Annotated in this window: 56 protein-coding genes (2 of these 56 running past the window's edge); 36 read left to right on the top strand and 20 right to left on the bottom strand. The window is 62.1% G+C overall.

The genetic code is table 11. The features are described from left to right. On the top strand, positions 1–464 hold the 3' portion of the coding sequence (locus M1E10_RS22470; protein WP_499175004.1) for a tripartite tricarboxylate transporter permease. Its footprint begins 1,042 nt before the window's first position; the window shows 464 of its 1,506 coding nt (coding positions 1,043–1,506); the start codon falls outside the window, past its left edge; the stop codon is at positions 462–464. Between the two features lie 18 nt (positions 465–482). Here M1E10_RS22470 and M1E10_RS22465 read toward each other — a convergent pair whose 3' ends face one another. Then, positions 483–1,532, bottom strand: coding sequence for a LacI family transcriptional regulator (locus M1E10_RS22465; protein WP_499175002.1), 1,050 nt, complete (start codon positions 1,530–1,532; stop codon positions 483–485). Between the two features lie 237 nt (positions 1,533–1,769). Between M1E10_RS22465 and M1E10_RS22460 the strand changes: the two genes are divergently transcribed. The 7 genes from M1E10_RS22460 (at position 1,770) to M1E10_RS22430 (ending at position 9,510) form a co-directional block, all read left to right on the top strand. After that, positions 1,770–3,026, top strand: a complete 1,257-nt coding sequence (locus M1E10_RS22460) for an ABC transporter substrate-binding protein (protein WP_499175000.1) — start codon at positions 1,770–1,772, stop codon at positions 3,024–3,026. Positions 3,027–3,128: 102 nt separating this feature from the next. Then, entirely contained in the window at positions 3,129–4,055 is a 927-nt protein-coding gene (locus M1E10_RS22455; RefSeq protein WP_499174998.1) for a carbohydrate ABC transporter permease, read from the top strand. Continuing rightward, entirely contained in the window at positions 4,052–4,933 is an 882-nt protein-coding gene (locus M1E10_RS22450) for a carbohydrate ABC transporter permease (RefSeq protein ID WP_499174996.1), read from the top strand. The genes M1E10_RS22455 and M1E10_RS22450 overlap by 4 nt, the downstream gene beginning before the upstream one ends. A gap of 5 nt (positions 4,934–4,938) precedes the next feature. Continuing rightward, positions 4,939–6,042: an ABC transporter ATP-binding protein gene (locus M1E10_RS22445; protein ID WP_499174994.1), complete on the top strand. Its 1,104-nt coding sequence runs from the start codon at positions 4,939–4,941 to the stop codon at positions 6,040–6,042. A gap of 129 nt (positions 6,043–6,171) precedes the next feature. Beyond that, positions 6,172–6,405 carry a hypothetical protein gene (locus M1E10_RS22440; RefSeq protein ID WP_499174992.1) on the top strand — a complete coding sequence of 78 codons (234 nt, stop codon included), beginning with the start codon at positions 6,172–6,174 and terminating at the stop codon, positions 6,403–6,405. 264 nt (positions 6,406–6,669) lie between these two features. Further along, on the top strand, positions 6,670–8,367 hold the full coding sequence (locus M1E10_RS22435) for an HWE histidine kinase domain-containing protein (protein ID WP_499174991.1): 1,698 nt from the start codon (positions 6,670–6,672) through the stop codon (positions 8,365–8,367). 48 nt (positions 8,368–8,415) lie between these two features. After that, positions 8,416–9,510, top strand: coding sequence for a DNA topoisomerase IB (locus M1E10_RS22430; RefSeq protein WP_499177273.1), 1,095 nt, complete (start codon positions 8,416–8,418; stop codon positions 9,508–9,510). Here the strand turns inward: M1E10_RS22430 and M1E10_RS22425 are convergent, their stop codons facing one another. Both M1E10_RS22425 and M1E10_RS22420 read right to left on the bottom strand, forming a co-directional pair. Next, positions 9,511–10,071 carry a type 1 glutamine amidotransferase domain-containing protein gene (locus tag M1E10_RS22425; RefSeq protein ID WP_499174989.1) on the bottom strand — a complete coding sequence of 187 codons (561 nt, stop codon included), beginning with the start codon at positions 10,069–10,071 and terminating at the stop codon, positions 9,511–9,513. 42 nt (positions 10,072–10,113) lie between these two features. Beyond that, complete coding sequence (locus tag M1E10_RS22420; RefSeq protein ID WP_499174987.1) at positions 10,114–10,308, bottom strand: hypothetical protein; 195 nt, start codon at positions 10,306–10,308, stop codon at positions 10,114–10,116. A 291-nt stretch (positions 10,309–10,599) separates the two neighbouring features. Between M1E10_RS22420 and coxB the strand changes: the two genes are divergently transcribed. Genes coxB through M1E10_RS22395 form a run of 5 tightly spaced genes read left to right on the top strand, consistent with a single transcriptional unit; the run spans position 10,600 to position 16,143 of the window. Beyond that, the gene (gene coxB / locus M1E10_RS22415) at positions 10,600–11,565 is read left to right on the top strand and encodes a cytochrome c oxidase subunit II (protein ID WP_499174985.1); all 966 of its coding nucleotides are present in this window, start codon (positions 10,600–10,602) and stop codon (positions 11,563–11,565) included. Beyond that, positions 11,562–14,072, top strand: coding sequence for a cytochrome c oxidase subunit I (ctaD, locus tag M1E10_RS22410; protein ID WP_499174983.1), 2,511 nt, complete (start codon positions 11,562–11,564; stop codon positions 14,070–14,072). Before coxB ends, ctaD begins: the two co-directional genes overlap by 4 nt. A 3-nt stretch (positions 14,073–14,075) precedes the next feature. Then, the gene (locus tag M1E10_RS22405) at positions 14,076–14,459 is read left to right on the top strand and encodes a hypothetical protein (RefSeq protein WP_499174982.1); all 384 of its coding nucleotides are present in this window, start codon (positions 14,076–14,078) and stop codon (positions 14,457–14,459) included. 14 nt (positions 14,460–14,473) lie between these two features. Continuing rightward, positions 14,474–15,091 carry a cytochrome c oxidase assembly protein gene (locus M1E10_RS22400; RefSeq protein WP_499174981.1) on the top strand — a complete coding sequence of 206 codons (618 nt, stop codon included), beginning with the start codon at positions 14,474–14,476 and terminating at the stop codon, positions 15,089–15,091. Beyond that, complete coding sequence (locus tag M1E10_RS22395) at positions 15,088–16,143, top strand: c-type cytochrome (RefSeq protein ID WP_499174979.1); 1,056 nt, start codon at positions 15,088–15,090, stop codon at positions 16,141–16,143. Before M1E10_RS22400 ends, M1E10_RS22395 begins: the two co-directional genes overlap by 4 nt. A gap of 197 nt (positions 16,144–16,340) precedes the next feature. Here the strand turns inward: M1E10_RS22395 and M1E10_RS22390 are convergent, their stop codons facing one another. Then, positions 16,341–16,607: a hypothetical protein gene (locus M1E10_RS22390; RefSeq protein ID WP_499174978.1), complete on the bottom strand. Its 267-nt coding sequence runs from the start codon at positions 16,605–16,607 to the stop codon at positions 16,341–16,343. A 104-nt stretch (positions 16,608–16,711) separates the two neighbouring features. Here M1E10_RS22390 and M1E10_RS22385 point away from each other — a divergent pair, with 104 nt between their 5' ends. The 3 genes from M1E10_RS22385 (at position 16,712) to glgX (ending at position 19,347) form a co-directional block, all read left to right on the top strand. Next, on the top strand, positions 16,712–16,981 hold the full coding sequence (locus tag M1E10_RS22385; protein WP_499174977.1) for a hypothetical protein: 270 nt from the start codon (positions 16,712–16,714) through the stop codon (positions 16,979–16,981). Between the two features lie 11 nt (positions 16,982–16,992). Then, entirely contained in the window at positions 16,993–17,199 is a 207-nt protein-coding gene (locus M1E10_RS22380) for a hypothetical protein (protein WP_499174976.1), read from the top strand. A 69-nt stretch (positions 17,200–17,268) separates the two neighbouring features. Then, complete coding sequence (gene glgX / locus M1E10_RS22375; RefSeq protein ID WP_499174974.1) at positions 17,269–19,347, top strand: glycogen debranching protein; 2,079 nt, start codon at positions 17,269–17,271, stop codon at positions 19,345–19,347. 97 nt (positions 19,348–19,444) lie between these two features. On the opposite strand, the gene glgA is transcribed toward glgX, so the two are convergent. After that, positions 19,445–20,923: a glycogen synthase gene (glgA, locus tag M1E10_RS22370; protein WP_499177272.1), complete on the bottom strand. Its 1,479-nt coding sequence runs from the start codon at positions 20,921–20,923 to the stop codon at positions 19,445–19,447. Positions 20,924–21,188: 265 nt separating this feature from the next. After that, positions 21,189–21,491 (bottom strand): DUF2934 domain-containing protein, encoded by a 303-nt coding sequence (locus tag M1E10_RS22365; protein WP_499174972.1) that lies wholly within the window; start codon positions 21,489–21,491, stop codon positions 21,189–21,191. 152 nt (positions 21,492–21,643) lie between these two features. On the opposite strand from M1E10_RS22365, the gene M1E10_RS22360 reads away from it, so the two are divergent. After that, positions 21,644–21,868 carry a hypothetical protein gene (locus tag M1E10_RS22360; RefSeq protein ID WP_499174971.1) on the top strand — a complete coding sequence of 75 codons (225 nt, stop codon included), beginning with the start codon at positions 21,644–21,646 and terminating at the stop codon, positions 21,866–21,868. A gap of 67 nt (positions 21,869–21,935) precedes the next feature. On the opposite strand, the gene M1E10_RS22355 is transcribed toward M1E10_RS22360, so the two are convergent. From M1E10_RS22355 to M1E10_RS22330, 6 genes are all read right to left on the bottom strand, one after another. Next, positions 21,936–22,436: a YciE/YciF ferroxidase family protein gene (locus tag M1E10_RS22355; RefSeq protein ID WP_499174970.1), complete on the bottom strand. Its 501-nt coding sequence runs from the start codon at positions 22,434–22,436 to the stop codon at positions 21,936–21,938. Between the two features lie 87 nt (positions 22,437–22,523). After that, on the bottom strand, positions 22,524–22,709 hold the full coding sequence (locus M1E10_RS22350; RefSeq protein WP_499174968.1) for a hypothetical protein: 186 nt from the start codon (positions 22,707–22,709) through the stop codon (positions 22,524–22,526). 28 nt (positions 22,710–22,737) lie between these two features. Further along, positions 22,738–23,130: a BON domain-containing protein gene (locus M1E10_RS22345; RefSeq protein ID WP_499174967.1), complete on the bottom strand. Its 393-nt coding sequence runs from the start codon at positions 23,128–23,130 to the stop codon at positions 22,738–22,740. A 62-nt stretch (positions 23,131–23,192) separates the two neighbouring features. After that, the gene (locus M1E10_RS22340) at positions 23,193–23,777 is read right to left on the bottom strand and encodes a cysteine hydrolase family protein (protein ID WP_499174966.1); all 585 of its coding nucleotides are present in this window, start codon (positions 23,775–23,777) and stop codon (positions 23,193–23,195) included. Between the two features lie 356 nt (positions 23,778–24,133). Beyond that, positions 24,134–24,343 (bottom strand): hypothetical protein, encoded by a 210-nt coding sequence (locus tag M1E10_RS22335; protein ID WP_499174965.1) that lies wholly within the window; start codon positions 24,341–24,343, stop codon positions 24,134–24,136. A gap of 144 nt (positions 24,344–24,487) precedes the next feature. Then, positions 24,488–24,688, bottom strand: coding sequence for a hypothetical protein (locus tag M1E10_RS22330; RefSeq protein WP_499174964.1), 201 nt, complete (start codon positions 24,686–24,688; stop codon positions 24,488–24,490). Between the two features lie 118 nt (positions 24,689–24,806). On the opposite strand from M1E10_RS22330, the gene ku (M1E10_RS22325) reads away from it, so the two are divergent. Next, entirely contained in the window at positions 24,807–25,610 is an 804-nt protein-coding gene (gene ku, locus M1E10_RS22325; RefSeq protein WP_499174963.1) for a Ku protein, read from the top strand. Here the strand turns inward: ku (M1E10_RS22325) and ligD are convergent. Further along, entirely contained in the window at positions 25,599–28,151 is a 2,553-nt protein-coding gene (gene ligD, locus M1E10_RS22320; RefSeq protein WP_499174962.1) for a DNA ligase-like domain-containing protein, read from the bottom strand. The two genes, ku (M1E10_RS22325) and ligD, sit on opposite strands and share 12 nt — an antisense overlap. Positions 28,152–28,153: 2 nt before the next feature. Continuing rightward, positions 28,154–29,023: a Ku protein gene (gene ku / locus M1E10_RS22315; protein WP_499174961.1), complete on the bottom strand. Its 870-nt coding sequence runs from the start codon at positions 29,021–29,023 to the stop codon at positions 28,154–28,156. Between the two features lie 171 nt (positions 29,024–29,194). Between ku (M1E10_RS22315) and M1E10_RS22310 the strand changes: the two genes are divergently transcribed. Both M1E10_RS22310 and M1E10_RS22305 read left to right on the top strand, forming a co-directional pair. Beyond that, positions 29,195–29,701: a sigma-70 family RNA polymerase sigma factor gene (locus M1E10_RS22310; RefSeq protein WP_245280178.1), complete on the top strand. Its 507-nt coding sequence runs from the start codon at positions 29,195–29,197 to the stop codon at positions 29,699–29,701. Positions 29,702–29,736: 35 nt separating this feature from the next. Beyond that, positions 29,737–30,240, top strand: coding sequence for a superoxide dismutase family protein (locus M1E10_RS22305; protein WP_499177271.1), 504 nt, complete (start codon positions 29,737–29,739; stop codon positions 30,238–30,240). Positions 30,241–30,261: 21 nt separating this feature from the next. Here M1E10_RS22305 and M1E10_RS22300 read toward each other — a convergent pair whose 3' ends face one another. Beyond that, positions 30,262–30,984: a glutathione S-transferase gene (locus M1E10_RS22300; RefSeq protein WP_499174959.1), complete on the bottom strand. Its 723-nt coding sequence runs from the start codon at positions 30,982–30,984 to the stop codon at positions 30,262–30,264. 248 nt (positions 30,985–31,232) lie between these two features. Between M1E10_RS22300 and M1E10_RS22295 the strand changes: the two genes are divergently transcribed. Further along, complete coding sequence (locus tag M1E10_RS22295; protein WP_499174958.1) at positions 31,233–33,578, top strand: glucose/quinate/shikimate family membrane-bound PQQ-dependent dehydrogenase; 2,346 nt, start codon at positions 31,233–31,235, stop codon at positions 33,576–33,578. Positions 33,579–33,654: 76 nt separating this feature from the next. Here the strand turns inward: M1E10_RS22295 and M1E10_RS22290 are convergent, their stop codons facing one another. From M1E10_RS22290 to M1E10_RS22280, 3 genes are all read right to left on the bottom strand, one after another. Then, complete coding sequence (locus tag M1E10_RS22290; RefSeq protein ID WP_499174957.1) at positions 33,655–33,930, bottom strand: BON domain-containing protein; 276 nt, start codon at positions 33,928–33,930, stop codon at positions 33,655–33,657. A 41-nt stretch (positions 33,931–33,971) separates the two neighbouring features. Then, positions 33,972–35,915, bottom strand: coding sequence for a hybrid sensor histidine kinase/response regulator (locus M1E10_RS22285; protein WP_499174956.1), 1,944 nt, complete (start codon positions 35,913–35,915; stop codon positions 33,972–33,974). A gap of 133 nt (positions 35,916–36,048) precedes the next feature. After that, entirely contained in the window at positions 36,049–36,969 is a 921-nt protein-coding gene (locus tag M1E10_RS22280; RefSeq protein WP_499174955.1) for a LysR family transcriptional regulator, read from the bottom strand. Between the two features lie 170 nt (positions 36,970–37,139). Between M1E10_RS22280 and M1E10_RS22275 the strand changes: the two genes are divergently transcribed. From M1E10_RS22275 to M1E10_RS22225, 11 genes are all read left to right on the top strand, one after another. Beyond that, positions 37,140–38,345, top strand: coding sequence for an ABC transporter substrate-binding protein (locus M1E10_RS22275; protein ID WP_499174954.1), 1,206 nt, complete (start codon positions 37,140–37,142; stop codon positions 38,343–38,345). Between the two features lie 6 nt (positions 38,346–38,351). After that, positions 38,352–39,134, top strand: coding sequence for an ABC transporter ATP-binding protein (locus tag M1E10_RS22270; protein ID WP_499174953.1), 783 nt, complete (start codon positions 38,352–38,354; stop codon positions 39,132–39,134). A gap of 1 nt (position 39,135) precedes the next feature. Continuing rightward, positions 39,136–39,837 (top strand): ABC transporter ATP-binding protein, encoded by a 702-nt coding sequence (locus tag M1E10_RS22265; protein ID WP_499174952.1) that lies wholly within the window; start codon positions 39,136–39,138, stop codon positions 39,835–39,837. A gap of 3 nt (positions 39,838–39,840) precedes the next feature. Then, the gene (locus M1E10_RS22260; RefSeq protein WP_499174951.1) at positions 39,841–40,728 is read left to right on the top strand and encodes a branched-chain amino acid ABC transporter permease; all 888 of its coding nucleotides are present in this window, start codon (positions 39,841–39,843) and stop codon (positions 40,726–40,728) included. Positions 40,729–40,846: 118 nt separating this feature from the next. Next, a complete protein-coding gene (locus M1E10_RS22255) occupies positions 40,847–41,731 on the top strand; it encodes a branched-chain amino acid ABC transporter permease (protein WP_499177270.1) in 885 nt (294 codons plus the stop codon). 96 nt (positions 41,732–41,827) lie between these two features. Next, positions 41,828–43,423, top strand: coding sequence for a GMC family oxidoreductase (locus tag M1E10_RS22250; RefSeq protein WP_499174950.1), 1,596 nt, complete (start codon positions 41,828–41,830; stop codon positions 43,421–43,423). 15 nt (positions 43,424–43,438) lie between these two features. Further along, the gene (locus M1E10_RS22245) at positions 43,439–44,518 is read left to right on the top strand and encodes an enoyl-CoA hydratase/isomerase family protein (RefSeq protein WP_499174949.1); all 1,080 of its coding nucleotides are present in this window, start codon (positions 43,439–43,441) and stop codon (positions 44,516–44,518) included. Between the two features lie 173 nt (positions 44,519–44,691). After that, positions 44,692–45,678 carry a thiosulfate ABC transporter substrate-binding protein CysP gene (cysP, locus tag M1E10_RS22240; protein WP_499174948.1) on the top strand — a complete coding sequence of 329 codons (987 nt, stop codon included), beginning with the start codon at positions 44,692–44,694 and terminating at the stop codon, positions 45,676–45,678. A gap of 74 nt (positions 45,679–45,752) precedes the next feature. Next, positions 45,753–46,574, top strand: a complete 822-nt coding sequence (gene cysT, locus M1E10_RS22235; RefSeq protein WP_499174947.1) for a sulfate ABC transporter permease subunit CysT — start codon at positions 45,753–45,755, stop codon at positions 46,572–46,574. Positions 46,575–46,577: 3 nt separating this feature from the next. Beyond that, complete coding sequence (gene cysW, locus M1E10_RS22230) at positions 46,578–47,477, top strand: sulfate ABC transporter permease (protein ID WP_499174946.1); 900 nt, start codon at positions 46,578–46,580, stop codon at positions 47,475–47,477. Beyond that, positions 47,474–48,496, top strand: a complete 1,023-nt coding sequence (locus M1E10_RS22225) for a sulfate/molybdate ABC transporter ATP-binding protein (RefSeq protein ID WP_499174945.1) — start codon at positions 47,474–47,476, stop codon at positions 48,494–48,496. Before cysW ends, M1E10_RS22225 begins: the two co-directional genes overlap by 4 nt. A gap of 254 nt (positions 48,497–48,750) precedes the next feature. Here M1E10_RS22225 and M1E10_RS22220 read toward each other — a convergent pair whose 3' ends face one another. Together M1E10_RS22220 and M1E10_RS22215 are read right to left on the bottom strand one after the other, a co-directional pair. Beyond that, positions 48,751–50,187, bottom strand: coding sequence for an NAD-dependent succinate-semialdehyde dehydrogenase (locus M1E10_RS22220; protein WP_499174944.1), 1,437 nt, complete (start codon positions 50,185–50,187; stop codon positions 48,751–48,753). 252 nt (positions 50,188–50,439) lie between these two features. Further along, positions 50,440–51,627: an acyl-CoA dehydrogenase gene (locus M1E10_RS22215; protein WP_499174942.1), complete on the bottom strand. Its 1,188-nt coding sequence runs from the start codon at positions 51,625–51,627 to the stop codon at positions 50,440–50,442. Between the two features lie 96 nt (positions 51,628–51,723). Here M1E10_RS22215 and M1E10_RS22210 point away from each other — a divergent pair, with 96 nt between their 5' ends. The 4 genes from M1E10_RS22210 to M1E10_RS22195 form a co-directional block, all read left to right on the top strand. Beyond that, the gene (locus tag M1E10_RS22210) at positions 51,724–52,641 is read left to right on the top strand and encodes a LysR family transcriptional regulator (protein ID WP_499174941.1); all 918 of its coding nucleotides are present in this window, start codon (positions 51,724–51,726) and stop codon (positions 52,639–52,641) included. A 148-nt stretch (positions 52,642–52,789) separates the two neighbouring features. Next, the gene (locus M1E10_RS22205) at positions 52,790–53,839 is read left to right on the top strand and encodes a dipeptidase (RefSeq protein WP_499174940.1); all 1,050 of its coding nucleotides are present in this window, start codon (positions 52,790–52,792) and stop codon (positions 53,837–53,839) included. A 47-nt stretch (positions 53,840–53,886) separates the two neighbouring features. Then, positions 53,887–55,497: an ABC transporter substrate-binding protein gene (locus M1E10_RS22200; RefSeq protein ID WP_499174939.1), complete on the top strand. Its 1,611-nt coding sequence runs from the start codon at positions 53,887–53,889 to the stop codon at positions 55,495–55,497. A gap of 89 nt (positions 55,498–55,586) precedes the next feature. Next, positions 55,587–56,395 carry the 5' portion of an ABC transporter permease gene (locus M1E10_RS22195; RefSeq protein ID WP_499177269.1) on the top strand. 187 nt of this gene lie beyond the right edge of the window, so the window shows 809 of its 996 coding nt (coding positions 1–809); its start codon is at positions 55,587–55,589; its stop codon lies beyond the right edge, outside the window.

Here is a 56,395-nt window from a genome sequence, read left to right as displayed (position 1 = left end):
CGACGGAGCAGCCGGCTCTGTTCTGGGGCATCATTGCCTCGATGTGGATCGGCAACCTGATGCTCGTGGTCCTGAACCTGCCGCTGATCGGCCTCTGGGTGAAGCTCCTGACGATCCCCTATTACGTGCTGTTCCCGATCATCATGGCCTTCTGCGCGATCGGGGTCTACAGCGTCAATTCCAACGTCTACGACCTCTACGCCGTCGCCTTCTTCGGGTTCATCGGCTACGTCCTGGTGAAGCTCCGGTGCGAACCGGCGCCGCTGCTCCTCGGCTTCGTGCTGGGGCCGCTGCTCGAGGAGAACCTGAGGCGGGCAATGATCCTCGCCCGTGGCGACCCGAGCACCTTTGTGACCCGCCCGATCAGCGCGACGCTGCTTCTGATCGCGGCGGCGGTCCTGCTGGTCGTGCTCCTGCCGAGCGTCCGCAAGAAGCGCGAAGCCGTCTTCCAGGAAGAAGACTGAGACAAGCTTGCAGGCGCTTCAGATTGTCTGGAGCGCCTGCAGTTGCGAAACCGGCGGCCGTTCGGAGATCCGCCTCAAGAGCAGCCGGGCCATCAGCGCGCCTGCCTCTGAAAGATCCTCATAGATCGTCTCGGTGCGCGGTCTGATCTGGTCGAAGATCCCGGACGTCTGCTTTGCCACCAGCCTGACATCGCTGCCGAACGCCAGACCCCGGTCATGCGACGCGGCCATGACGGCGAGCGCCGACACTTCGCCACCACATATGAACCCGTCCGGCCGGTCCGGTTGCGAAAGGCGGTTGTCTATCACCCGGCGGATGTCGTCCGATTTGCTGTCGAGGGTCACTTCGTTGGGGATGTCGAAGGCGATGCCTTCCTCCCGCACCGCCGTCATGAAGCCATGGCGCATGTGGTGCGCGAAGGTGAAGCGCTCGGGGGGCAGTATGATGCAGAGCTTCCTTGCTCCGGCTGCAATCAGCTTGCGTGCCGCCTGATAGGCGAAAGCGTAATTGTCGAAATCGACATAGGGATGCTGCGTCGCAAGCTCCGTCCGGCCGTGGCAGATGAAGGGAAAGTCCCGTTCCAGCAACAGTCTCACGCGCTCGTCGGAGGGCTCCGTCCGGGTGAAGATGATACCGTCGGCCATGCGGTTGCGCATGATGTGCCGCACGGGTTCGAGATGCGGCGTGTCGGAGAAATGCGGCGTGATGACGAGATGATACGTCGTGCCGCGCAGCGCTTCCGTGATGCCATTGATCATCGACGTCGCGTAGCCGAGGATTTCCTCGTGCGGATCGAGTACGAGGCTGATGACATTGGTTCGGCCGGTGCGCAGCCGCTGCGCGGCCCGATCAGGGAAGTAGCCGATCTCCTCGGCCACACGACGGACCCGGAGGCGGGTTTCAAGTGCGATCTGTGGAGCATCCGCAAGCGCCCGCGAGACGGTGGTCACGGCCAGGCCGGTCAGTTCCGCCACCGTTCTCAGCGTCGGCTTTGAATCATTTCCGAGGTACGTACCTCTTCTGTCGGCGGTGCTTTCCCCGCGGTCTCTTCCTTGCCGATCCGTCATGCGCGCTTCTCCTCCCGAGCCCCGCAGCCAAGGTCTCGATCGTCAACTATATCGTTATAAATTTTCAGAGCAATCACTTGGCGATTGCAAAGGAGCGGTAACTTGCCTTGAGAAAACAGCGCACTAAGTGGCTGCTCGACCGCTCTTACGGCGATAGCGCGGGGTTGACAGCCCCCGCTTTTATATCGTTATAAATTACTCATCCGGAGAGGAGCCCGGATCTAGAGGGAGATTCTCATGAATATCAGAACATTTACGAAGCTGGCCGCCGGTGCTGCGGTCATCGCTCTTACAGCAGGCGCTGCAAAGGCGCAGGAGAGCGTTGAAGTCCTGCACTGGTGGACTGCTGGCGGCGAAGCCGCAGCGCTCAACGTCCTGAAGGATAACCTTCAGAAGGAAGGCATTTCGTGGCAGGACATGCCGGTTGCCGGTGGCTCCGGCGTGCAGGCCATGACGGCACTTCGTGCCCGCGTCACCTCCGGCGACCCGCCGACGGCCGTCCAGATGCTCGGTTTCGACATCAAGGACTGGGCCGAAATGGGCGTCCTCGGCAATCTGAACGACCTCGCTGCCGAACAGGGCTGGGACAAGGTCATTCCGGCTGCACTTCAGGAATTCTCGAAGTTCGACGGCGACTGGATCGCTGCACCGGTCAACGTCCATTCGACGAACTGGCTGTGGCTCAACAAGGCTGCGCTCGACAAGGCCGGCGGCGCAGAGCCGAAGAACATGGACGAGCTGTTTGCGCTGCTCGACAAGTTCAAGGAGCAGGGCATCACGCCGCTCGCCCATGGCGGTCAGCCCTGGCAGGACGGCACCCTCTGGGAGTCGGTCGTCCTCTCGGTCGGCGGCATGGACTTCTACAAGAAGGCCGTGATCGAAGCGGATGCGGAAGCGCTCTCCAGCGACACGATGCGTCAGGTCTTCGACGACATGACCAAGCTTCGCGGCTATTTCGACCCGAACTTCTCCGGTCGCGACTGGAACCTTTCGACGGCGCTCGTGATCGAGGGCAAAGCCGGCGCCCAGCAGATGGGCGACTGGTCCAAGGGTGAATGGCTGCGCGCCGAAAAGAAGCCGGGCACCGACTTCGTCTGCATGCGCTTCCCCGGCACCCAGGGTTCTGTCCTGTTCAACTCCGACCAGTTCGTCATGTTCGACGTTGGTGACGACCAGCGCGACGCCCAGCTGAAGATGGCTTCGGCCGTTGAAGATCCGGCGTTCCAGATTGCCTTCAACACCGTGAAGGGCTCCGTCCCGGCGCGTACCGACGTTCCGGACACCGAGTTCGACGACTGCGGCAAGAAGGGCATGAAGGATCTGGCGGAAGCTGCTGCCAGCGGCAATCTCGCCGGCTCGATGGCCCACGGCCATGCCCAGCCTTCGGCTGTCAAGGAAGCGATCTTCGACGTCGTGACCCAGCACCTGAACGGTCAGATCAACACCGACCAGGCTCTTGAGCGCCTGCCGCAGGCAATTGCCTCCGCGCAGTAAACCGAGATCTTCTCGATACACTGAATGGCCGGGATCTCCCCGGCCATTTTCTCACTCCAGACATCTTGAACTTGGATCCGGGCTTCTGGCCGGAGGTGGCGCATGACGACGATCGAACCCGTTCCCTATGTGACAGAGCAGCGATCGCGACGGTCCTACAGGGATCGGCTGGGAACCCTGCTGCCGAAGATCGTGCTTGCGCCGTCCTTCGCCATCACCCTCGTCTTCGTCTACGGGTTCATCCTGTGGACGGTCTATCTCTCGTTTACGCGGTCTCGGATCCTGCCGATCTACGAGATCGTCGGCTTCGATGCCTATTACAATCTGTGGTCCCAGCCCAGTTGGTACATGGCGATCAAGAACCTGGCGATCTTCGGGGTTCTCTACATCAGCCTCTGCATTGTCATCGGTCTTACCATCGCCATCCTGATGGATCAGCGGATCCGGGCGGAGGGCGTGCTGCGGCCGATCTTCCTCTACCCGATGGCGCTGTCCTTCGTCGTCACCGGCACGGCCTGGAAGTGGTTTCTCAACCCGGGTCTCGGGCTCGAGAAGACCATGCACAACCTCGGCTGGGAGAGCTTCAAGTTCGACTGGCTGGTCAACACCGACATGGCGATCTACACCATTGTCATCGCCGGCGTCTGGCAGGCCTCGGGCTTCATCATGGCGATGTTCCTGGCAGGCCTGCGCGGCATCGACGGCGAGATCATCAAGGCGGCGCAGATCGATGGCGCCCCGACGTTTGCGATCTACCGCCGCATCATCATTCCGATGCTGCGTCCGGTCTTCCTGTCGGCCATCATCGTTCTCGCGCACATGGCGATCAAGTCTTACGACCTCGTCATCGCGCTGACCGGCGGCGGGCCTGGCAATGCGACCGAACTGCCGTCGACATTCATGTATTCCTACACCTTCACCCGCAGCCAGATGGCCGTCGGGTCGGCGAGTGCCGTGATGATGCTGATGGGCATTACCGCCATCATCGTTCCCTATCTCTATTCCGAGCTTCGGGAGAAGCGGTCATGAGTGCGCCCAGCGATACCGTCAGCGCCGGTTCGGCGCGAACCACACGCTTCGTCATCTACACGCTGCTGCTCGTCCTGGCCGTGATCTATCTTCTGCCGCTCTACGTGATGCTGACGACATCGTTCAAGTCGCTGGCGGAAATCCGGGGCGGCGACATGCTGGCGCTGCCGCGCGATCCATCGCTGGACTCGTGGTTCAAGGCATGGGGTGAAGCCTGCATCGGCGTCACCTGCGAGGGCATCAAGGGCTACTTCTGGAATTCCATCAAGATGGTGGTTCTGGCCGTGCTGATCTCGACGGTTCTCGGTGCGCTGAACGGTTACGTGCTGACGAAATGGCGCTTCCCGGGCCACAAGCTCGTCTTCGGGCTCATGCTGTTTGCCTGCTTCATTCCATTTCAGGCCGTCCTCATCCCGATGGCCCGAGTGCTCGGCATCTTCGGCCTGGCCAACACCACCTCCGGCCTCGTCTTCGTGCATGTGGTCTACGGGCTGGGCTTCACGACGCTGTTCTTCCGCAACTACTACGAGGCGTTTCCGGACGAGCTCATCAAGGCGGCGATGATGGATGGTGCCGGCTTCTTCAAGATCTTTTGGCGGATCCTGCTGCCCAGCTCGGGGCCGATCATCGTCGTCACCGTCATCTATCAGTTCACCAACATCTGGAACGACTTCCTGTTCGGCGTCTCCTTCTCGTCGGGCGCGGAATCGCCGATGACGGTGGCTCTCAATAACCTCGTTTCGTCCTCCACCGGCGTCAAGGAATACAACGTCGACATGGCTGCAGCGGTGTTTGCAGCATTGCCGACACTGTTCGTCTACATCGTCGCCGGACGCTATTTCGTGCGCGGCCTGATGGCCGGCGCAGTCAAGGGATAACTTCAATGAGCTTTCTCGAGATCAAGAACCTCAGCAAGAAGATCGGCAACAACGAGGTTCTGAAGAACATCAACATCGAGCTGGAGAAGGGTGGCTTCCTCGTGCTCGTCGGACCATCCGGCTGCGGCAAGTCGACCCTCCTCAATGCCGTCGCCGGTCTGATGCCGCTCACCTCGGGCGAGATCATCGTCGACGGCCAGGTGATCAACGACCTGCATCCCTCCAAGCGCGATATCGCCATGGTGTTCCAGAGCTACGCGCTCTATCCGAATATGACGGTGGCGGAGAACATCGGCTTTGCACTGGAAATGCGCGGCGTCGAGAAGGCGGAGCGAGCAGAGGCCATCCGCAACGTCGCCAAGGTGCTGCAGATCGAGCATCTCCTCGACCGCCGTCCGAGCCAGCTTTCCGGCGGCCAGCGGCAGCGCGTCGCGATGGGGCGCGCGCTGGTGCGCCAGCCGCGGGTCTTTCTCTTTGACGAACCGCTCTCCAACCTCGACGCAAAGCTTCGCGTCGAAATGCGGGCCGAGATCAAATCGCTGCATCACAACACGGATGCCACGATCATCTATGTGACGCACGACCAGATCGAGGCGATGACGCTTGCCACCAAGATCGTGGTGCTGAAAGAGGGCGCGATCCAGCAGGTCGGAACGCCCGCCGAGATCTACAACCGTCCTGCCAATCTGTTCGTCGCGGACTTCATGGGTTCGCCGGCGATGAACATGCTAAAGGGCAAGATCGTGTCCACCAGCGGCGTCCGGCAGATCTCCATCTTCGACGGCTCGGCCGTTGTTGCCATTCCCTCGTCGGTCAACACCGATCTTGTCGAGGGCAGGGAGGTGATCCTCGGACTTCGCCCCGAGGGAATCACGGATTCCGGCCTTGTCGATCCTACCGCCGACGCGATCGCGCGGATCGATGCAGATGTCGTTCTCGTGGAGCCGACCGGTTCGGACACCTTCGTCACCGCCAGGCTACAGGGCACGGCGTTTACGGCGCGTGTCCGTGCGGATGTGTCGATCGCTCCCAAGGAGCGGTTCACCTTCGTCTTCAACCTGGACAAGGCCGTCGTCTTCGATCCTGCTTCGGGCGAGCGCCTGCTCTGATCACCTGAAGATCCGAAAGCTTCGGTCCGGCGCAACGAATGTGCCGGGACATGCGTTGAGGGGGCTAACGATGCGTGCACGCTATACCAATCCGGTTGTTGTTGCGCGCTTGTTCAGCGGGAGCGACTGATGACGACGCAGGACGAGACAAGCAAAGCCAACACCATCAAGCATGATGCCGACGGGCAGTTCGCCAACGTTAAGGCAGGTGGCAAGAGTTCAGGCGTCGCAAGCGCCAAGCCCACCGTCGTGACGGGGTCGGAAGATGCGACAGCGCACAAGGCACCCCCAGGCCAGAAGACTCCGAACGACGAATGGGATTCCAATTTCGACGTCGGCGAGCATCAGACTGACGAGAAGTAGCGGTCTCAACATTCGCTGAAAGCTTGCTGAAAAACGATCAAATTCAGCCACTCTGTGTCGATTTGAGACCATGCTTGTCTCAACTCGACTGATTGTCCGCCGCGTGTTCCACAATTTTCATCGTTCGCAATCATGCTCTTGGCCCTTGTGGGAAAAGCGTCTAAAACCAAGCTCGTGCTATATTAGCAAAGGGCGGATAGATGAATCTTTGTGTCACTGCGGTCGCGTCCAGCGCCGCTGACGCGACCGGCTGTGGTTGAGGCAATGCGGCTGTCTCGCTTGTTTCCGACGGCTTCGATCGGCGTGTACCTTGTGGCGCTTTCGGCCGTTGTCGCAATTCCCTTGGTGGCGTTCGTCATCTTCCTGATGATGGAGCTGGAGCAGAGGGAAAATGACCTTCTCGCTGTCAATACGGCAGACGATGCACAGATGGTGGCGCGGTCCGTCGACCGGGCACTCCAGGACATGACGACAACCCTGCGCATCCTGGCAACGTCGAGGGAACTGGAGCAAGGCAACCTGCAGGCCTTCCATGAACGCACGCAGAGAAGCCTCCTGTCGAAAGCGCTCTACGTCCTTGCAGTCGATGCAGAGGGAAACCAGTTGCTCAACACGCGGGTGACCTTCGGGACCCAGCTTCGTCGCATGTCTGATACATCTGCCCTGGAGGCGGCGCTGGAGACACGCGTCACACAGATCTCGGACGTCTTCTTCGGCGCAACCAGCGGGCAGTTTGTCTTCAACGTGACGATGCCCCTGCCTGAGGAGATGACGCGCAACTCCGGGGCCTCTGCGCTGGTCGTGACCCAGAACGCATCGGAACTGCAGAAGCTGATCTCGCCGGACGCACTTCCATCGCAGTGGTCAGTGGCGATCATCGACGGAGCGGGCAAGATCATCACCTCGATCGGGGCAAGCCAAGCTTCACCGATCAGTGCCTTTCACGAGGACACGTTGCGGCTGATGACCGGCATCAATGGGACCATCGAAGACGTTGGCAAGGGGCCCCGGCAAATCTACGGCTATGCGCAGGTCTTGGGTTCCAACTGGAAGGCAGTGGTCTGGGGGCCTGTAGACACGGCGCAAGCAGCCATCATCCGAACCTCGCGCCAGCTCATCATCGGCAGCCTGATCTTTCTCGGGATCGGAATGCTCTGCGGTTACCTGATCGCGCGACAGCTGCGAATCCCTATTCGCCAGATCGCCGCGATGGCCGAAAGTATCGGCAAGGGACATATCGTGCCGCCCGTCGAAACGCATATCCGCGAGGCCAGCCAGATCTCGATTGCACTCTCCAATGCCTCGTTCGATCGGAGCCAGGCGGAAGATCGGATGCATTTGATCCTTCAGGAGCTGGTGCACCGCACGAAGAACATCCTGACGCTCGTGCAGGCGATGATGCGGCAACTGGCCCGTCAGGAAGGGACAATGGAGGACTTCCAACAGGCGATTTCAGCGCGGCTTCAGGGGCTGGGCAAGTCGATCGAAGCCCTGGCGAGCGAGCAATGGGTAGGCGTTCCGCTGAAGCGCCTGATCACGATCCAGATGGAGCCGTTCGCCGAAGCTGCAGACCGGGTCGAGATCGAGGGAGACGACTTCCCGCTCAGGGCGGAGGCCGTCCAAAACCTTGGTCTCGTGCTCCATGAGCTGGCCACCAACTCGCTCAAATACGGTGCTCTGTCCGTGCCACAAGGGAAGGTGCAGGTTCGCTGGCATCAGGAAGACCCTAAAGATCCCGAGTCACTGCTGAAGCTGGTCTGGGAAGAAGTCGGTGGACCTCCGGCAGTTGAGCCTTCCCGCACCGGTTTTGGCACCACGATCATCAAGCGCCATGCCTCGGCTGCCTTCGGTGGGCAAGTCGATATTCAGTATCGGACCTCGGGCTTTCTCTGGACGCTGACCGCGCCGCGAGAGGCTTTCGAAAGGGGGCCGGGAGAGGCTGTGCAAGAGTTGATGGGCTGATGACGCCGCGCCTCGGAACGAAGCGAAGTGATCGTCGTTCTAAGGCCCATGGATGTCACAGCTTTCCCTGATCTCGACCATGAATCCCTCAAGGCCATCGGGCTTACCTATGTCTGCAACACCGAGCCGGGCATCAAGCGGCTCCGGGCGGGCCGCGGCTTCTGCTACAGGCTTCCCAGTGGCGAACTGCTGAGTGATCCGGAGGAGAAACGCCGGATTGCAGCTCTGGGACTCCCGCCGGCCTATACGGATGTCTGGATCTGCATCGATCCGCGGGGGCATCTTCAGGCAACCGGCTTCGATGCCCGCGGACGCAAGCAGTATCGCTATCACACGGATTGGCAGAGCCATCGCAGCGAGCTGAAGTTCGATCAGCTCATCCGGTTCGGCGAGGTGCTGCCGCGAATTCGCCGACGGATCGAGCGGGACCTGAGACTCGGCCTCAACAATCAGGAGGCCGTGCTGGCCGCCATCGTTGCTCTCATGGATGCGGCGCATCTTCGGGTGGGCAACCGGGCCTATGCGAAGGAAAACAAGACTTATGGCGCGACGACGCTTCTGAAGCGGCACATGAAGCTTTCGGGGGAAGCGGTCGTTCTGCGCTTTACGGCCAAAGGCGGCAAGAAGGTCAGCCACACGCTGAAGCATCCGCGTCTTCAGCGGATCTTCGAGGAGATCGCGGACCTGCCGGGACGCCAGCTGTTCTCATGGCCCGACGAGCATGGCACGCCCCATCCCGTCGATTCCGGGCGCTTGAACGCATATCTGGCAGAAATTGCCGGATTTCCGGTTTCGGCCAAGACGTTTCGTACATGGGGCGGGAGTCTCGCTGGATTTTCTGCGGTCTTGCAAGCTGTTAAGGACGGACAGAAGCCAAAAATCAAGCTGATCTGTAATGCTGCTTCGGAGAGGCTTCACAACACGCCGGCCGTCTGCCGATCGAGCTACATCCATCCGGCAATCCTCGCGCTGGCGGATGACACTTCGGGATTGGAAAAGATTTTTACGGGGCAGGCGGAGGGTGCGCCATTCAGGGGCCTGCGGGCCGACGAGAGACGGTTGCTGACCTTTCTTAAGTCTTCGGCGGATGCAGTTGCGGCCGCACCACCGTCAAGCGGAGCGGCCACAACCGAGCAAGGCTGATCAGGCGGCGCGGCGGTCGTGCCGGCCTTCCTTCACTTCCTCGACGATCTTGGCGACAAATGCCGGGAGATCCTTCGGCGAGCGCGACGTGATGATGCCGTTGTCGACTACAACTTCCTCGTCGACCCAATTGGCACCGGCATTGCGCACGTCCGTCTTGATTGAAGGGTAGGATGTTGCGTTGCGGCCGCGCAAGGCATCTGCTTCAATCAGGAGCCAGGGGGCATGGCAGATTGCCGCCACTGGCTTGCCGCTCTTCACGAAATCGCGCACGACACGCATGGCATCCTCGTTAGTTCGCAGAACGTCAGGATTGATCTGGCCGCCGGGAAGGACGATGGCGTCGAAATCCTCGACTTTGACGTCAGAGGCGAGAAGATCGACGTCAACGCTGTCGCCCCAGTCGGTCTCGTCCCAGCTCTTGATCTGACCGTTCTTGAGCGAGGCGATCTTTACCTGAGCGCCCTGCTTGCGCAGTTCGTCGAGAGGCACGCGCAGTTCCGAGCGCTCGTAGCCGTCCGTGGCCAGAATGAGAATGGATGCAGACTTGATGTCAGCCATTATTGAACTCCTGATATCTGTTTGTATGTTTGCTCGCGAACGTTAGAGGCGTCCGCTCGTCAGATCCCGCCCATTGATCGATGCAGGCACGCTGATCTCGTCCTGAGGTTTTCGGGGGAGGGGAAGTTCCACCGCCTCAGGAACCAGCACCTGCACGTCGTGCGGATGATCCGGTTTCACAAGATCGCCGCGAGACAGGCCGAGCTTGGCGAAAAGCCGTCGGAAAATGCTCTGCATCGTCTCTTCCTTTCGCTTGAAAGGGCCGCCGCCCGTCTTGAAAGAACCCGTTTAAGCGTCATTCGTTCCACCTGCCTACGGTCCCCTCATGAAGTTTTTTGCAAGTGTGGTGGAACAAAAACGCGGTCGCGGTGTTTGCACCGATCGCGGCCTGGCCGCGGAGGGGAAGCAGTTACAGGCAAGAGGGGTGTATTGAGGGGCACATCACTGCCGCCGTTCCGGCTGGCCCGCACCGTAAAGATCTGTTCTTACTCTCCGCGTGTCCATGCGAGGCTGCGCAGGGTTGCCCTCGTGTTCCTGTGGAGCGCGGCTCTCTCCTCCTGCTCCGGAATTCAGTCCGCACTTGATCCGGCAGGCCCGGAAGCCGCCGATGTCGCGACGCTTTTTTACGTCATGCTTGCCGGCGGTGCAGCGATCTGGGCCGGCGTGGTTGGCACCCTGTTCTACGCGACGCGCATCAGAAGAGAGCCACATTCGGAGCGGACTGCAGGCCGGGTCATCCTCCTCTGCGGCGCGGTGGGACCAGTGTTCATCCTCGGAGCTCTCCTCACCTATGCGGTCTGGCTGATGCCCAACATGCGGCCGTGGACGGCCCCCGGAGAGGATGGCAGTATCCGGCAGATCGATGTCACAGGTGAACAGTTCTGGTGGCGGGTGAAATATCTCGACGCATCCGGCGGCGTTCTGTTCGAAACGGCAAACGAGATCATCATGCCGGTGGGCGAACGAGTTCTGTTCTCGCTGAACGCCCCGGACGTCATTCACTCTTTCTGGATCCCGTCGCTCGGCGGCAAGATGGACGTCATCCCCGGACGCATCAATCGTATTGCACTGGAGGCATCGAAAGCCGGCGTCTATCGTGGTGTCTGCGCCGAATTCTGCGGTGCTTCACACGCATTGATGGCATTTACGGTGGAAGCCCTGGAGGCTGAGGCGTTCGACGTCTGGCTGCAGCAGCGGCTGGCGGCCGACGGTTCATCCGAGGCGGCAGGGCTCGACCTCTTCCTTCGCCATGGCTGCGGCGCCTGCCATACGATCGCCGGGACCGCCGCCAACGGCGAAATCGGCCCCAGTCTCACGTCACTTGGCGCGCGCGGTGCCATTGCTGCAGGCACGCTTCCAAACACGCGGGAAAATATTGCACGCTTCATCCGCTCTCCGGAAGAGATCAAGCCGGGGGTGCACATGCCGTCCTTCGGGATGCTGCCGGAAGGCGATGTTGAAACGATTGCTGCCTATCTGAAGGGGCTGGAATGACGAACGCACTGGGCGATTTCTCTCCGGAAGAACGCGCTGCGCAGGAGGATCGCCTGCGCAATGTGTGGAACACGCCGGGCGGATGGCGCTACTGGACGTCCGTGAACAACAGCGAAATCGGCATGTGGTACGGCGTCACGGCCTTCACCTTCATGCTCTTCGCCGGCGTTCTGGCACTGCTGGTGCGGCTGCAGCTGTCCGTGCCAAATAATGATTTCCTCAGCGCCGACTTCTTCAACCAGGCATTCACCCTGCACGGCACGGTGATGATGTTCCTGTTTGCGGTGCCGATCTTCGAGGCGATCGCCATCTACCTGCTGCCGTCGATGCTCGGTGCGCGGGAACTGCCGTTTCCGCGGCTTTCGGCCTTCGGCTTCTGGAGCTTCCTGATCGGTGGCGTCTTCGTCTGCGGATCGATCTTCTTCAACTCGGCGCCAAATGCCGGCTGGTTCATGTATCCGCCGCTGGCCACCAAGGAAGAATATTCCGGCATCGGCGCCGACATCTGGCTGCTCGGCCTGTCTTTCATCGAGGTGGCGTCCATTGCCGCTGCGGTGGAGATCATTGTCGGCATCATGAAATGTCGCGCGCCGGGCATGCGCATCAACATGATGCCGATGTTTGCCTGGTACCTCCTGATCGTCGCCGGCATGATCCTCTTTGCCTTCCCGCCGCTGATCGCGGGCGACCTGCTCTTCGAAATGGAGCGGATGTTCGACTGGCCGTTCTTCGATGCGTCAAGGGGCGGCGATCCGCTCCTCTGGCAGCATCTGTTCTGGATCTTCGGACATCCCGAGGTCTACATCATCTTCCTGCCGGCCATTGCGCTGATGGCGATGATCGTCCCAACCTTCGCGCAAAGGCCGATTGTCGGCTATTCCTGGATCGTGCTGGCGGCGGTTGGAACAGGCTTCCTCAGTTTCGGGCTCTGGGTCCACCACATGTTCGCGACCGGCCTGCCGCAGATCTCGCTCGCCTTCTTCTCGGCAGCATCGGAAGCGGTGGTGATCCCGACTGGAGTCCAGATCTTCGTCTTCATCGCCACCATGCTGGCGGGCCGTGTGATCTTGTCGGTGCCGATGCTGTTTGGTGCAGGCGGGCTCGTCATCTTCGTGATCGGCGGGCTGACCGGGGTAATGGTGGCACTGGTGCCCTTCGACTGGCAGGCACATGACACCTATTTCATCGTCGCCCATCTGCATTACGTTTTGATCGGCGGGATGCTCTTTCCGGTCGCGGCGGGCATCTATTACTATTATCCGTTCGTGACCGGTCGGCGTCTGAGCGACGCCTGGGGCAAGGTCGCCTTCTGGCTGATGTTCACGGGCTTCAACATCGCCTTCTTCCCAATGCATTTTTCCGGTCTGCGCGGAATGCCGCGGCGGGTCTTCACCTATCCCGGCGATATCGGCTGGGACTGGTTCAACCTGATCTCGACGATAGGTGCCTTCATCTTCGCGACAGGCGTGCTGACCATCGTCGTCGATATCTTCCGTCCGAAGACCGCTCTCGGTGATCTCAACCCGTGGAACGCCGGAACGCTCGAATGGACCAATAATCCGGAGGAAAACTGGGGGATGCGGTCCGTCCCGATCATCACCAGCCGCTATCCGATCTGGGATCAGCCCAACCTGCAGAACGACATCGAGGCCGGACGCTTCTACCTGCCGGATGCCAAGTCGGGACGCCGCGAGACGCTTGTGACCTCCGTTCTGGATGCCAAGCCGATTCAGTGTCTGAGGGTTGGCGGCACTTCCTATGTCACGATCATTGCAGCCTTTGCTCTCGGCGGCGTCTTCATCGCGCTGACCTTCCACTGGTGGGCTGTGACAGTCGTCTGCGGTATCCTCACCCTCATGGCCATCCTCTACTGGTTGTGGACGGGGACAGCGGAAATTCCCGAGACGCCAGACATGGATGTGGGGATGGGCGAGCGGCTGCCGATCTATGTGTCTGGTCCGGCCTCCGTAGGCTGGTGGGCGATGTTCATCACCATGGTCGGCGATGCAACCGCCTTTGCCAGCCTCATCTTCGGCTATTTCTTCTACTGGACCATCCACAGCGATTTCACCGTCGGACTCGAAGGGCCCGGGATGTTCTGGCCGCTGGTCGCCATCGCGTTCTTCCTGGTGTCCTGGGGTTTGATGCTTGCCGCCCGCTCGCTTAACCGTGCCGACAGGATCGGCGCGGCGAGGGCTGCAATTGTTGCCGCTTTCCTGGCGACTTTGGCAGCCTCCATCGCAGGTCTCCTTGGCCCCTATGTGCACCAGATGAATCCGACTGCTCACGTCTATCCAGCGATAGTCTGGATTATCGCCATCTGGGCCGTCGTGCATGCGGTCGTCGGGTGCATCATGCAGCTCTATTGCCTGGCTCGCAGCTTTGCCGGCATCATGACGGCGCGTTACGATCAGGATATCACCAATGTCACGCTCTATTGGCACTTCCTGACGGTCACCGCGGTTGTTGCCTTTGGTGTGGTCGGCCTGTTCCCGGCGGTGAGGTAAGCCATGAAACGTTTGCTGCCCGCGGAAATCGAAACGCTCTGGACGCTGTTTACGGCGCCCGTGGTGTGGGCGGGGCATTTCGTCATCTGCTATGTCGCCGTCGCCATCCATTGCGAAAAGGCGCTCGTCTGGGACATCGATTTCAGCACCGTCAGGATCGCCCTGGGACTGTTCACTCTCATGGCGCTGGCGATGATCGTGTTGTCGGCCTATCTGGCCTGGCGGCAGTGGGGGTTCGGAGCGAGCGAGGCGCCCCATGCGGAGCCTACCGACCGGGATCGTCGGCGTTTCCAAGGGTTTGCGACGCTGCTTCTCTCCGGGTTGAGCTTCGTCGCTGTGTTCTACACGGCAATTCCGCTGATCTTCATCGCGGGGTGCCACCTTTGAGACGCGCTTCATTGGTGGCAGGATTGCTGCTGCTGGCCATACTCTGGCCGGGGATACTGGCATTGGGGGAGCGGGATTCATTCTCCATCCACATGATCGTCCACATGGGCGTGGTCGCCGGAGCCGCGCCGCTGATTGCACTGGGCCTCTCCGGTTCTCGGCATGACCTGACCACGCATTGGCCGTGGTTCACGCCGGTGCTTGCCTCCATGGTCGAACTGGTTGCTGTCTGGGGCTGGCACCTCCCGGCGGCGCGCAAGCTGGCGGAAGCCTCCTGGATGGTGACGTCTCTGGAGCAAATGACCTTCCTCGTCGCCGGCGTGCTGCTCTGGCTGTCGTGTCTGGGTGGGGCGCTCGACGGGCGGGAGGGCAGGCGGCTTGCAGGCACCTTCGGGCTGTTATTTACTTCCATGCACATGACGCTGCTCGGTGCGCTGCTTGCGCTCTCGCCACGACCGCTCTACGGCAGTGCCGACGTGACCTGTTTCGGCGTGCCGCTGAGCGCGGCTGTTGACCAGCAGGCGGGCGGCGTGGTGATGTTGCTGGTGGGAGCCATCGTCTACCTCCTTGGCGGGGTCATCCTGCTCGCGACGACGCTTCAGCCATCCCCTCACACCGGAGGCCGTCCGTGATCATTCGCTGGAAATACTTGATAGCGGCGCTTGTCGTGGCCCCGGGGCTTGCTCTGCTGGTCGGCTGGTCCGGTGTTATCGGCGTCGGCGCCAGTTCCGGGCACTGGGCGGTCACCGACTGGTTCCTGCACTGGGTGATGCGCAATTCAATCCGCACGGCGGCGCTCTCCGTCGAGGCTCCCCCGCTGGACGATCCCGCCCTGCTGCCGCTGGCAGCCGGACATTACGAGATCGGCTGTGCCATGTGTCACGGATCGCCGGCGCGCCCGCGGTCCGACGTCTCGCTCTCGATGCTGCCCTCGCCGCCCGACCTGCAGAGGGTGGTGCCTTCCTGGACGGACGAGCAATTGTTCCAGATCGTCCAGCACGGCGTGCGCTTCACCGGCATGCCGTCCTGGCCGACCCAGCGTCGGCCTGACGAGGTCTGGGCAATGGTCGCTTTCCTGCGTGAACTGCCGCGAATGGACGATGCGCGCTACTATGAGTTGTCTGGCCTCCACAAACCGCCAATGGAAGGCGAGGTAGGAAGTCTGCCGCTTACCTGCGAGAGTTGCCACAGCGAACGGAAGCTGACGTCGGATAGCCACATTCCCAGCTTGGCGGGGCAGTCGGAGGCCTATCTACTGGAAAGCCTGAAGGCCTACGCCAACAACGAACGAGCCAGCGGCATCATGCAGGCGGCGGTCGGCACGCTTGGCGAGGAATCGTTTCCGGAACTCGCCCTCTATTATGCCAGCCAGCAGCGTGCCGATCGCGCGGCACCGTCAGCCGATCCGGAACTGGTCGAGCGGGGAAGGGTGCTGGCCGAACAGGGGAGACAGGAGGACAAAATCCCTGCGTGCCTGTCATGCCACGAGAAGCCCGGAGCAAATCCGGTCTACCCTAGACTGTCGGGGCAGAGCGGGCCTTACCTGGCGCAACAGTTGCGCCTGTTTTCCGAAGGTGTGCGAGGCGGGACCTCTTACAGCCACCTGATGATCGAAGCGGCAAAAAATCTGCAAGAGGATGATGTGGCGGCCGCGGCCGCATATTTCGCGCAACGGCCCAATTGAGCCGCTGCCTCAACGTCTTCAGATCGGCACGACCATCATGTAGCAGGCGGCGACCACCATCACCAGACCGGCTGCTTCGACCCATTCCCTGACCATGACTAACTCCCCTTTGAACTGTCCCATCAACGGCCTCCGGAGGATCATGTTCCACAGAATGGACATAAAGATGACACGCGCGCCTTAAACGTGAAGAAATATTAAGTTTTGTCTGCGGCGGCCCGGGCGCGGGCCGCTTCCAGGACGGTTCTGAGTTCTCTGGCTGCCGCATTCGCGATTGCAAATCCGTCGTCCGGCAGCACGCCGGGGTCTTCCTCATGATCCTTGTAGGTCGCATCGTCGCGCAGCCGTGACAGGAACCGGTCCGTGGTGGCTGCGCCTCCGATCATGGCGGCCAGCATGTCGATCATCAGTTCTCGATGCGCAGCGAGGCGCCCTTCCAGTTCCTCGGTCGTCAGCGCGGTCATGGCTCTCTCCATTTTGTCTCGGTTTGAATAGATAGGCGCGCGTCGGGAAAGGGAACAATGGCCGGGCGCCTAAGTTTACCGATCTGATGAATGGAGTGATGTCCGTGAGTGATCCCGCGAAGTCCAGCGAACGGAAAGAAGACCGTGACGTACGCGACCGGCTGATCCTCGCGCTCTACGCCCAGCTGAATGCGAAGCGGCAGACCCGTGAAGCACTGGAGTATGTGATCCGCAACGGCGCCCTTTCGCCGGAGGTCCTGGAAGCGATTGCAGGCGGCCCGGTGCCCGTGGCGTCTTCGGAAGACATCGCCGCAGTGGAAAAGATTGTCGCCCTCGACGCCCGGCGTCGTGTTGCGACTGCAGAAGATCGGTAGGAGACGAAGACATGATGCGTATCGCAATGACTGTGTCGATGGTGGTCCTTTTGGCTGCCTGCAGCAACGAAGGCAGCAGCACGGACGACGCGTTCGACAATACCAGCACCACGAGCGCTCCGGGCACAGCGCCCACGGATCGGGACCCGACGCCGCAGACCGGAACCGGCGGCCAGTCGCCCGTCGACGATTCCCCGACCGGTACCGAAAAACGATAATTCGCCTGCGGGCGAAGGAACGAATGCTGCGCCGCCCCATTGTTAGTGGGTTCCGCACAGGGGTGACGCATGGATACCAAGAACAATAATTTCACGATCACATCGGGTAGCTGGGAACAGCTCGGGGCGACCTATGACGGCGAAGGTACGAACTTCGCCCTCTTTTCGGCACATGCCGAACGGGTCGAACTCTGCCTGTACGACAGCAGCGGCAAGATCGAAATCGGCCGACTGGACCTTCCCGAGTACACCCATGAGGTCTGGCACGGATATGTGCCGGGTCTGAAGCCAGGCATGCTCTACGGCTACCGTGTCCATGGTCCCTTCGATCCAGAAGCCGGCCACCGGTTCAATCCGAACAAGCTGCTGATCGATCCTTACGCGAAGGAGCTCGTTGGCGAGGTCGAATGGAACGAGGCCCACTTCGGCTATGACCTGCTGCACGAGGACAAGGACCTCACGTTCGACGAACGCGACAGCGGGCCATTTACCCCGAAGGGCCGCGTCATCGACACTCACGGCCACGAACTGAATGAGGTTACACGGCCCAATGTTCCATGGCCAAAGACCATTGTCTACGAAACCCATGTGAAGGGGTTCACGCAGCTGAATCCGGCGCTTCCGCTGGATCTCAGGGGAACGTTCGACGGTATGGGACATAAGGCCAGCGTCGATTACATCAAGAGCCTGGGAATCACGTCCGTCGAGCTGATGCCGGTCCACTACTTCCCGGATGACCAGCACCTCCTCGAGAAGGGGCTGCATAACTTCTGGGGCTACAACACCCTCGGCTTTTTCGCCCCTGCGTCCCGCTACTACGGGCCGCGCGGCTACAAGGGTTTCCGGGAGATGGTTCGAAATTACCATGATGCCGGCATCGAGGTCATTCTGGACGTGGTCTACAACCACACGGCCGAAGGCAACGAACTCGGCCCGACCCTGTCATTCAAGGGCATCGACAACTTCTCCTACTACCGGACGCTTCCCGACCAGCACCGGTACTACATCAACGACACGGGCACCGGAAACACGGTGAACACGTCGCATCCGCGCGTCCTGCAGATGGTTCTGGATTCGCTTCGCTATTGGGTCCAGTACATGGAGGTGGACGGCTTCCGCTTCGATCTCGGGACCATCCTCGGTCGGGAGCCGGAAGGCTTCGACGAGCGCGGCGGCTTCTTTGATGCCATTGCGCAGGATCCCATCCTGTCGCGGGTAAAGCTTATCGGAGAGCCCTGGGACATCGGTCCGGGCGGCTACCAGGTTGGCGGTTTCCCGCCCGGCTGGGCCGAGTGGAACGACAAGTACCGCGACACCATCCGCGACTACTGGAAGGGTGACAATGTCGCCAACGACTTTGCCGCTCGCCTGCTGGGTTCGGGAGACATCTACGACTTGCGTGGACGTCGTCCCTGGGCAAGTGTCAACTTCGTCGCAGCCCATGACGGCTTTACGTTGAACGATCTCGTCTCCTACAACGAGAAGCACAACGACGCGAACGGCGAAGACAACAACGACGGCCACAACGACAACCGCAGCTACAACTACGGTGCCGAAGGTCCGACAGACGAGGTTGAGATCAACGCCGTCCGCGAACGCCAGAAGCGCAACTTCCTGTCGACGCTCTTCCTGTCGCATGGCACGCCCATGCTGCTGGCCGGCGACGAATTCGGGCGCAGCCAGATGGGCAATAACAACGGTTATTGCCAGGACAGCGAAATCTCCTGGGTTCAGTGGGAAGGTCTGCCGCAGAGCAACGAGGACCTGCGTGCGTTCACGCAGGCGATCATCGCGCTCCGGCAATCTCAGCCGATCTTCCATCGGGAGAGCTGGCGTGACGGGATGGAAGTCCGCTGGTTCAATGCCGGTGGTGGCGAACAGCTTCCTGAACACTGGCAGGAGGGGGGCACCATTGGCCTGAACTTGACGCGTCGTGATTTGGACGCGCAAGAAGGGGCATGGTCCAATGTACTGGTGTTGTTCAACCCGTTCGAGGGTGCCGTCCCCTTTCACATCCCCACGCTAGACGACGGGAAATGGGTGCTGGAGTTGACGACAGCCGATCCGCTCCTGAAGGGCATGGAAGTCGAACAGGATGCCGGCTTCGACCTGGAAGGCCGCACGCTGGTTATCCTAAGGCAGGCGTGACAGCCACCGAAGACCACAGATCAATAAAAAAACCGGCCATCTGGCCGGTTTTTTTTTGTTTCTGAATGGAGAGCAGAGCCGCTGGTCTGTCAGATCCTCAGAACGCGATCCGGCGTCCCCCGTCGGCCGTCACCTTTACCGAATTCTTCGTGAGGCTGGCATACACCGCCGCATATTGCTGCGCGCTCCGCTCCCAGGAGAATTTCGCCTTCATACCCTGGTTTTGAAGTCTCGCCCATTGCTTGGGATTTCCATAAGCCTGAATTGCCCTGCGGAGGGCCATGCGAAGTCCGTCAGTCGTGACCGGGTGGAACTGGAACCCCGTCGCCACCCTTGCAGACATCGCAGCATCATTGGCATCGATGATAGTCTCCGAGAGGCCGCCGGTGCGCGATACGACTGGGACGCATCCGTAGCGAAGCGCATAGAGCTGGGTGAGCCCGCAGGGTTCGAAACGGGACGGCTGGACGATCGCATCGGACCCTCCATGGATCAGGTGTGCCGTCGGTTCGTCGTAGCCGATGTGAACGGCCATGCGGCCGGGGTGACGGCTTGCGACTTCCAGCAGCTGTCGTTCTATCGCAGGATCGCCGCGGCCGAAGACGATGACCTTGCCGCCGCTCCAGATCACCTCGTCGGCAGTTTCCGCGAGCATGTCCATGCCCTTCTGCCAGGTGAGACGGCTCACGGCAGAGAAGATCGGACCGTCGTCGTTGCCGTCGAGGCCGAATCTTTCGGTCAGCACGGCGCGGTTCTCACGCTTGCGACGCAGACTGGAGGAATTGTAGTTGGAGGGAAGATGAGGATCGGTGGCCGGATCCCAGATATCCAGATCGATGCCGTTGACGATGCCGCGCAGAACAGAGACGCGCTCGTTCAGTACCCCGTCCATTCCCATGCCGAAACGTGGCGTCAGGATCTCGCGGGCGTAGGTCGGGCTGACGGTGGTGATGGCGTCGGCCGTCTGCAGGCCTCCCTTCAGGAAACTGATGTCCCCAAAATATTCCAGGCAATCGGTCGAGTAGAGGTCGCTGCGCAGGCCGAGGGCCGGCAGCAGACCTGCCGAATACTGTCCCTGAAAGGCGATGTTGTGGATCGTCAGCACGCTGGGGACAGACAGACCCATTTCACGCATGTAGACCGAGGTCAGGGCCGACTGCCAATCATGCGTCTGGACCAGGTCCGGTTGCCAACCCGGCAATGCACCCGCTGCGATTTCCGCACCGGCAAGGCTGAGCGCTGCAAACCGTTTCCAGTTGTCCGGATGGTCATGACCGGCATCATCGACATAGGGGCCGCCTGGCCGATCATAAAGTGCCGGGGCATCCAGAACCAGCAGATTGAGGCCATTCATCTGCACGTGCAAGAGCGTGGCACGCTCTCCCAGGAGATCGTCAAACACAAGAAGCGGCAGAGGATTTGCCAGCTGTTTCATCACGACGGGGTAGCCAGGCAAAAGCGTAGTCGTTTCAACTCCCAAGGGCTCCAGGGCCTTCGGCAGGGAGCCGGTGACGTCTGCGAGGCCGCCCGTCTTCACGAGCGGAAAGACTTCAGACGTAACGGAAAGCACCTTCATCGACAATGCGCTCGGCCTCCTTTTCATAGTACGGACTGTGGTCGGCGTTGCCTGGTCGTTGCAGGGACTAACCCTGGGGACATCGGCGTCCATCATGTCACCTTGCGTCACGTGGTCAATTCTTGGTTCAACCATCGGCGCGGTTGCGACGTTCCAGGGCAAAGTCGAAATCGGCTCGCTCCTCGCGTTTCAGAATCCAACGTTCGGGAAATAGGTGAAGCCGCAGCAAAATCGGCCGCGGCTTGACGTTCAGGATTGTTTGAAATCAGCTTCCGGCGGTATTCTTGCCTGCACGCTTGGTGCCTGACTTTTTCTCGCTGGAGCCGGTTGGAGAGGACTTCTTGGCTGCAGCGCGGCTCGACGCAGGAGCTGCATCCGCCGATTGTGGCGTCTTGCTTGCTGATTTGGCTGATTTTTGAGAGGTGGTATCAACTGACTTCGAACCGGCTGCGGCGTGCTCGCGCGCTGCCTGCTCCCAATGCGCCGCATCCTTGCCGGAAGGACGACCCTCTTCTTCCCAGAGGGCATACGCGCGCTGTCTGATCCAATCGTCTTTGTGTTCCGCCATACTCGTCTCCATTCGCCCGGGAGGGAACGGATTAGATGGGGCGAAGTTCCAGCACCGGGCAAATAATTCCGGCTCCTGCGGTGATCGGCTGCGAGACAGGAACTTTCGCACAAACGCGGAGTTCTACCGCCTCAAAGGGAGGAGCCAACACCATGGACAAATATTGCGATATCGTACCTCATCCGGCCGGCTGGACGTACATCCTCAACGGGGTGGAATCCGACTGCTCGTTCCATACCTACGAGTTGGCTGTCGAGGCTGCAAAAACTCAGGTGATGCGCGACGCCCGCAAACGGGTGTTCCGTCTTCAGGGTCTGAACGGCGAAATGCTTCCGTTCGCAACCGCCATCACCAAACAGACTTCCCAGTTGAGCTGAGGAAAAAGCCCGGCGCGAGCCGGGCTTTCAGATTGAAAGGGGCGGTGCTTTACACCGCCCTTTTCTGTTAGGCGGCTTTCTGAGCGGCCGAATTGACGGCGGTCTTGGCCAGACCCGTGAGCTTCTCGTCGGTTGCACTCTCTTCCGAAAGCGTCTCGTCCAGAAGCTTGGCCGCATCCTTGAGGCCGAGCTGCTCGGCCCAGGCGCGAAGCGTGCCGTAGCGGCTGATTTCGTAGTGCTCTACAGCCTGGGCTGCAGCCAGGAGACCGGCGTCAAGAGCGGACGTGCCCTTGAATTCCTCCATGATCTCTTCGCCTTCCGAGATGATGCCTTCGATCGCATCGCAGGTCTTGCCCTGGGCGCGCTTGCCGATAATTTCGAATACCTGCTTCAGGCGATCGATCTGGCCTTCGGTCTCATCCTTGTGCGCCTTGAACGCGGCCTTGAGGTCCTCGTCCTGGGCGGCGCGGGCCATCTTCGGCAGTGCCTTGAGGATCTGCCGCTCGGCGTAGTAGATGTCCTTGAGGGTCTCGTAGAACAAGTCGTTGAGTGTCTTGTCAGCCATCATAGCTCTCCTGAGGTCGCGTTTCCGCATGGGGTGTTTCCGAGGGATCTAACGGGAGGCTCGACGAAAGGTTCCGCCACCCGCAGCGCCTTAACGGTTGTGGAATGTAGGGTCGCGGCCACCCTCCGGCTTGTCGTAAAGCCGTTCCGTCGCTTCCTTCTGCTCGACGACTTCGCTGGTGCTCAGGCGCCGACGGCGCATGAGCGCGTAAGCGATAGCGCAGCCCAGCAGGACCGGACCCAAGGCCACCACAACGAACCATATTTTATCGGCCATTGGTTTTCCTTTCTCTGGGTTGGGAGTGTCAGCGGGCGGAAGACACGGTCAGCGTATTGTCGCATCCGTTGACGCCGTGAACGGACAGGGCGCACTCTTCGGCCCGCTGCCGGTCAGCGTCGCTCGCGACGGTTCCAGCGAGCGTAACGCGGCCACTCTGTACCGAGACGGTGACGCCGCTCGGATCGAGCGTCGCGTCCTGGGTCAGCGCCTCGTTGACGGCCGTCCGAACCTCTTCGTCAGGTCGGTCATCATAGTTGGCGGGAGCGGTTCCGCGGTGTTTCTGTTGGTCGGATTCTTCCGCAAATATGTTGGTCTCGCCCTGCATGTATCCGCTCGGGCGGGTTTCGGCAGGGCCTTCCCATCGGGGCCACTGGGAAGTTTCACCCGGGCGGCCTGACTTGGGTTCTTCATGCTTCATGGCGTTTCCTTTCCTCGGAGTTGCCTTGCAATCACAACAATCCGCTGCCGAGAAAGGTTCCCCTAATGCCACCAGTCGAGCACATCCTCGACCGTGGATATCCGGATCTGGGTGGAGAAGCGGGTCCCGAAAACCGCGAGCGATGCATCATGGGTGCGGTCCGAAGTGCTGCAGATGGCATCCCTAAGCAGTATGATCGAATATCCCAGATCCACCGCGCCCATGACGGCGGCCATGATGCAGACGTCGGTCTCGCCGCCGGATATGACGAGCGTGCTGACCTCCTGTTGCTGCAGGAACATATGGAGCCGCCCATCGAGCCAGGGGGAGTAGATCGGCTTGTCGAACACTGTCGCAGGCGGCACCAGGGCGCGCAGCTCCGGCAGGACATCAACCATGTCATCGCCCAACGCCCGACGGGTCATCATCGGCCACTTCTCGTAGTAGGTCTTCCAAGTGCCACGGAGGTCGGTGCTGTCCACCGGAGGGATAAAGCGAGTGAATATCGTCTCCGCCGCGTGTGTGGCGGCGAGAACTTCAACACGCCCTCGGACACGCTCCATCCAAGGGACGTTCCACGGCGTTTCCTCCGCGAACATGCGCTGCATGTCGACGCAAAGATGGCGACAGCGGGAAGGGGCTTCCATCAGGTCCTCCGATCGATAGTCTTTGCCCGAACCGGATATGGAATGCGAAGTTCCGGACGTATGAAGAGCGGTCGGAAACTCCTGCGGGATGAGGCATGCTTTATGCGCGGAGACATGGAGGCAGCCGTGCAGGAGCAACTACAGCATCAAGATGCTGGTTCGCATGCGGTCACCAGAGGATCGGCATTGGCAAACCGTCCGCCGAAAGGCGAGGTAATCATCCGGGCAGAACCACCGGTGCCCCGCAGCTTGTCCAGACAGCGCTGAACTTGATTTCATCGAAGTGGTTCGTTGCCAACAGGAGGCACATCCACAGGCATGGCAAGTGCGGCCGGAGCGAAAAGCTCTATAAGGAATTAGGACGCTTGGGGAGGAAGTTTGTCTGAGAGAGCCTTTTGCAGGTCCTGCGCCAGTTGCAGCAGTCGGTCTGGAATCGCCTCTTTTTCGATTTCACTCAATAGGACGGAGACCTGACGATTGACGCGCCGTCCAAAGCGGACGTCCATCTCTGCGTCATTCTCGATCTTCTTCGTCATCCCGACCTCTGACGACGTAATATAGGCCATCGTCTACCTCGTGCTGTCTGACTTTACATAGCTTCCATACAGCAAGTCGGGGAACTTCGGAAATCCCGAAAAAGTCACGGGTGACAAAAAACAAAGGGTGGGCGCAAAATGCACCCACCCTTTTTTGTCAAAACGCGCGTGGTCTCAGTCTTTCGGCGGCGGCTCTGTACCCGTCGGAATCGACGTGATGGTGGCGGCGACCGGGTCGCTGGCGGGAAATGTGTCTTCCAGACCCTCGTCCAATTGCTCCTCCAGAGCCCCGGCATCCTGCTCCTTGCGGGCCGTCTGCTCAGTCTCATGCTGCTCGGCGGCCGGCTTCGGCGTCTGCTTCTTTTCTTCGATCATGGCATTCTCCGTTCTTGGTTGGTTGGAAAACGCCGGCCAGACCTCCTTTGTTCCGGGCGCCTGCGGGAACCAAGTTCTGCGTCTGCTCGTTGCCGCGAGATTGATGGAGGCTGATGCCGTGGCACCTCGTGCATTCTGGAAGGGCTATCTGAAGCTCTCGCTCGTGACCTGCCGGGTCACCATGACGCCTGCCGTCTCGGAAAGCGGCAAGGTCCGCTTCCACAACCTCAACCGCGAAACCCAGGCGCGGGTGCTGAGCCAGTACGTGGACGCCGTGACAGGCGAGACGGTCGAGGACGAGGATCAGGTCAAGGGCTACGAGAAGGGCGATGACGACTATGTTCTCTTCGAGGATGAGGAGATCGAAGACGTCGGGCTGGAAAGCACGCGGACGATCGACATCGACACCTTCGTCCCGGTCGGGTCGATCGGCTGGGTCTGGTACGACCGTCCCCATTATCTTGCGCCCGACGACGAGGTGAGCGCCGAGGCATTCGCCGTGATCCGCGAGGCCATGGCCAAGTCGGAGACGGCGGGAATTGCGAGGCTCGTCATGTACCGTCGCGAGCGCGCCGTTCTCCTGGTGCCGAAGGACAAGGGCATCGTCGTCTGGACGCTGCGTTACGGAGACGAGGTCCGGGATGCGGGAGAGTATTTCGGCAATGTTGGTGACGAGAAGCCGACATCGCAGCATCTGACGATGATGAAGAAGCTCATCGACGAGCGGACCGAGAACTGGAAGCCGTCCATGGCCGACGATCCGGTGCAGGACCGGCTCCTTGAGATCATCGCGCAGCGCAAGAAGGGCAAGAAGACCAAGAAACGGGCGGAGCCGAAGCCCGAGCAGCCCAGCAATGTCATCGACATCATGAGTGCCCTGAAGAAGAGCCTCGCCGCGGAGCGCAAGTCGTCACCGAAGTGACGGCTTGCTTTTGCGCTTGCTGCGGGCTGCGGGCTTCAACTCTGCCTCAGCCTTGCGGAAATCTTCCCAGGGGTCGCTTGCCTGCTGCTCCAGACGCGCCGGGGAGTTGTCGACGGTGAAGTACGCGGGTCCGATGGCATCGTTCAATTCTTCCCAGGCGATGGGCATGGACACCGGCGCTCCGGCGCGAGCCCTGGTTGAATAGGGAGCGACGGCCGTGGCGCCACGACCATTGCGCAGGTAGTCGATGAGGATCTTTCCCTTGCGTTTCGACTTGGTGACCGTCGACACGTAATGATCGGGGCTGTCGCCGGCCATGCTGTCGGCGAGCGCCTTCATCGCCGCCTTCACATCCGGCCATTCCGCCTTCGGCTTCACCGGCGCCACCACGTGGACGCCCTTGCCGCCGGAGGTTTTCACGAAGCCGACGAGACCCAGCGCCTCGAAGCGTTCGCGCACCTCGTCGGCGGCGGTGATCACGTCCTGCCATGTGGTTCCTTCACCCGGATCGAGGTCGATGTTGACCATGTCCGGCTTTTCCCAGTCGTCGACGGTAGAGCCCCAGGGATGGACCTCGAGCGTGCCCCCCTGGACGAGGCCGAGCAGCCCGTCGAGGTCGCGGATGATGATGTCCTCCTCGTCAGCACCGGCTGGATCCTGGGCTGTGAGGATCTTCTTGTTCATGCCCTTCCAGGCATGCTTCTGGAAGAACAGCGGCTTGCCGACTCCATTGGGCCCGCGAACCAGTGACAGGGGCCGGTTTACCACGAAAGGCGCCATCCGGCGCCAGACCTGGATGTAGTAATCGGCAAGCCCCGCCTTCGTGACGCCCGCATCGGGCCAGTAGATGCGATCGGGATGGGTCAGAGGGACGGCGCGTTTGGCCGGCTGTTGCGTATGCTCGTCTGCCGTCTTCATCGGGCCGCCCTCGCGCACGACATCACGGGCCTCCTTGTCCTCCCGAAGACCTCGAAATGCAGCATGACGAATATGGGCGTCCGCTGTCCAGCCGCGAAATTCGACTTCGGCCACCCGCTCGGGTTTCAAAAACACCACGTCCTTCTTCTCAAGGGCGGTCAGCTTCTCGTCGAACGGGCTCTTGGCGGCCTTCAATTCGTCGAGCTCGCGAAGGAGCGACTGCGCCACCTTGCTGCTGTAACCGGTGCCGACCCGACCGGCGTGCCGTAGCTTGCCATCGTCGTAGTACCCCATCACCAGTGAGCCGATCGCTGTGCTGGAAACGGAAGAGGGGACATAGCCGGCGACCACGAACTCCTGCCGCGCAGAGCATTTCGACTTGACCCAGTCCCGCCCCCTGCCGCTGCGGTAGGGCGCGTCGGCAACCTTGGAGATGATGCCCTCGAGGCTGAGGCGACAGGCGTGCTTCAGGACGAGGCCGCCTTCGTCGGTGAAGTGCTCGCTGTAGCGAAGCGTTTCTCCACCGTCAGCGAGCAATGCCTGCAGCGCGTCCTTGCGCTTCTCCAGCGGGGCACCGGTGATATCGTTGCCGTCGAGGTAGAGCAGATCGAAGGCGAAGAAGACGAAGCGATCATTTCGCCCATCGCTCAGGTCCTGCTGCAGCAGCGAGAAATCACTCGCCCCCGAGCCGCCGTTGACGACGATCTCGCCGTCGATGACAGCCTCCTTCGCCGACAGCTTTTCAACGGCCTTGACGATGTCCGTGCCGAACTTGTGGGTCCAGTCGAGGCCGGTGCGAGTGAGGAGGCTCACCTTGCCGTCCTGGAGGCGAGCCTGCAGCCGGTAACCGTCGAGCTTGATCTCGTGCAGCCAGCGCTTGCCCGTCGGCGCCGCCTTGACCAGCGTTGCGAGCTGAGGCGGGATGAATTCCGGGAAGGGCGCCTGTTTTGCGCCTTTTACGCCGGCAGGCTTGAGAGGGACGGCGCCGTTCCGTTCCGCGTCGGGCGGTGCCGCGCTCGGCTTTGCGGTCGCAGGGCTCTTGCGTCGCCTAGGCGGCTTCTTGCCCTGAAGCTCCTCGATGACCCGACCGCTCTTCACCGATTGCGGCATCTCCGTCAGAATATCCTCGTCGCCTTCGGCGCGTGCAAAGGCGTCCTCGCTCTTGATCAGAAGCCAGTTCTCGCGCTTTTCGCCACGACGGTTTGCCATCCGCACCAGATGCCAGCGGCCCTCCAGCTTCTCGCCCTTCAGCTCGAACTCCATATGGCCCTTTGCGTAGGCCTTGTGGGGATCCCCGATCGGCTGCCAGGTTCCGCGGTCCCAGAGAAGCACGGCGCCTGCACCGTAGTTGCCGTCGGGAATGGTGCCCTCGAAGCCGCCGTAGTCGAGCGGGTGGTCCTCCACATGAACCGCAAGGCGTTTTTCACCTGGCACAAGGCTCGGGCCGCGGGTGACGGCCCAACTCTTCAGAACGCCGTCCAGCTCGAGGCGGAAGTCGTAGTGCAGCCGCCGCGCCGCGTGCTTCTGGATGGCGAAGCTGTTGCCGCCCGCCTTCGCCTTTTTACCTTTCGGTTCGGGCGAAGCCTCGAAGTTGCGCTTCTCGTTGTAGCTCTCCAGCGCCATGGTCAGCCGGCCTTACGTTGCGGAGCAGGGGACTTCGGTTTGCGGACAGGCTTCTTGGCGGCCGCCGTCTTCTTCGTGGTCGCAGACTTCTTGCCGCTTGAGGAGCCGGCGCTCTCGCGCAGGGCATCCAGCAGATTGGAAACCTTCTTTTCTTCAGGCTTCGGCTTCTTCGGCGGCTTGCGGCCCTCGATTTTCGCCTTGATCAGCTCTGCCAGCGCGCCCTCGTAGCGGTCGTCGAATTCAGTGGGATCGAACTCGCCGCGCTTGGTCTTGATGATGTGTTCGGCCAGATCGAGCATTTCGCCCTCGATCTTGAACTCGGCGATGTCGGAAAAGATCTCCTTTGCCGGTCGGACCTCATGGTCGTAGTTCAGCGTGCTGGCAATCAGCCCATCTTCGCTGGGCCGGATCATCAGGGTGCGAAGCCGTCGGAACAGGACTGTCCTCGCCAGTGCCGCAACGCTCTTCTGTTCCAGCCCCTTGCGGATCAGGTTGAAGACCTCGGCGGACGCCTTGTCGACGGGGGCGAGGTAGTAGGGGCGGTCGAGAAAGATGGTGTCCACGTCTCCGCAGGAGATGAAGGTCTCGATCTCGAGCGTCTTGTCGCTCTGGGGAACGGCGGCCTTCACTTCATCCGGCTCCAGAATGACGTATTCGCCACTCGCCACCTCGTAGCCTTTGACGATGTCTTCCTTGTCGACCTCGTGTCCGGTGTCGGCGTCCACCATCTGGCGGTGGACGCGGTTGCCGGTGTCGCGATTGATGATGTGAAAGCTGACGCGGTCCGAGGTCGATGCGGCCGTATACAGCGCCACCTGGCAGCTCAGTTCCCCAACCTTCAGATAGCCCTTCCAGTTCGCACGCGGTGCCACGGTTGATACTCCTCGAAAGCCCTATCAACAGGGGCTGGGGGAACTTTGTTCCGTAGCACCCGTTGCAGCCTGACTTACGGTGAACAACTCTATTATCTTAGCGGAACCAAAAACGAGAAGCGTGCGTTTGCCACCGTCATTCCCGCCATCGACTTGGAGAGGTAGGCAACGGTGCCCGATTCCCAGCTGAACCGTGATCCTGCACGCGCAGACATAGTGAGGCTCATTCCAGCGCTTCGCGCGTTTGCCCGCACTTTCTGCAGGAACCCGACGGACGCCGACGATCTGGTGCAGGAAACCCTGATGAAGGGCCTCGCCAATCTCGACAAGTTTGAGCCTGGCACCAAACTCAAGTCGTGGCTGTTCACGATTATGCGCAACACCTTCTACACGCGGTCCAAGGTGCTCGGACGAGAAGCGCCGGGGTCGGAGGAAGCCGTGTCGGGCGATACGCCGATGCCGGCAACGCAGGAGATGAGCGTGCGTGCCCAGGAAGTGGCGCGGGCGCTGCAGAAGCTGCCGCCGCATTATCGCGAGGTGCTGACGCTCGTTGCCATCCTCGGTGAAAGTTACGAAGCCGCGGCGGAGATCTGCGATTGTGCCGTCGGCACCATCAAGAGTCGACTGAACAGGGCGCGCCACCAGATCCTGCAGGAACTCGGCGAGGACGTCGCCTGAACCACCCACGATGACCAAGGAGGAATCTCATGAAACTGCTTGCTTCAACGATCGTTGCTTCTGCCATCTTCGGCAGCATGGCTTTGGCGCAGGACGCGGCCACCGCGACGGCCAGTTTCGTGGGAGCCGATGGCTCTGAAAACGGCAGTGCGAGTTTGATGCAGGCCTCGGGGGGCGTGCTGATCGAAGTGGAAGTCAGCGGCTTGCCGGCCAGCCAGTGGGTTGCCTTCCATGTTCATGAAGCCGGCAGCTGCGATCATACGACCGGCCACGAGTCTGCGGGTGGCCACTTCAATCCCGGCGGCAAGGAGCATGGCTTCAAGGTTGCCAACGGTCCGCATGCCGGCGATATGCCGAACCAGTACGTCGGAACCGATGGGACGATGCGGGCGCAAGTGCTTAACACCTTCGTCACTCTGGATGATGCGGCAAACGGCATAAGGGGCAAGGCGCTGATGGTGCATGCCGGCGCCGATGATTACGAGAGCCAACCCTCCGGGGATGCGGGCGAGAGGCTGGCCTGCGGCGTCATTGAATAGTCAAACCATCCGGGGCTGGCGTCAGGCTTCCTGATCCAGCTCCGGATAGTGCCGGAATATTCCCATTTCATTGAACGGCAGACGTCGATCAGAGCTGATGTAGTCGCGGACTCCGGCGCGTTCGCCGATTCTGCCGTGGAGGGAGACGAGGAGCGGGATCTCGTCTTCGAAGCGCTTCATCGTCTTCGGGAAGGCATATCTCAGTCCCTCCATGACCTGGAACAGTGACAGGTCGACATAGCTTGCGCGACTGCCGACGGCGTGCTCTTTCCCGGCGGGATTGGCAGCGAGGACGGCTTCGAAATAGCCCATGAACTTCGGCAGCCGCGACGACAGAAACCGGCTGCTACGGGCCTTGGCTTCATCCTTCTGATCTTCATAGTAATCGTCGATGCCGAGTGGATGATGGGTGCCGTGGATCTCCGTGACGAAATCCGTGATCGTCAGCTGCAGCCCGTTGGCAAAGAGCCGTTCGGCATCTTCGGAAGGCGCAAGATCAAGCTTGGGCCCCAGGTAGGCCAGGATATTGGCAACATGGGACACGACCGTGTCGCCGTCCTTCAGGAACGGTGGTGCGAAGGGCATCTGGTGGCCGTTCCGTCCTTCCAGGAATGCGGCGATCTTGCTGCTGCCGCCACTCGTGCGCGCCACATCCAAATAGTCGGCGCCAGCGTCCTCAAGAGCCAGCCGCACGAATTCGCCGCGGCCCTGTATGCCGTCCCAATAGTAGAGTTCGTAGCTCACGTGTCACCCCGGATCAAAATCTTATGGACATCCGACAGGAAGCGGAGGATCGCCGACATCCTGACGCAGTTTGATATGGAACGTCGCCTGCAAACTGCCAGCTGTTGCATAGCGTTCTTTTCCGACTGACCTGCGGTGCACAGCCTGATCGGCAAGCGGGAACTTTTGGGTCCGTTCGACGTTTCCAAATGGGGGAGCGTGGCCTGCAGCCGCGCCCTGTGACAGAAGCCGGAACAGGATTTTTATCAATGGCTATTTTGATTACAGCGATATTGTTCGCTCTCATCGGCATCGCGCTGGGGGCGGGCGGTACGCAACTGCTGATGCTTGGCGGCAGCGCCTACTATCTTTTGGCGGGGGTCGGTTTTCTGGCGACGGCGTTGCTGCTGTACATGCGCAAATCGGCCGCCCTCGTGGTTTACGCAATTATCGTTATCGGCTCCCTCATCTGGGCCGTCTGGGAAGTCGGTCTTGACTGGTGGCAGCTCGGGCCGCGCGGTGGCGTCGTTATCGTGCTCGGCCTCTGGATGCTGACGCCTTGGATCCGCAAGCCGCTCGGCTTTCAAAGCCCCACCGGCGCCCGCTACTCGGCCAGCGCCACTCCGCTGGCGGTGGCTCTCGGCATTTCCGTCCTGGTCGCCATCGTCTCCATGTTCACCAACAGCACCGACCTGGAAGGCGAGCTTTCGGAGGAGCAGGTCGCTGCCGCGCCGAACCTTGGGGGCAACGTGCCGCCGGGCGAGTGGCACCAGTATGGTCGCACGCCATTCGGCCAGCGCTATTCACCGCTCGACCAGGTCAACGTCGAGAACGTCGACGAGCTCGAGGAAGTCTGGCGCTACCAGACAGGAGACGTGAAGCTTCCGGAGGACGTCGGCGAGACGACCTACCAGGTGACGCCGCTCAAGGTCGGCAACAGCCTTTATCTCTGCACGCCGCACAACTGGGCCATCTCCGTCAACGCGACGACGGGCGAGGAGCAGTGGAAGTTCGATCCCAATGCCGGCCTCAACCCGGATCGCCAGCATCAGACCTGCCGTGGCGTAACCTACTACGCGGATCCGGCTGCACAGCCGGGTGCCGCTTGCGCCCAGCGGGTGTATCTGCCGACGTCGGACGCACGCCTCATCGCACTCGATGCGACCAACGGCGAGGTCTGCACCTCGTTTGCCGACCAGGGAACGCTGCAGCTCGAAGCCAAGATGCCGTACAACCCGGCTGGCTACTACTACTCCACTTCGCCCCCGGTCATCGCTGCCGGCAAGATCATCATCGGCGGTGCCGTCAACGACAACTATTCGATCCGTTCACCCTCGGGCGTGATCCGCGCCTTCGACGTGAACACCGGCGAGCTCGTCTGGAACTGGGATTCCGGCAATCCGACGCAGACCGAGCCGCTTCCCGAAGGAGAGACCTATAGCGCCAATTCCCCGAACAGCTGGTCGATCTTCAGCGTCGACGAGGATCTTGGCCTCGTCTACATCCCGCTCGGCAACCAGGTCCCCGATCAGCTCGGGATGGGACGCAGCGAATCCGTCGAGAAGTACTCCTCTTCGATCGTTGCCCTCGATATCAACACCGGGGCGGACCGCTGGGTTCAGCAGACCGTTCACCACGACCTCTGGGACATGGACGTTCCGGCCCAGCCGGTCCTCCTGGATCTGACGCAGGACGATGGCACCTCGGTGCCGGCGCTGGTCGGACCGACGAAACAGGGCGACATCTACGTTCTCGATCGCCGCAACGGCAATCCCCTGCTCCCGATCACGGAGCAACCGGCGCCGGGCGGTGCCATTCCCGAAGACTTCACCTCTCCGACCCAGCCGGTCACGGCGCTGACGTTCCGGCCGGAGCGGCTCGAGGGCCGCGACATGTGGGGCGTGACCATGTTCGATCAGATGGTCTGCCGCATCCGGCTGAAGCAGCTGAAGTACGAGGGCATGTACACACCGCCGTCGCTCGAAGGAACGCTGGTCTATCCGGGCAACTTCGGCACCTTCAACTGGGGTTCGGTTGCCGTCGATCCCGAGCGGATGGTGATGTTCGGGATGCCGACCTACCTCGCCTTCACCTCAAGGCTCATCCCGCGTGCCGAAGTGCCGGCGCGTGAAGAGGGGCAGACGGGCTCGGAGCAGGGCGTCAACCAGAACGAAGGCGCACCCTATGCCGTAGAGATGGGGCCCTTCCTCGGTCCGCTGCAGATCCCCTGCCAGGCTCCGCCCTGGGGTTACGTCGCCGGCGCCGACCTGCGCACCGGCGAGATCGCCTACAAGCAGAAGAACGGTACCGTCTACGACATGACGCCGCTGCCGCTGCCGTTCAAGCTCGGCGTGCCCGGGATCGGCGGTCCGATGATCACCAAGGGTGGTGTGGCCTTCCTCGGTGCGGCCGTCGACAACTACCTGCGCGCCTATAACCTCACCACCGGCGAGCAGCTGTGGGAAAGCCGTCTTCCGGCCGGGGGGCAGGCAACGCCCATGACCTACGCCGTGGAAGATGGTCGCCAGTTCGTGGTGATGGTGGCCGGCGGACACGGTTCGGTCGGCACCAAGCCGGGCGACTATGTGATCGCCTACGCCCTGCCGCGGGAGTAAAATACAACCAGAAAGGGCCCGGATCGATCGATCTGGGCCCTTTCTCTATGGTCTTGGATGGTTTTGGCAGTTGGGATCAGGCTACCTTGCCGGTCGTAACTTCGTTTCGGACATCCGTCACGCCGGCAATGCTGCGGGCGACTTCCTCGGCCCGCTCGACTTCGCTTTCGTACATCACCGAACCCAGCAGCACGATCGTCGTGCCTTCCGCAACGACCTTGATGCCTGTCGCATCGATGCCGCCGACGGAGCCAAGCGCGTCCGCAACTGCGCCCTCCAGCTGTGCCTCGGGTGGAAACTCCTGCTCCACGACAGGCGGTTCTTCGTGGAAACTCTGGTGCTTGAATACCATGTCACTCTTCTCCAACGTCAACTGCGGGTTTAACGCGCGGCTTAGAGGTTTTGTTCAAGCGCGCTGCGGGAGGCCAGGACGATCGCTGTCTCGAGCTGGTCCTGGGTAAACGGCTTCGAGAGCAAAGGCCATTTCCGACCATTTCCCGAGGGAAGCTCGGCGTAGCCTGTGGCGAGAAGCACCGGAAGGCTCGGCCATGCTAGCCGGATCTCCTCGGCAAGTTCCGCGCCCGTCATGCGCGGCATCGAGTGATCGGTGATGACGAGATCGACCTGTCTGCCGCTGCGAAGCACGCCCAGTGCATCCTGACCATTGTAGGCCTCGATCACCGTATGACCGAGATCCTCCAGCATCAGGCTTGTGTTCATCAGGACCAGCGCGTCGTCGTCGACGGCAAGCACCGTCAGCGGACCTTGCTGCAGATCGGGCTCGTTCTGGCTGACCGGCTCCGCTGCCGGTTCTGCCTGCAGCTCAGCTTCAGTCACGGGCAGGACCAGGGAAATCGTCGTTCCCGCACCGGCGCGGCTGTCGATCATCAACCGTCCCCCCGATTGCTCGGCCAGTCCCTGGACCATCGACAGGCCGAGGCCTGTTCCCTTGCCCACGCCCTTCGTCGTGAAGAAGGGGGTGGTCGCCTGTTGGGCCGTCTCTTCATCCATGCCTTGTCCCGTATCGCTGACGGAGAGGCGAACGTAGCCGAGCTCTGATCCGCCTTCCGCTGATGCGTGCATGTGATCGGCATGCACCACAATCCGGCCGCCGTCCGGCATCGCGTCGCGGGCGTTGACGATGAGATTGAGAAGAGCGGTTTCCAGTTGCAGCGGATCCGTCGATACGGGCGGGAGTTCTTCGGGAAAGCGAGTTTCGACGGAAATTGTCGCCCCCACCGCGCGCTGAATGAATTCCGTCATTCCCTCGACGACCCCGGCGACATTCACGGCGCTCATATTGAGGTTCTGCTTGCGGGAATAGGTGAGCATGCGCTGGACGAGAGAGACCCCCCGCTCGGCGCCCTGAATCGCGTTGTCCAGGAGAGGGGCCATGGAGGGGTCGTCCGGCAATTTCTTCTTGAGGATCTCCAGGCTTCCCAGGACGGCCATCAGCAGATTGTTGAAATCATGGGCGATTCCGCCGGTCAGCTGGCCGATCGCTTCCATCTTCTGGGCCTGAAACAAGTCCTCGCGGGCCTTGTTAAGCGCTTTCTGGGCCTCGAGCTTCTCCGTGATGTCGCGCGTCACCTTGGCAAACCCGATGAGGTTGCCGGAAGAGTCGCGAATGGCGTCAATCACCACGTGCGCCCAGAAACGGGATCCGTCCTTCCGCTGGCGGATGCCCTCCTTCTCGAAGCGCCCGTCTCGCCTTGCGATTTCCAGCCCTTTTTCGGGCTGTCCTGCAGCCCTGTCTTCCTCGACGTAGAAGCGGGAGAAATGCGAACCGACCACCTCGCTGCTGTCATATCCCTTGATGCGGCGGGCACCGGAATTCCAGTTTGTGATAAATCCGTCCGGGTCGAGCATGTAAATGGCGTAGTCGCGTACACCCTGGACAAGCAGCTGGAACTGTTGCTCGCTGTCGCGGAGCTGCAGTTCGGCGGCCTTGCGCTCGGTCAGATCGCGGGTGACCTTCGCGAAACCCAGAAGCTCACCCGAACGGCTCCAGATCGGGTGAATGATGACATGAGCCCAGAACCGGCTACCGTCCTTGCGGATCCGCCACCCCTCGTTCTCGAAGTGGCCTTCGGTCTGAGCAAGCCGCAGCGCTCGGGCAGGAAGACCCGTGGCGCGGTCTTCGTCGGTATAAAAGCGGGAAAAGTGATTGCCGATGATTTCTGCTGCCTGATATCCCTTGAACCGTTGCGCTCCCGGGTTCCAGCTGCTGACTCTCCCGGCCGGGTCGAGCATGTAGATCGCATAATCGGTAATGGCGTCGACCAGCAGCCTGTAACGCTCCTCTTCCGTCAAGGCGACCTGTGACAGACTGTCCATGATCAAAATTCTCCCCCCTGCCGAAGCCGGCAGCCAACCTTGTTGAATGCAGGTGTGCCGTATTGGTTCCCCGCAGCCGGCATTGTTTTTTTGTATTCCCGTCTGATTCCAGGGGAAATTTAGAGTGGTCGGCTCAGTCGGCACTTAGCCGGCGTAGAAATGCCTCCTGGTTGTCGAGAACGGCGGCATAGATGAAATCTGCCACCAGCCTGACCCGCGGCACATTGCTGAAATCGCGATGGCGAACGAGCCAGTAGTTGCGCGTCAAGGTCACTTCCTCAGGCAGCAGGATCTGCAGGTCAGGCTGCGCCCGGGCGATGAAGTGCGGCAGGACGCAGAGGCCGAGCCCGCTCTTCGTCGCCGTCAGCTGCGCGAAGATGCTCGAGCTCTGGAAATGTGGCTTGAGGCCGGGATGTACGTCGCCGAGGTAATCCAGGCCCGGCGCGAAGATCATGTCTTCGATGTAGCCGATGAAGGGGTGATCCAGCAGGTCACTGCGGCAGCGGATCGGCGGGGCCTTTGCCAGATAATCCTTTGAACCATAGACGTTCAGGACATAGTCGCTGATCTTTTCGGTCATGTAGGGGCCGCCCTTGGGCGGGTCGAGGGTCACGGCGATATCCGCCTCCTTGCGCGAGAGCGACATGATCTGCTGGATCGTTACCAGTTCGAGCGCGATATTGGGGTGCCGTGCCTGGAAGGCGCCGAGGCGGTGGCTGAAGAAGAAGTTTGCAAATCCTTCCGGGGCGCTCATCCGGATGACGCCCCGCTGCGCCGTCGCGCCGGTGGCGATGTCGGCCTGCAGGCGGTCCGTTTCCGCCTCCATCTTCTCGGCTGTCTCGATGAAGCGCTGGCCGATGGCGGTCAGCACATAACCGCGCGGATTGCGCTCGAAGAGCTTCACCTTCAGCGCGAACTCCAAACGGTCGATGCGTCGGGAAACCGTCGCATGGCTCGATCGCAGATGGCGCGCTGCCGTCGACAGCTGGCCCGTGCGTGCCACCGCCAGAAAATACTGGAGGTCATCCCAGGTGAAGTTCGGGTTGGCGGTCATGCGGTCTTTCTGTTCAAAAATGCACAGAGGCTGTTTGCAATTAGTTGCGAACATTGCCTTGCGTCAACCGTCAAATTCCACAACCATGCAGTCGGACCGGCTGTCTTGAGGAGGGTGGCCACCCAAAATTGAACAGACTCGCACTCTGACATTCTCTGGGAGGAGATATCATGCGAACCAACCTTATCGCGTCGCTGGCAGTTCTGCTGGCGGGTAGCACGGCTGCCTTTGCGCAGAGCGCTTCCGACGGAAAAGTGAAGATCGGCATCCTGAACGACCAGTCGGGCGTCTATGCCGACTTCGGGGGCAAGTCCTCCGTCGAGGCCGCCAAGATGGCCGTCGAGGATTTCGGGGGCAAGGTCCTCGACGTGCCGGTGGAGATCGTCGACGCCGATCACCAGAACAAGCCCGACATCGCCTCCAACATCGCGCGCCAGTGGTACGACACCGAGCAGGTGGACGCGATCATGGAGCTGACGACGTCATCGGTGGCGCTCGCCGTCCAGGCGCTCAGCCGCGAAAAGCAGAAGATCAACATCGTCACCGGTGCCGCCACCACGGAGCTGACCGGCAAGCAGTGCAGCCCCTACGGCTTCCACTGGGCCTATGACACCCATGCGCTGGCGGTCGGAACCGGCGGTGCGCTGGTGAAGCAGGGCGGCGACAGCTGGTTCTTCCTGACCGCCGACTATGCCTTCGGCTATTCGCTGGAAGAGCAGACGAGCACCTACGTGAAGTCGGCCGGCGGCAACGTCGTCGGTTCGGTGCGCCACCCGCTGGCGTCCAACGACTTTTCGTCCTTCCTGTTGCAGGCACAGTCGTCCGGAGCCAAGGTCATCGGCCTTGCCAATGCCGGTCTCGACACGGCCAACGCCATCAAGCAGGCTGCCGAATTCGGCATCACCGCAGGCGGCCAGAACCTGGCGGCGCTGCTCTTCACGCTGGCCGAAGTGCATGGCCTCGGCGTCGAGTCGGCGCAGGGACTGACGCTGACGGAAGGCTATTACTGGAACCTCGACGACCAGAGCCGCGAGTTCGGCAAGCGCTTCTTCGAGCGGACCGGGTCGATGCCGAACATGGTTCATGCCGGCACCTATTCCGCCGTCATGCAGTATCTGAAGGCGATCGAGAAGGCAGGTTCGGACGAAACAGAAGCCGTCGCCAAGGCGCTGCATGAAATGCCGGTGGACGACTTCTTTGCCCGCAACGGCACGGTCGGCGCCAACGGCCGGATGATCCACGACATGTATCTGCTGCAGGTCAAGAAGCCGGGCGAAAGCGACGAACCCTGGGATTACTTCAACGTTCTCTCCACGATCCCGGGCAATGAAGCCTACATCGATCCCGCCAAGAGCGGCTGCGAACTGGTGCAGTAAGCCCTCATGGCGCAGCCTGCAGTCCAGTCCCTCAACGAGTCGCGGGTGGTGCTTGCCGCCCGCGGCCTCACCAAGACCTTCGGCTCGTTCGCGGCCGTCAAGGATGTCGATCTCGATGTCCGCGATGCGCAGGTGCATGCGCTGATCGGCCCCAACGGCGCCGGCAAGACCACCGTCTTCAACCTGCTGACGAAGTTTTTGCAGCCCTCTGCCGGCAGCATCAACCTTCTCGGAACGGATATCACCCGGACGGCGCCCGACAAGGTTGCGCGCATGGGGCTGGTGCGCTCGTTCCAGATTTCTGCGGTCTTTCCGCACCTGTCGGTGCTCGACAATGTCCGCACGGCCCTGCAGCGGCCCAACAATCTCTCCACGCAGTTCTGGCTGCCGGTCTCCGCGCTCGACCGGTTGAACGGGCGGGCGGAGGAACTGCTGACGGCCGTCGGGCTGATCAAGGAGCGCAATACGATTGCCGCTGACCTTTCCTACGGGCGAAAGCGCGTGCTGGAGATTGCCACCACCCTGGCGCTCGATCCGAAGGTGCTTTTGCTCGACGAGCCGATGGCCGGCATGGGGCAGGAGGACATCGGCAATGTCTCCAACATCATCCGCGAGGTCGCCAAGGAGCGTGCCGTGCTGATGGTGGAGCATAATCTCTCGGTGGTGGCCGATATCTGCCACCACGTCACGGTTCTCCAACGCGGCGAAATTCTCGCCGAAGGCGATTACGCTACGGTCAGCCAGGATCCGCGGGTTCGCACCGCCTATATGGGCGAGGAAGAGGCCTGAGATGACACCATTGCTTCAGGTTTCCGGCCTCAACGCCTGGTACGGCGAAAGCCATGTGCTGCAGGGCGTCGACATGACGATCGAGGAAGGCGAGATGATCACCATCCTCGGCCGCAACGGCGTCGGCAAGACCACGACGCTGCGCACGATCATGGGCATCCTGCGCGAGCGCAAGGGACAGATCACCTTCGACGGCAAGGACATGATGAACGTGCCGCTGCACAGGACCGCCCATGTCGGGATCGGTTTCGTGCCCGAGGAGCGCGGCATCTTCGCGACGCTGACGGTGGAGGAAAACCTGATGCTGCCGCCGGTGGTCGCCGGCAACGGCATGTCGCTCGACGAAATCTACGACCTTTTCCCCAATCTCCTGGAGCGGCGCAGCAGCCCCGGCACAAAGCTTTCCGGCGGCGAGCAGCAGATGCTGGCGATTGCCCGCATCCTGCGCACCGGGGTCCGATTGCTGATCCTCGACGAACCGACGGAAGGGCTTGCACCCGTCATCGTCCAGCGCATCGGCCAGGTGCTGAAGACGCTGAAGGAGCGCGGCATGACGGTGCTCCTCGTGGAGCAGAATTTCCGCTTCGCCAGCCGCGTCGCCGACCGTTTCTATCTGATGGACCATGGGCAGATGGTGGCCGATTTCCCGGTGGGGGAGCTGCCGGAGCGCATGGACACCTTGCACAAAGTATTGGGGGTCTGAACGATGACGATGATCTTCGGTATCCCGATCCAGGCTTTTCTCGGCCAGTTGCTGATCGGCCTGATCAACGGCTCCTTCTATGCGCTCTTGAGCCTCGGCCTCGCGGTCATCTTCGGCCTCTTGCGGGTCATCAACTTCGCCCATGGCGCGCAGTACATGCTCGGAGCCTTCGTGGCGCTGCTGCTGCTGCAGTATTTCGGCATCAACTACTGGCTGGCGCTCTTCGTTGCGCCGGCGATCGTTGGGGTGGTGGGAGCGGTGGTCGAGCGGACCATGCTGAGCCGCCTCTACAAGCTCGACGCGCTCTACGGCCTGCTCTTCACCTTCGGCCTGGCGCTGACGATCGAAGGCACCTTCCGCTATCTCTACGGCTCTTCCGGCCAGCCGTATTCGGTCCCGTCGCTTCTCGCCGGCGGCACCAATCTCGGGTTCATGTTCCTGCCGATCTACCGCGGCTGGGTCGTGGTGATCTCGCTCATCGTCTGCATCGGAACCTGGCTTCTGATCGAGAAGACGAAGCTCGGCTCCTATTTGCGCGCTGCGACAGAAAACGCCGTTCTCGTGCAGGCCTTCGGGGTCAACGTGCCGCTGCTGCTGACGCTCACCTACGGCCTGGGCGCAGCCCTTGCCGCCTTCGCCGGGGTGCTGGCGGCGCCGATCTACCAGGTGTCGCCGCTGATGGGCACCAACCTCATCATCGTCGTCTTCGCGGTCGTCGTGGTGGGCGGCATGGGCTCGATCATGGGCGCCATCGTCACCGGCTACATGCTGGGCATCGCCGAGGGTCTGACCAAGGTTTTCTACCCGGAAGCCTCCAACATCGTCATCTTCGTGATCATGGCGATCGTGCTGTTGATCCGGCCGGCGGGCCTCTTTGGACGGGATGCATGAGATGAGCGACGCTGTTCACACCACCAAGCAGAAGGCCGAGTTCGCGCAGTCGCGCAAGACGTCGACGAGCTACGCCGTCTTCCTTCTGGCCGGGCTTGCCCTGCTCTTGATCGCGCCGATGTTCTTCTACCCGATCTTCCTGATGAAGCTCCTCTGCTTTGCGCTCTTTGCCTGCGCCTTCAACCTGCTGCTCGGCTATACGGGACTGCTCTCCTTCGGCCATGCCACCTTCTTCGGGGGCGCCGCCTACTTCACGGCGCATGCGGTCAAGGTCTGGGGCTGGACACCGGAGTTCGGCGTGCTGCTTGGCGTCGTCGGTGCAGCGTTCCTGGGGCTGGTGATGGGCGTCGTGGCGATCCGCCGCCAGGGCATCTATTTCGCGATGATCACGCTCGCCCTGTCGCAGATGTTCTTCTTCTTCTGCCTGCAGTCGGAGTTCACGCAGGGCGAGGACGGCATCCAGCAGGTGCCTCGCGGGCATCTGTTCGGCTTCATCGACCTCTCCGTCTCGACCAACATGTACTACTTCGTGCTGGCGGTCTTCGTGATCGGCATGGTGGTCATCTGGCGCTTCATCAATTCCCCCTTTGGGATGATCCTCAAGTCGATCCGGGAAAACGAGGCACGCGCCACGTCGCTCGGTTATTCCGTGGCGCGCTACAAGCTCGGCGCCTTCGTGATGTCGGCAGCACTGGCGGGTCTGGCCGGCGGGCTGAAGTCGCTCGTGTTCCAGTTTGCGACGCTGACGGATGTGGCCTGGCAGATGTCGGGCGAGGTGATCCTGATGACACTGCTGGGCGGCATCGGCACGCTGATCGGTCCGATCTTCGGGGCGGGCCTGGTGGTGACGCTGCAGAACTATCTCGCGACCTCCGACTTCCCGGTCACCATCATCACCGGCGTCGTCTTCATGGTCTGCGTGCTCGTCTTCCGGCGCGGCATCATCGGCGAATTCTACGCCTCCCGCTTCGGCCGCATGCTCGGGTTCGAGCACCGGCACTAGCAGCGGGCAGACGCCGGGCGGGTGCGCCTTGCACAATCGAGGCAGTCCGGATCGCAGACGGTCGTCTGCGGGAGCGGAGGGTCTTTGGAGACAGAGATGGACCGATACGACTACATCGTGGTGGGCGCGGGCAGTGCCGGGTGCGTGCTGGCCAACCGATTGTCGGCCGATGTCCGTAACCGCGTCCTGCTTCTGGAAGCTGGCGGCACCGACAATTACCACTGGGTGCATATCCCCGTCGGCTATCTCTACTGCATCAACAATCCGCGCACCGACTGGTGTTTCGTGACGGAGAAGGAGGAGGGGCTGAACGGTCGGGCGCTCTCCTATCCGCGCGGCAAGCTTCTCGGCGGCTGTTCCTCGATCAACGGCATGATCTACATGCGCGGCCAGGCACGCGATTACGACCTGTGGCGGCAGATGGGTTGTGAGGGCTGGGGCTGGGACGACGTGCTGCCCTATTTCATCAAGTCCCAGGACCACCACGGCGGCGGCGACGACCTGCATGGCAGCGGCGGTGAATGGCGGGTGGAGAAATCGCGCGTACGCTGGGCCGTCCTCGACGCCTTCCAGAAGGCGGCCGAGGAGGCGGGCATTCCGATTACGGAAGACTTCAACCGCGGCTCCAACGAAGGGTCGAGCTATTTCGAGGTCAACCAGCGCTCGGGCATCCGCTGGAATACCACCAAGGCTTTCCTGCGCCCGGCGCGCAACCGGCCCAACCTCACCGTGCTGACGAAGGCGCAGGCGCGGCGGCTGATCGTCGAGGAGGGCGAGGTTCGCGGCGTCGAATTCCAGCATATGGGCGTCACCAAGCGGGCCTTTGCGGCGCGCGAAACTGTCCTTAGTGCCGGATCGATCGGCTCGCCGCAGATCCTCGAACTGTCCGGAATCGGCCGCGGCGACGTGCTGCAGCAGGCCGGCATCGAGGTTGTCCGGGAGGTGAAGGGCGTGGGCGAGAACCTGCAGGACCACCTGCAGCTTCGCATGGTCTACAAGGTGACGGGCGTGCCGACGCTGAACGAGAAGGCCTCTCGGTGGCTCGGCAAGGCAGCCATCGGGCTGGAATATGCCTTCCGGCGGTCCGGGCCGATGTCGATGGCGCCGAGCCAGCTCGGCCTATTCACCCGCTCCGGCCCCGATAAGGAAACGCCGGACCTGCAGTATCACATCCAGCCGGTATCGCTGGAGAAGTTCGGCGACCCGGTCCACGGCTTTCCGGCGATGACAGCGAGCGTCTGCAACCTGCGGCCGGACAGCCGCGGATCTGTGCACGTAAAGAGCGCCGATTTTGTCGCCGCACCCGCCATCCGACCGAACTATCTGTCGACGCCCTCCGACCGGGACGTGGCCGTGCGGGCCATGCGGCTCACCCGCAGGATCGTCTCGGAACCGTCCTTCGCGCGCTATCATCCGGAAGAATACAAGCCGGGGCCGAGCTATGAGACCGACGAGGACCTGGAGCGGGCAGCTGGCGAGATCGGCACCACTATCTTCCATCCTGTTGGTACGGTGCGCATGGGCGCAGATCCGGATAGCGTCGTCGACCCGCGGCTGCGGCTGCGGGCGCTGGGGCGGCTCAGGGTCGCGGATGCCTCGATCATGCCGAATATCGTTTCCGGCAACACCAATTCGCCGACTATCATGATCGCCGAGAAGGCGGCGGAAATGATTCTGGCCGACAACCGGTGACAGGGGAGGCCCGCCATGCAGGAACCGACGATCAGCAGTGACGACGTCATCCTAGACCGCGTCGGCTCCGCGGCGGTCATCCGCCTCAATCGCCCGAAGGCGCTCAACAGCATCAACCTGTCCATGGTCCGCGCCATCCGCGCAGCACTTGACGATGCCGCGGAGGATGCCTCCGTCTCCTGCGTTGTCCTGGCGGGGGAGGGCGATCGCGGGCTCTGTGCCGGCGGCGACATCCGCGTGCTGTTCGAGATGGGCAAGGCGGACGACGCGGAGGCGACGGGTTTTTGGCGCGAGGAATTTCCGCTGAACTATGCCATTGCCCACTATCCGAAGCCCTATGTGGCGCTGATGGACGGCATCACCATGGGCGGCGGCGTCGGGCTTTCGGCGCACGGCCGGTATCGGGTGGTGACGGAGCGGACGCGGCTGGCGATGCCGGAAACAGGGATCGGCTATTTTCCGGATGTCGGGACAAGCTGGCTTCTGCCGAAGGCGCCGGGCGAAGTCGGGACCTGGATGGGACTGACCGGCCTGGAGGTGACGCCCGCGGATGCGATCTTCGCCGGGCTCGCCGATGTCTCCGTTCCATCCGACGAACTGCCGAAGCTCGTCCAGGCGCTGGGAGCGCTTGCCGCCGATGCCGACGATGCGGCGGTGAAAGCTATCCTCCGGTCATTTGCTGTTTCGCCGGGTGACAGCGAACTGCAGTGGAACCATGCCGTCATCGACCGCTGCTTTGTCCACGACACCGTCGAGGAGATCATGGTCGCGCTGGATGCGGAAGAGGGTGACTTCGCGAGCCGGACGCGCGAGGCCATCCGCAAGCGTTCGCCGACCAGCCTGAAGCTGACGCTACGCCTGCTGCGGGCGGGCCGCGACAGTTCCGGGCTGGTGGAATGCCTGGAGCGGGAATTTGCCGCCGGTGTCGAGATCCTGCGCCACCACGATTTCTACGAGGGCGTGCGCGCGGCAATCATCGACAAGGACCGCAATCCGCAATGGTCTCCGGCCACGCTGCAGGAGGTTGGCCGGGAGATCATCGACGTCTACTTTGCCGGGCGTCACGGCACGCTGTTTCCCGACCATCGGCTTTAGGACAGAATTTCGCCGGGCTGCGCTCAATTCCCGTAGCCGCGGGAGAACTGTCGCCGCAGCCGCTTCAAGACGAACGGAATTTCTACAGGTCTCCCGCAATCGGGTTGCTGGTTTCTCGCTGTCGGGCGCCGCTGCCGCTAGTTTCCGATCATCAACGAATTCCGGAGACTTTCATGAACCGCCTCCTGCTCCTCGGCACCGCTGTTGCCTCTCTCTTCGCCGCGCCGGCCTTCGCGCAGGCGCCGACCACGCTCCTCAACGCATCCTACGACATCGCGCGCGAGATCTTCGCGGCCGAGAACGAGGCCTTCATCAAGGCCCATCCGGGCGTCACCATCGACCAGTCGCACGCCGGCACGTCCAAGCAGGCGCGCGCCATCGTCGAGGGGCTTGAAGCGGATGTCGTGACCTTCAACCAGGTCACCGACATCGACTTCCTGGTGAAGCAGGGTTTCGTCTCGGACGACTGGCAGCAGGATTTCCCAAATGATGCCTCGCCCTTCTACTCCTTCCCGTCCTTCCTGGTGCGCGAAGGCAATCCGAAGAACATCAAGGACTGGAACGATCTGGCGCGCGACGACGTGCAGGTGATCTTCCCCAATCCGAAGACCTCCGGCAATGCGCGCTACACCTACCTCGCAGCGGTCGCCTACGCCAAAGAGGCCTTCGATGGCGATGAGGAGCAGGTCGAGGAATTCGTCGCAAAGATCTTCGATAACGTGCCGGTGTTCGACACCGGTGGACGTGCCGCGACGACGACCTTCGTCGAGCGTGAGCTTGGCGATGTGATCGTCACCTTCGAGGCGGAAACCCGTGCGATCGCCAGGCAGTACGGCGAAGACAAGTTCGACACGGTCGTGCCTTCGGTCAGCCTGCTGGCGGAATTCCCGGTTGCGGTGGTCGACAGGGTGGTCGACAAGCGCGGCTCGCGTGACCTTGCCAAGACCTATCTGGACTTCCTCTACACGGAAGAAGGTCAGCGGATCGCGGCTGAATTCGGTCACCGCGTGCACAACGAAACGGTGTCGGCCGAATTCAAGGACCAGTTCCCGGAGATCCGCCTGGTGAACGTCGACGACGTCTTTGGCGGCTGGGACAAGATTCAGGAAGAACACTTCGCTTCCGGCGGCACGCTCGACAAGCTTTACGGCAACCGCTAAGTCTTCGTTATCACCACTGCGATCCCGACGGCTTCCCGCCGTCGGGTTTTGTGTGCAAGGACAGGGGACTTCGCTTGAGACGCAATGTTCTGCCAGGGCTGTCGCTGTCGCTCGGTGTCACGCTTTTCTATGTCGGCCTGATCGTGGTTCTGCCGCTGGCGGCCTTGATCATCAAGGCAGCGAGCCTCGGCCCGAGCGACTATTGGGCCATCATCTCCTCGCCGCGTGCCGTTGCAAGCTACCGTGTGACGGTGCTGTCGGCGCTGGCGGCGACGGCCTTCAACCTGGTCTTCGGCCTGGCGCTCGCCTGGGTGCTGACACGCTACAAGTTTCCCGGCTGGCGGATCGTCGACGCGATCGTCGATCTGCCCTTTGCCCTGCCGACTGCTGTCGCCGGCATCTCGCTGACGGCGCTGTTTGCGACGAACGGCTGGTTCGGCTCTATCCTCTCCGATCTCGGCATCCGGGTGGCCTACACGCCGCTCGGCATCATGGTGGCGATGTGCTTCACCAGCCTGCCGTTCATCGTTCGAACCGTGCAGCCGGTGCTGGAGGATCTGGATCCGGCGCTCGAGGAGGCCGCCCAATCGCTGGGGGGATCGGACTGGGCGATCTTTCGCAAGGTCATCCTGCCGATCTTGACGCCGGCCCTGCTGGCGGGTCTCTCCCTGTCGTTTGCACGTTCGCTGGGGGAATTCGGCGCCATCATCTTCATCGCCGGCAATCAGCCGATGTCCACGGAGATCACGGCGCTCCTCGTCTTCATCCGGCTGGAGGAATACGACTACCAGGCAGCCGCGGCGATTGCTTCCGTCCTGCTCATCACCGCCTTCCTGATGCTCGCGATCACCAACATCCTGCAGTCGCGTGCCCTGCGTTATACGATGAAGGGCTGACCCATGTCCGCTGTGCCATCATTCCGTCGCAAGCCGCCGCGCGTTGGCGACACCCCGCTGTTCCGGCGCCTGATGATCGGCATCGTGCTGATCCTCGGCGCGCTTCTGGTGCTGGCGCCGCTCATCGTCATCGGCTTCGAGGCTTTCTCCGAAGGCTGGCGGGTCTATGCCTCGACGCTCGCCGATCCCGACACGCGCCACGCGATCTTCCTGACCGTCGTCACGGCGCTGATCGCCGTGCCGATCAACACGATCTTCGGGGTCGCCGCCGCCTGGGCGATCACCAAGTTCGATTTCCCTGGCCGCCGCCTGCTGCTCGTGGTCATCGAGATCCCGTTCTCCATCTCGCCGATCGTCGCGGGCGTCGCCTATCTCTTCGTCTATGGCCTGCAGGGCTTCTTCGGTCCGTTCTTCGAGGCCTATGACATCAAGGTTCTCTTTGCCCTGCCGGGGATCGTGCTGGCCTCGATGTTCGTCACGGCACCCTTCGTGGCGCGCGAGCTCATCCCGCTGATGCAGGCACAGGGCCGGGACCTCGAGGAGGCGGCGACCTCGCTTGGTGCCTCGGGCTGGCGCACCTTCTTCTCGGTGACGCTGCCCAACATCAAGTGGGCGCTTCTCTACGGCGTCGTGCTCTGCAACGCCCGTGTCATGGGCGAGTTCGGCGCCGTCTCCGTCGTCTCCGGCAATATCCGCGGGCAGACGAACACGCTGCCGCTGCACATCGAGCTTCTCTATCACGACTATCAGGCGGCCGGCGCCTTTGCCTCGGCATCGATCCTGGCCATCATCGCCGTCATCACCATCATCGCCAAGGTGGCGCTGGAGCGACAGGGGGCCGGCCGCGTCCGACGTCCCGCGCTCACCACCCCGGCCATTCCTGCTGCGGAGCCCAAGCCATGAAGATCCGCCTCGACCACGTGGTCAAGACCTTCGACACCTTCCGTGCCGTGCGCGACGTCTCGCTGGAGATCGAGAGCGGGGAACTGGTGGCGCTGCTCGGTCCCTCCGGTTCCGGCAAGACCACCATCCTGCGGATGGTCGCCGGCCTCGAGTTCGCCGATGGTGGCCATATCTATTTCGGCGATCAGGACGCCACCGACATTCCGGTGCGCGACCGCGGCGTCGGCTTTGTCTTCCAGCACTATGCGCTCTTCCCGCACATGACGGTGCAGGAGAACATCGCCTTCGGCATGAAGGTCTCGAAGGTGAAGCGCGAGAAGACGGCGATCGCGGCGCGGGTCGACGATCTGCTGCGGCTCGTCCAGCTGGAAGGGCTCGGAGACCGCTTCCCGGCGCAGATTTCCGGCGGACAGCGGCAGCGCGTGGCGCTTGCACGGGCGCTGGCGGTCGATCCGAAGGTGCTGCTGCTCGACGAGCCCTTCGGGGCGCTGGATGCCGCCGTGCGCCGCGATCTGCGGCGCTGGCTGCGCGAGATCCACGACGAACTCGGCATCACCACGCTGTTCGTCACCCACGACCAGGAGGAGGCGCTCGATCTCGCCGACCGGGTGGTGATCCTCAATCAGGGACAGGTGGTGCAGCAGGGGACGCCGGAGCAGGTCTGCCGGGAACCGGGCTCGGCCTTCGTGACGCGCTTCCTCGGCGATACCAACCGGCTCTCTGCCGAGGTGCGCGGCGGCGTGGCCTATGCCGACGGCGCGGCAATCGCAGCCGACGGCGTCGCGAACGGCGCGGCGGAAGTCTATGCCCGTCCCGGCGATCTCGCCTGGTCGGAAACCGGACCCGGGATTGCCGCATCGGTCACCCGTGTGCTGGACCGTCCGGGCGGACGCCGGGTCATCGCCATCACCACCACCGGCGAGCATCTGGAGTTCGACGTCGAGCCGGAGCTTGCGGTGCGGGCCGGCCAGCAGGGCTATGTGACGCTGCGGCGCGCCCAGGTGTTTGCCGCCGGCTGACCAAAGGGGTCGGCCATTCCGCAGCGGCAACTTGCGGTGCCGGTACATGCCCTCTTCTCCCCAACGGGGAGAAGTGCCGAGCGAATGCGAGGCGATGAGGGGGGCGAAGCCATAGATTTCATCTCCAATGCCCCCTCATCCGGCGCGACGCGCCACCTTCTCCCCGCTGGGGAGAAGACAAGCAGACAGCACTCGCCCCTGCTGAGGCCGGAGAATGAATCTCCGGCTTTGCTGTCTGGCAATCTGCAGAAGCCTCAGTTCATCTGGGTGACGAAACGGGTCTCCAGATAGGCTTCGACCGCTTCCGAACCGCCCTCCGTGCCGTAGCCGGAATCCTTGATGCCGCCGAAGGGCACTTCCGGGATCGACAGGCCGTTGTGGTTGATCGTCAGCATGCCGGCTTCCATCTGGCGGCTCAGCGCGTGGGCCGTCTTTACCGAACCGGTAAAGGCGTAGGATGCAAGACCGAACGGCAGGCGGTTGGCTTCGCCGATCGCTTCGTCGAGATCCGAAAAGCGGTTGATGATTGCGAGCGGTCCGAAGGGCTCCTCGTTCATCATGTTCGCCGTCGTCGGCACGTCGGTCATCACGGTCGGCTCGAAGAAATAGCCCTTGTTGCCGATGCGCTTGCCGCCGGTGCGCAGTTCAGCACCCTTGGAGACGGCATCGTGGATCATGTCTTCCATGGCCGGAATGCGGCGCTCGTTGGCGAGCGGCCCCATGGTGACGCCGTCTTCCAGACCGTTGCCGACCTTGATCGCCTGCGACGCCTTGATGAAACCTTCCACGAAACGGTCGGCGATGCCGTCCTGCACGAGGAAGCGCGTCGGGGCCACGCAGACCTGTCCGGCATTGCGAAATTTCGCGCCGGCCGTCACTTCGATCGCCTTCTCCAGGTCGGCGTCATTGAAGATGATCGCCGGAGCATGGCCGCCGAGTTCCATCGTCGCACGCTTCATGTGCTTGCCGGCGAGTGCGGCGAGATGCTTGCCGATCGGGGTCGAGCCGGTAAACGAGATCTTGCGGATCACCGGATGCGGGATCAGGTATTCGGAGATCTCGGCCGGGATGCCGTAGACGAGGTTGACGACGCCTGCCGGAACGCCGGCATCTGCGAAGGCGCGGATCAACTCGGCTGGCGAGGCCGGGGTTTCCTCCGGTGCCTTGACGATGATCGAGCAGCCGGTGCAGAGCGCCGCCGACAGCTTGCGGACGATCTGGTTGATCGGGAAATTCCAGGGCGTGAAGGCGGCGACCGGGCCGATCGGCAGCTTCACCGTCATCTGCGACACGCCGCTGAAGCGCGAGGGAATGATCTGGCCGTAGGTGCGGCGGCCTTCTTCCGCAAACCAGTCGATGGTGTCGGCTGCGCCGAGGATCTCAGCCTTCGACTGGGCCAGCGGCTTGCCCTGCTCGCGCGTCATCATGTAGGCCACGGTATCGGCCCGTTCACGCAGCAGCTCGGCCGCCTTGCGCATGATCTTCGAGCGTTCCAGCGGCGAGGTCTCGCGCCAGACCTTGAAGCCCTTGTCGGCCGCTTCCAGCGCCAGATCGAGATCGGCGGGGCGGGCATGGGCGATCTTGCCGATCACTTCTTCCGTGGCTGGATCGGAGACCGGCAGCGTCTCGCCGCCGACGGCGTCGCGCCATGTACCATTGATGAAAAGCTGGACGTCGGGATAGGAATGCATGGCATTGCACCTTCATATTTAGAAGCCGCCGCCGGAAAGGGGCGGACAGGATATCAGCGCTGGCCAGGTCCGGGAGGAGGACGGATGGCGGCGCTGACAGGAGGCGGGATGGCTGATGCCGTCGTCCGGCTCCAGCCTGCAACGGAGATTTCCGTCACTGCTCCTACATAGGAGTTCCTGGCGACCGATCCAAGACGGTGCGTCGCCAGACGATGTACCGGCAGTCTTGGCGCTGCCGGTACAAGGGTCGTCTCAGAAAAACGCCTGGATGCCGGTCTGGGCGCGGCCGAGGATCAGGGCGTGGACGTCATGCGTGCCCTCGTAGGTGTTGACCGTTTCCAGGTTCTGCGCGTGGCGCATGACGTGGTATTCGATCTGGATGCCGTTGCCGCCGTGCATGTCGCGGGCCTGGCGGGCGATATCGAGCGCCTTGCCGCAGTTGTTGCGCTTGACGATCGAGACCATCTCCGGCGCCATGCGGTGTTCGTCCATCAGGCGACCGACCCTGAGCGAGGCCTGCAGTCCGAGCGCGATCTCCGTCTGCATGTCGGCGAGCTTCTTCTGGTAGAGCTGCATGCCGGCCAAAGGCTTGCCGAACTGCTTGCGGTCGAGCCCGTACTGGCGGGCCCGGAACCAGCAGTCTTCCGCTGCCCCCATGACACCCCAGGAGATGCCGTAGCGGGCGCGGTTGAGGCAGCCGAAGGGTCCTTTCAGACCGGAGACGTTCGGAAGCAGGGCTTCCTCGCCGACCTCGACTCCCTCCATGACGATCTCGCCGGTGACGGAGGCGCGCAGCGACAGCTTGCCGCCGATCTTCGGGGCCGACAGTCCCTTCATGCCCTTTTCGAGCACGAAGCCGCGGATCTCGTTGTTGTGGGCCTCGGATTTTGCCCAGACCACGAAGACATCGGCGATCGGCGCGTTGGAAATCCAGGTCTTGTTGCCGCTGAGGCGGTAGCCGCCTTCGATCTTTTCGGCGCGCGTCTTCATGCCGCCCGGATCGGAGCCGGCATCCGGCTCGGTCAGGCCGAAGCAGCCGATAAGTTCGCCGGAGACCAGTCCCGGCAGATACTTGTCCTTCTGCTCCTCGGAGCCGTAGGCGAAGATCGGGTAGATGACGAGCGAGGACTGCACGCTCATCATCGAGCGATAGCCGCTATCGATGCGCTCCACTTCGCGGGCGACGAGGCCGTAGGCGACATAGCCGGCGTCGGCTGCGCCGTATTTTTCCGGCAGGGTGACGCCGAGCAGGCCGGCGTGGCCCATCAGGCGGAAGAGCTCCGGAGAGGTGGTCTCGTTGAGGTAGGCTTCCTGTATCCGCGGCAGGAGTTCGGACTTGCCGAAGGCGGCCGCGGCGTCGCGGATCATCCGCTCCTCGTCCGTCAGTTGGTCTTCGAGAAGAAAGGGATCTTCCCAGGAAAATGCCGCGCGTGCGCTCACAATCGTACCTCCGGTTTTGTCTCTGGATTATCCGCGAGGCGACGCCTTGCAGCAAGCCGCGTTTACTCATCCTGCCATGATTGATAGTAATAGGCGATGACAAGCCTCAGCCGTCGCCTTCTGCCTTCCACCGCTGCCCTTGCCGCCTTCGAATCGGTGGCGCGGCTGCGCAGTTTTTCGGCTGCCGCGGAGGAGCTCTCCCTGACGCAGGGCGCCATCAGCCGGCAGGTTTCCGGGCTCGAGGACCAGATCGGCGTGCTGCTGTTCGAGCGCACCAGCCGCGGCGTGGTGCTGACTTCCGCGGGTGCAGACTACGCCAAGGCCGTCGGCGCGGCGCTGTCGCAAATCCGCTCCGCCTCCCTTCAGGCCATGACCAAACGGCATAGCGATACGCTGAACCTTGCCATCCTGCCGACCTTCGGGACGCGCTGGCTGATGCCGCGGATCCCCGGTTTCGTCGCACGGCATCCGGAGATCACGCTGAACTTCGCGACCCGCATCGGCATCTTCGACTTCGATCGCGACGGCATCGACATGGCGATCCACATCGGTCAGGCCGACTGGCCAGGCGCCGATTGCACCTTCCTGATGGAGGAGATGGTGGCGCCGGTGTGCAGTCCCGGCTTCCTCGCCGCTCATCCGATCGAGCGGCCGGAGGACATGCTGGCGCTGCCGCTCCTGCACATGGCCTCGCGTCCGGGCGCCTGGAGCCACTGGTTCCAGAGCCTCGGCCTGTCCGGCGCCAGTTCCCAAGGGATGCGGTTCGAGCAGTTCTCCAGCGTCGGGCAGGCCTGCGCGGCGGGGCTGGGGGTGGCGCTGATGCCGCTCTTCCTCGTCGACTCTGAACTGGCAAGCGGGCAGATCGTGCAGGCCTATGCCCATCAAGTCCGCTCACCCAGCGCCTACTATGCGGTGGCGCCGCTGACGAAGACGGACTTCCGGCCCGTAGTCGCCTTCCGGTCCTGGCTGCTGGAGGAGGTGGAGCGCTACCGAGGGGAGGTCATGGCGTGGTAGGGGTGGTGCCTTTGTTTTGCACGCTGAGGAAGGATGCCTAAAATTGCCGCAGGAGGAGCTGATTTCCCTCTTGCGGTCGGCGAAGCGGGCGCTAGGATCGCGCCAACATTCACTTCAGGCGCTTTTCACCCACATTTAGGACCTACCGATGGAACTGGTGTTCGACGGCCATAACGACGTGCTCCTGCGGCTTTGGCGGACGATGAAGGCGGGGGGAGATCCGGTCGCCGAATTCATCAACGGCACGACCGAGGGCCATATCGACGCGCCGCGTGCCCGGAAGGGCGGGCTCGCGGGCGGCTTCTGCGCCATCTACATCCCATCCGGCGAACTGATCCTCAAGGACCCCGACGAGAACGGCCACTACGTCACGCCGCTGTCCGACCCTCTGCCGCTTGCCCCGTCGCTTGAGGTCGCCCTGGAGAAGGCGGCGATCGCGCTTCGCCTGGAGCGGGCGGGCGGCTGGCGCCTCTGCCGGTCGACGGCGGATGTCCGGGCCGCGATGGACGAGGGCGTCTTTGCCGCCGTCCTGCACATGGAGGGCTGCGAGGCGCTCGATCCCGACCTCGACAATCTCGAGGTCTTCTACGCGGCCGGCCTGCGGTCGCTCGGGCCGGTCTGGAGCCGCCACAACATCTTCGGCCACGGCGTTCCATTTGCCTACCCGATGGATCCGGATACGGGACCGGGCCTGACGGAGGCCGGTTTCGACCTGGTGCGGGCCTGCAACCGGCTCGGCATCCTGATCGACCTTGCCCACATTACCGAAAAGGGCTTCTGGGACGTGGCGAAGACCACGGACCAGCCGCTGGTCGCCAGCCATTCCAACGTCCATGCGCTGACGCCGGTGGCGCGCAATCTGAACGACAGGCAGCTCGATGCTATCAAGGAGAGCGGCGGCCTCGTCGGGCTGAACTACGCCGTGACGATGCTGCGTCCGGATGGTCGCGACGATGTGCAGACGCCGCTGTCCGACATGGTCCGGCACATGGACTATCTGGTCGAAAAGCTCGGCATCGACCATGTCGCGCTCGGCTCGGACTTCGACGGAGCCTCGATCCCGGAGGAGATAAGTGACGCTGCGGGCAATCAAAATCTGGTTGCGGCGCTCCGGGACGCGGGATACGCTGATGCCGACTTGAAGAAGATCTGCCGGGAGAATTGGCTGAGGATCATGGCGTCGGCCTGGCACGAATAGCCGGCGACCACAACAACAAGCAAACCACCAAAAAGGGGAATAAGAAAATGATCAATTTGCTGAACAAGCGCGCGCGCCTGCTGGCATCCGGTGCAGCCTTGTCGCTGCTCCTGGCCGCCGCACCACAGGCCTTTGCGGAGACGCCTCCCGACACGCTGGTGCTTGCCTGGGCGATCGACGACATCATCTCGCTTGATCCGGGCGAGGCGTTCGAAATCTCTGCCGGCGAGATCATGGGCAACACCTATGACAACCTGGTCAACCTCGACATCAACGACACGTCGAAGGTCACACCCGGCATCGCGGCCAGCTGGACCGTCTCGGACGATGCGCTGACCTACACGTTCACGCTGAAGCCCGACCTCACCTTTGCGTCCGGCAACCCGATCACGGCCGAGGACGTCGCCTACAGCTTCGAGCGCGCCGTCAAGCTCGATCTGTCACCAGCCTTCATCCTGACCCAGTTCGGCCTGACGGCCGAAAACGTCACCGAGAAGGCCAAGGCCACCGATGCCTCGACCTTCGTCCTGACCGTCGACAAGGCCTATGCGCCGAGCTTCGTCCTCAACTGCTTGACGGCGAACGTCGCCTCGATCGTCGACAAGACGCTGCTCATGGAACACGTGGCGGAGAATGATTTCGGCAACGGCTGGCTGAAGACGAACTACGCCGGCTCCGGCCCGTTCAAGATGATGCAGTGGCGCGCCAACGAGATCCTCGTCCTGGAGCGCAACGACAACTACTACGGCGAAAAGGCGAAGCTGAAGCGCGCCATCTACCGGCACATGAAGGAAAGCTCGGGCCAGCGGCTGGCGCTGGAGGCCGGCGACATCGACATCGCCCGCAACCTCGAGCCCGGTGACCTGGAAGCCATCTCCGGCAATGCCGAGATCGCCACCGATTCCGCTCCCAAGGGCACCGTCTACTACTTCAGCCTCAACCAGAAGAACGAAAACCTGGCCAAGCCGGAAGTGCGCGAGGCCCTGAAGTATCTGGTCGACTACGACGCGATCGGCGCGACCTTCATCAAGGGGATCGGCGAGATCCACCAGACCTTCCTGCCGAAGGGCATGCTCGGCTCGCTAGACAGCAATCCCTACAAGCTGGACGTGGAGAAGGCGAAGGAACTGCTGGCAGCGGCCGGTCTGGCCGATGGCTTCTCCGTCACCATGGACGTGCGCAACACCCAGCCGGTCACCGGCATTGCCGAATCCGTCCAGCAGACCTTCGCACAGGCGGGCGTCAAGCTCGACATCATTCCCGGCGACGGCAAGCAGACGCTGACGAAGTATCGCGCACGCAACCACGACATGTATATCGGCCAGTGGGGCACGGACTACTGGGATCCCCATTCGAACGCCGATACGTTCGCGGCCAATCCCGACAATGCAGATGAAGCTGCCGCCAAGCCGCTGGCATGGCGCAATGCCTGGGACATCCCGGAGCTGACACAGCAGACGGCGGCAGCGCTCCTGGAGCGCGACGAGACCAAGCGTGCCGACATGTACAAGGATCTGCAGAAGCAGGTGCTGGAAACCGGCCCGTTCGTGATCGTCTTTCAGCAGACGGAAGTGGCGGCGCACCGTGCCAACGTTGAAGGCTACAACCTCGGCCCGAGCTTCGACACCAATCTGCTCGCGCCGGTCTCGAAGGAATAGCCTGAGAGGACACATCTTTGGCTCTCCCGGATATTCTTCCAGTCACCCGCCGCAACCGGAGGCGGGTGCATCCCCTTGCATCGGCGCTCATGCGCTTCGTGGTGATGGCGGTGACGACCCTCTTCGGTCTCCTCGCCGTCACCTTCTTCATCGGCCGGGTCATCCCCATCGATCCGGTCTTGGCCATTGTCGGCGACCGGGCGCCCCAGCATGTGGTCGAACGTATCCGGCTCGACCTCGGCCTCGACCTGCCGCTCTACCAGCAGTTCTACATCTACCTGAAACAGGTCCTGTCCGGTGACTTCGGCACCTCGGTGCTGACCACCAATCCGGTGCTATCGGACATCCTGCGGGTCTTCCCGGCAACCATCGAACTTGCCACGATCGGCACGATCATCGGGGCGGTGCTCGGCATCCCGCTCGGCGTCCTGGCCGCCGTCAAGCGCGGCAGCATCGCCGACCAGGTGGTGCGGGTCATCGGGCTTGTCGGCTACTCCGTGCCGATCTTCTGGCTCGGGCTGCTGGCGCTGGTGCTGTTCTATGCCAAGCTCGGCTGGGTAGCCTATCCGGGCCGGATGGACATCGTCTACGAATATACCTTCACGCCGAACTCCGGCTTCTACCTGGTGGACGCCATCCTGCAACGGGAATGGGCCGTCGTCTGGGACCTCTTCCGCCACATCATCCTGCCGGGATCGCTGCTCGGCTATTTCTCGCTCGCCTACATCAGCCGCATGACGCGCTCCTTCATGCTGAACGAGCTCGGCCAGGAGTATATCGTCGCGGCGCGCGCAAAGGGACTGTCGGAGACCCGCATCATCTGGTTCCATGCGCTGCGCAATGCCGCCGTGCCCCTGGTGACGGTGATTGCGCTCTCCTATGCGGGCCTGCTGGAAGG

This window comes from Rhizobium sp. PK7-22 (assembly GCF_056530405.1).
Note: the sequence above shows the minus strand (reverse complement) of the source record. Positions and strands in the feature narration are given on the sequence as shown.

Bases quoted from the DNA above. Each gene is read 5' to 3' on its own strand.
- M1E10_RS22465 (WP_499175002.1), bottom strand. From the start codon at position 1,532: ATGACGGATCGGCAAGGAAGAGACCGCGGGGAAAGCACCGCCGACAGA.
- M1E10_RS22460 (WP_499175000.1), top strand. From the start codon at position 1,770: ATGAATATCAGAACATTTACGAAGCTGGCCGCCGGTGCTGCGGTCATC.
- M1E10_RS22455 (WP_499174998.1), top strand. From the start codon at position 3,129: ATGACGACGATCGAACCCGTTCCCTATGTGACAGAGCAGCGATCGCGA.
- M1E10_RS22450 (WP_499174996.1), top strand. From the start codon at position 4,052: ATGAGTGCGCCCAGCGATACCGTCAGCGCCGGTTCGGCGCGAACCACA.
- M1E10_RS22445 (WP_499174994.1), top strand. From the start codon at position 4,939: ATGAGCTTTCTCGAGATCAAGAACCTCAGCAAGAAGATCGGCAACAAC.
- M1E10_RS22440 (WP_499174992.1), top strand. From the start codon at position 6,172: ATGACGACGCAGGACGAGACAAGCAAAGCCAACACCATCAAGCATGAT.
- M1E10_RS22435 (WP_499174991.1), top strand. From the start codon at position 6,670: ATGCGGCTGTCTCGCTTGTTTCCGACGGCTTCGATCGGCGTGTACCTT.
- M1E10_RS22430 (WP_499177273.1), top strand. From the start codon at position 8,416: ATGGATGTCACAGCTTTCCCTGATCTCGACCATGAATCCCTCAAGGCC.
- M1E10_RS22425 (WP_499174989.1), bottom strand. From the start codon at position 10,071: ATGGCTGACATCAAGTCTGCATCCATTCTCATTCTGGCCACGGACGGC.
- M1E10_RS22420 (WP_499174987.1), bottom strand. From the start codon at position 10,308: ATGCAGAGCATTTTCCGACGGCTTTTCGCCAAGCTCGGCCTGTCTCGC.
- ctaD (WP_499174983.1), top strand. From the start codon at position 11,562: ATGACGAACGCACTGGGCGATTTCTCTCCGGAAGAACGCGCTGCGCAG.
- M1E10_RS22405 (WP_499174982.1), top strand. From the start codon at position 14,076: ATGAAACGTTTGCTGCCCGCGGAAATCGAAACGCTCTGGACGCTGTTT.
- M1E10_RS22390 (WP_499174978.1), bottom strand. From the start codon at position 16,607: ATGACCGCGCTGACGACCGAGGAACTGGAAGGGCGCCTCGCTGCGCAT.
- M1E10_RS22380 (WP_499174976.1), top strand. From the start codon at position 16,993: ATGATGCGTATCGCAATGACTGTGTCGATGGTGGTCCTTTTGGCTGCC.
- glgX (WP_499174974.1), top strand. From the start codon at position 17,269: ATGGATACCAAGAACAATAATTTCACGATCACATCGGGTAGCTGGGAA.
- glgA (WP_499177272.1), bottom strand. From the start codon at position 20,923: ATGAAGGTGCTTTCCGTTACGTCTGAAGTCTTTCCGCTCGTGAAGACG.
- M1E10_RS22365 (WP_499174972.1), bottom strand. From the start codon at position 21,491: ATGGCGGAACACAAAGACGATTGGATCAGACAGCGCGCGTATGCCCTC.
- M1E10_RS22360 (WP_499174971.1), top strand. From the start codon at position 21,644: ATGGACAAATATTGCGATATCGTACCTCATCCGGCCGGCTGGACGTAC.
- M1E10_RS22355 (WP_499174970.1), bottom strand. From the start codon at position 22,436: ATGATGGCTGACAAGACACTCAACGACTTGTTCTACGAGACCCTCAAG.
- M1E10_RS22350 (WP_499174968.1), bottom strand. From the start codon at position 22,709: ATGGCCGATAAAATATGGTTCGTTGTGGTGGCCTTGGGTCCGGTCCTG.
- M1E10_RS22345 (WP_499174967.1), bottom strand. From the start codon at position 23,130: ATGAAGCATGAAGAACCCAAGTCAGGCCGCCCGGGTGAAACTTCCCAG.
- M1E10_RS22340 (WP_499174966.1), bottom strand. From the start codon at position 23,777: ATGGAAGCCCCTTCCCGCTGTCGCCATCTTTGCGTCGACATGCAGCGC.
- M1E10_RS22335 (WP_499174965.1), bottom strand. From the start codon at position 24,343: ATGGCCTATATTACGTCGTCAGAGGTCGGGATGACGAAGAAGATCGAG.
- M1E10_RS22330 (WP_499174964.1), bottom strand. From the start codon at position 24,688: ATGATCGAAGAAAAGAAGCAGACGCCGAAGCCGGCCGCCGAGCAGCAT.
- ligD (WP_499174962.1), bottom strand. From the start codon at position 28,151: ATGGCGCTGGAGAGCTACAACGAGAAGCGCAACTTCGAGGCTTCGCCC.
- M1E10_RS22295 (WP_499174958.1), top strand. From the start codon at position 31,233: ATGGCTATTTTGATTACAGCGATATTGTTCGCTCTCATCGGCATCGCG.
- M1E10_RS22290 (WP_499174957.1), bottom strand. From the start codon at position 33,930: ATGGTATTCAAGCACCAGAGTTTCCACGAAGAACCGCCTGTCGTGGAG.
- M1E10_RS22285 (WP_499174956.1), bottom strand. From the start codon at position 35,915: ATGGACAGTCTGTCACAGGTCGCCTTGACGGAAGAGGAGCGTTACAGG.
- M1E10_RS22280 (WP_499174955.1), bottom strand. From the start codon at position 36,969: ATGACCGCCAACCCGAACTTCACCTGGGATGACCTCCAGTATTTTCTG.
- M1E10_RS22275 (WP_499174954.1), top strand. From the start codon at position 37,140: ATGCGAACCAACCTTATCGCGTCGCTGGCAGTTCTGCTGGCGGGTAGC.
- M1E10_RS22270 (WP_499174953.1), top strand. From the start codon at position 38,352: ATGGCGCAGCCTGCAGTCCAGTCCCTCAACGAGTCGCGGGTGGTGCTT.
- M1E10_RS22265 (WP_499174952.1), top strand. From the start codon at position 39,136: ATGACACCATTGCTTCAGGTTTCCGGCCTCAACGCCTGGTACGGCGAA.
- M1E10_RS22260 (WP_499174951.1), top strand. From the start codon at position 39,841: ATGACGATGATCTTCGGTATCCCGATCCAGGCTTTTCTCGGCCAGTTG.
- M1E10_RS22255 (WP_499177270.1), top strand. From the start codon at position 40,847: ATGTTCTTCTACCCGATCTTCCTGATGAAGCTCCTCTGCTTTGCGCTC.
- M1E10_RS22250 (WP_499174950.1), top strand. From the start codon at position 41,828: ATGGACCGATACGACTACATCGTGGTGGGCGCGGGCAGTGCCGGGTGC.
- M1E10_RS22245 (WP_499174949.1), top strand. From the start codon at position 43,439: ATGCAGGAACCGACGATCAGCAGTGACGACGTCATCCTAGACCGCGTC.
- cysP (WP_499174948.1), top strand. From the start codon at position 44,692: ATGAACCGCCTCCTGCTCCTCGGCACCGCTGTTGCCTCTCTCTTCGCC.
- cysW (WP_499174946.1), top strand. From the start codon at position 46,578: ATGTCCGCTGTGCCATCATTCCGTCGCAAGCCGCCGCGCGTTGGCGAC.
- M1E10_RS22225 (WP_499174945.1), top strand. From the start codon at position 47,474: ATGAAGATCCGCCTCGACCACGTGGTCAAGACCTTCGACACCTTCCGT.
- M1E10_RS22220 (WP_499174944.1), bottom strand. From the start codon at position 50,187: ATGCATTCCTATCCCGACGTCCAGCTTTTCATCAATGGTACATGGCGC.
- M1E10_RS22210 (WP_499174941.1), top strand. From the start codon at position 51,724: ATGACAAGCCTCAGCCGTCGCCTTCTGCCTTCCACCGCTGCCCTTGCC.
- M1E10_RS22205 (WP_499174940.1), top strand. From the start codon at position 52,790: ATGGAACTGGTGTTCGACGGCCATAACGACGTGCTCCTGCGGCTTTGG.
- M1E10_RS22200 (WP_499174939.1), top strand. From the start codon at position 53,887: ATGATCAATTTGCTGAACAAGCGCGCGCGCCTGCTGGCATCCGGTGCA.